Origin of the sequence: uncultured Clostridium sp. (assembly GCF_910588715.1) — a bacterium.
GTDB lineage: Bacteria > Bacillota > Clostridia > Clostridiales > Clostridiaceae > Clostridium.
Genome location: NZ_CAJURG010000006.1, coordinates 57,672 through 115,342, shown reverse-complemented (window position 1 = coordinate 115,342; position 57,671 = coordinate 57,672). Strand labels below are relative to the sequence as shown.

The 57,671-nt window shown below is 26.3% G+C and carries 52 protein-coding genes, 1 tRNA gene, 1 pseudogene and 1 other annotated feature (2 of these 55 cut by a window edge); of the genes and pseudogenes, 46 read left to right on the top strand and 8 right to left on the bottom strand.

The genetic code is table 11. The features are described 5' to 3' along the window. The 6 genes from QZ321_RS09705 to mnmA all read left to right on the top strand — a co-directional run. Positions 1-911, top strand: the 3' portion of a protein-coding gene (locus QZ321_RS09705; protein ID WP_294196706.1) for a leucine-rich repeat domain-containing protein. The gene continues 4,732 nt to the left of window position 1, outside the view; 911 of the gene's 5,643 nt are visible here — the last part of the coding sequence; its start codon lies off the left edge, out of view; its stop codon occupies positions 909-911. A 186-nt stretch (positions 912-1,097) separates the two neighbouring features. Beyond that, entirely contained in the window at positions 1,098-2,363 is a 1,266-nt protein-coding gene (locus QZ321_RS09700) for a replication-associated recombination protein A (protein ID WP_291750252.1), read from the top strand. Positions 2,364-2,455: 92 nt separating this feature from the next. Beyond that, positions 2,456-2,905, top strand: a complete 450-nt coding sequence (locus tag QZ321_RS09695) for an Rrf2 family transcriptional regulator (RefSeq protein WP_291750255.1) — start codon at positions 2,456-2,458, stop codon at positions 2,903-2,905. Positions 2,906-2,908: 3 nt separating this feature from the next. After that, the gene (nifS, locus tag QZ321_RS09690; protein WP_291750257.1) at positions 2,909-4,093 is read left to right on the top strand and encodes a cysteine desulfurase NifS; all 1,185 of its coding nucleotides are present in this window, start codon (positions 2,909-2,911) and stop codon (positions 4,091-4,093) included. Between the two features lie 2 nt (positions 4,094-4,095). Further along, positions 4,096-4,539, top strand: a complete 444-nt coding sequence (gene nifU / locus QZ321_RS09685) for a Fe-S cluster assembly scaffold protein NifU (RefSeq protein WP_042395324.1) — start codon at positions 4,096-4,098, stop codon at positions 4,537-4,539. 21 nt (positions 4,540-4,560) lie between these two features. Beyond that, positions 4,561-5,649, top strand: a complete 1,089-nt coding sequence (gene mnmA, locus QZ321_RS09680; protein ID WP_291750259.1) for a tRNA 2-thiouridine(34) synthase MnmA — start codon at positions 4,561-4,563, stop codon at positions 5,647-5,649. Positions 5,650-5,785: 136 nt separating this feature from the next. Here mnmA and asnA read toward each other — a convergent pair whose 3' ends face one another. Beyond that, a complete protein-coding gene (gene asnA, locus QZ321_RS09675) occupies positions 5,786-6,811 on the bottom strand; it encodes an aspartate--ammonia ligase (RefSeq protein ID WP_294196703.1) in 1,026 nt (341 codons plus the stop codon). Positions 6,812-7,241: 430 nt separating this feature from the next. Here asnA and QZ321_RS09670 point away from each other — a divergent pair, with 430 nt between their 5' ends. From QZ321_RS09670 to QZ321_RS09660, 3 genes are all read left to right on the top strand, one after another. Next, a complete protein-coding gene (locus QZ321_RS09670; protein ID WP_294196701.1) occupies positions 7,242-8,483 on the top strand; it encodes a transposase in 1,242 nt (413 codons plus the stop codon). Between the two features lie 167 nt (positions 8,484-8,650). Next, positions 8,651-9,361, top strand: coding sequence for a hypothetical protein (locus QZ321_RS09665; RefSeq protein WP_291747693.1), 711 nt, complete (start codon positions 8,651-8,653; stop codon positions 9,359-9,361). 26 nt (positions 9,362-9,387) lie between these two features. Continuing rightward, positions 9,388-9,540, top strand: a complete 153-nt coding sequence (locus QZ321_RS09660; protein WP_291747696.1) for a hypothetical protein — start codon at positions 9,388-9,390, stop codon at positions 9,538-9,540. Positions 9,541-9,639: 99 nt separating this feature from the next. Here the strand turns inward: QZ321_RS09660 and QZ321_RS09655 are convergent, their stop codons facing one another. Next, on the bottom strand, positions 9,640-10,563 hold the full coding sequence (locus QZ321_RS09655; RefSeq protein WP_291747698.1) for an NERD domain-containing protein: 924 nt from the start codon (positions 10,561-10,563) through the stop codon (positions 9,640-9,642). A gap of 187 nt (positions 10,564-10,750) precedes the next feature. On the opposite strand from QZ321_RS09655, the gene QZ321_RS09650 reads away from it, so the two are divergent. The 8 genes from QZ321_RS09650 (at position 10,751) to QZ321_RS09615 (ending at position 22,671) form a co-directional block, all read left to right on the top strand. After that, a complete protein-coding gene (locus QZ321_RS09650) occupies positions 10,751-10,873 on the top strand; it encodes a hypothetical protein (protein ID WP_291743096.1) in 123 nt (40 codons plus the stop codon). 103 nt (positions 10,874-10,976) lie between these two features. Beyond that, positions 10,977-11,219 carry a hypothetical protein gene (locus tag QZ321_RS09645; RefSeq protein ID WP_291747701.1) on the top strand — a complete coding sequence of 81 codons (243 nt, stop codon included), beginning with the start codon at positions 10,977-10,979 and terminating at the stop codon, positions 11,217-11,219. A gap of 6 nt (positions 11,220-11,225) precedes the next feature. Next, positions 11,226-11,936: a hypothetical protein gene (locus tag QZ321_RS09640; protein ID WP_291747704.1), complete on the top strand. Its 711-nt coding sequence runs from the start codon at positions 11,226-11,228 to the stop codon at positions 11,934-11,936. A 240-nt stretch (positions 11,937-12,176) separates the two neighbouring features. Then, positions 12,177-13,397, top strand: coding sequence for an exonuclease SbcCD subunit D (locus QZ321_RS09635; protein WP_291747707.1), 1,221 nt, complete (start codon positions 12,177-12,179; stop codon positions 13,395-13,397). Next, on the top strand, positions 13,384-16,875 hold the full coding sequence (locus tag QZ321_RS09630; RefSeq protein WP_291747714.1) for an SbcC/MukB-like Walker B domain-containing protein: 3,492 nt from the start codon (positions 13,384-13,386) through the stop codon (positions 16,873-16,875). Before QZ321_RS09635 ends, QZ321_RS09630 begins: the two co-directional genes overlap by 14 nt. A 47-nt stretch (positions 16,876-16,922) precedes the next feature. Next, a complete protein-coding gene (locus QZ321_RS09625; RefSeq protein ID WP_291747717.1) occupies positions 16,923-18,245 on the top strand; it encodes an MATE family efflux transporter in 1,323 nt (440 codons plus the stop codon). Continuing rightward, entirely contained in the window at positions 18,235-20,532 is a 2,298-nt protein-coding gene (gshAB, locus tag QZ321_RS09620; RefSeq protein WP_291747719.1) for a bifunctional glutamate--cysteine ligase GshA/glutathione synthetase GshB, read from the top strand. The genes QZ321_RS09625 and gshAB overlap by 11 nt, the downstream gene beginning before the upstream one ends. Positions 20,533-21,006: 474 nt before the next feature. Then, positions 21,007-22,671, top strand: a complete 1,665-nt coding sequence (locus QZ321_RS09615) for a ribonuclease J (protein ID WP_291747722.1) — start codon at positions 21,007-21,009, stop codon at positions 22,669-22,671. Between the two features lie 23 nt (positions 22,672-22,694). Here the strand turns inward: QZ321_RS09615 and QZ321_RS09610 are convergent, their stop codons facing one another. After that, a complete protein-coding gene (locus QZ321_RS09610) occupies positions 22,695-23,156 on the bottom strand; it encodes a YopX family protein (RefSeq protein WP_291744427.1) in 462 nt (153 codons plus the stop codon). A gap of 159 nt (positions 23,157-23,315) precedes the next feature. Between QZ321_RS09610 and QZ321_RS09605 the strand changes: the two genes are divergently transcribed. The 7 genes and pseudogenes from QZ321_RS09605 to QZ321_RS09575 all read left to right on the top strand — a co-directional run bounded on the left by QZ321_RS09605 (position 23,316) and on the right by QZ321_RS09575 (position 31,740). Next, positions 23,316-24,176 carry a hypothetical protein gene (locus QZ321_RS09605; protein ID WP_291747725.1) on the top strand — a complete coding sequence of 287 codons (861 nt, stop codon included), beginning with the start codon at positions 23,316-23,318 and terminating at the stop codon, positions 24,174-24,176. A gap of 106 nt (positions 24,177-24,282) precedes the next feature. Beyond that, entirely contained in the window at positions 24,283-24,711 is a 429-nt protein-coding gene (locus QZ321_RS09600) for a DUF3783 domain-containing protein (RefSeq protein WP_291747726.1), read from the top strand. 189 nt (positions 24,712-24,900) lie between these two features. After that, positions 24,901-26,910 (top strand): amylo-alpha-1,6-glucosidase, encoded by a 2,010-nt coding sequence (locus QZ321_RS09595; RefSeq protein ID WP_291747729.1) that lies wholly within the window; start codon positions 24,901-24,903, stop codon positions 26,908-26,910. 237 nt (positions 26,911-27,147) lie between these two features. Beyond that, the gene (locus QZ321_RS09590) at positions 27,148-27,396 is read left to right on the top strand and encodes a hypothetical protein (RefSeq protein WP_291742256.1); all 249 of its coding nucleotides are present in this window, start codon (positions 27,148-27,150) and stop codon (positions 27,394-27,396) included. 233 nt (positions 27,397-27,629) lie between these two features. After that, positions 27,630-28,272: pseudogene (locus tag QZ321_RS09585) on the top strand (manganese efflux pump MntP family protein). An 83-nt stretch (positions 28,273-28,355) separates the two neighbouring features. Further along, entirely contained in the window at positions 28,356-29,813 is a 1,458-nt protein-coding gene (locus tag QZ321_RS09580; protein ID WP_291747732.1) for a nicotinate phosphoribosyltransferase, read from the top strand. 343 nt (positions 29,814-30,156) lie between these two features. Next, the gene (locus QZ321_RS09575; protein WP_291747735.1) at positions 30,157-31,740 is read left to right on the top strand and encodes an SH3 domain-containing protein; all 1,584 of its coding nucleotides are present in this window, start codon (positions 30,157-30,159) and stop codon (positions 31,738-31,740) included. Between the two features lie 144 nt (positions 31,741-31,884). Here the strand turns inward: QZ321_RS09575 and QZ321_RS09570 are convergent, their stop codons facing one another. After that, complete coding sequence (locus tag QZ321_RS09570; RefSeq protein ID WP_291742268.1) at positions 31,885-32,823, bottom strand: L-lactate dehydrogenase; 939 nt, start codon at positions 32,821-32,823, stop codon at positions 31,885-31,887. Between the two features lie 341 nt (positions 32,824-33,164). Here QZ321_RS09570 and QZ321_RS09565 point away from each other — a divergent pair, with 341 nt between their 5' ends. The 14 genes from QZ321_RS09565 (at position 33,165) to QZ321_RS09500 (ending at position 45,268) form a co-directional block, all read left to right on the top strand. Continuing rightward, on the top strand, positions 33,165-33,845 hold the full coding sequence (locus tag QZ321_RS09565; RefSeq protein WP_291747738.1) for a DnaJ domain-containing protein: 681 nt from the start codon (positions 33,165-33,167) through the stop codon (positions 33,843-33,845). Between the two features lie 180 nt (positions 33,846-34,025). Further along, positions 34,026-35,258, top strand: a complete 1,233-nt coding sequence (locus QZ321_RS09560; protein WP_291747741.1) for a hypothetical protein — start codon at positions 34,026-34,028, stop codon at positions 35,256-35,258. 243 nt (positions 35,259-35,501) lie between these two features. Further along, the gene (locus QZ321_RS09555) at positions 35,502-35,873 is read left to right on the top strand and encodes a hypothetical protein (RefSeq protein WP_291742277.1); all 372 of its coding nucleotides are present in this window, start codon (positions 35,502-35,504) and stop codon (positions 35,871-35,873) included. Positions 35,874-35,939: 66 nt separating this feature from the next. Then, positions 35,940-36,191 (top strand) — a binding site (T-box leader). Positions 36,192-36,360: 169 nt separating this feature from the next. Next, positions 36,361-37,545, top strand: a complete 1,185-nt coding sequence (gene trpB / locus QZ321_RS09550) for a tryptophan synthase subunit beta (RefSeq protein WP_291747745.1) — start codon at positions 36,361-36,363, stop codon at positions 37,543-37,545. After that, positions 37,538-38,299 carry a tryptophan synthase subunit alpha gene (gene trpA, locus QZ321_RS09545; protein WP_291742282.1) on the top strand — a complete coding sequence of 254 codons (762 nt, stop codon included), beginning with the start codon at positions 37,538-37,540 and terminating at the stop codon, positions 38,297-38,299. Before trpB ends, trpA begins: the two co-directional genes overlap by 8 nt. Before the next feature lie 41 nt (positions 38,300-38,340). Next, on the top strand, positions 38,341-38,775 hold the full coding sequence (locus QZ321_RS09540) for a hypothetical protein (RefSeq protein WP_291747749.1): 435 nt from the start codon (positions 38,341-38,343) through the stop codon (positions 38,773-38,775). 83 nt (positions 38,776-38,858) lie between these two features. Continuing rightward, a complete protein-coding gene (locus QZ321_RS09535) occupies positions 38,859-39,473 on the top strand; it encodes a TRIC cation channel family protein (RefSeq protein WP_291747752.1) in 615 nt (204 codons plus the stop codon). Positions 39,474-39,613: 140 nt separating this feature from the next. Further along, complete coding sequence (locus tag QZ321_RS09530; protein ID WP_291747849.1) at positions 39,614-39,910, top strand: metal-sensing transcriptional repressor; 297 nt, start codon at positions 39,614-39,616, stop codon at positions 39,908-39,910. Between the two features lie 145 nt (positions 39,911-40,055). Then, positions 40,056-41,705: an ABC transporter substrate-binding protein gene (locus tag QZ321_RS09525; RefSeq protein ID WP_291747755.1), complete on the top strand. Its 1,650-nt coding sequence runs from the start codon at positions 40,056-40,058 to the stop codon at positions 41,703-41,705. Beyond that, a complete protein-coding gene (locus QZ321_RS09520; RefSeq protein ID WP_291747758.1) occupies positions 41,698-42,681 on the top strand; it encodes an ABC transporter permease in 984 nt (327 codons plus the stop codon). The genes QZ321_RS09525 and QZ321_RS09520 overlap by 8 nt, the downstream gene beginning before the upstream one ends. Before the next feature lie 64 nt (positions 42,682-42,745). Continuing rightward, entirely contained in the window at positions 42,746-43,540 is a 795-nt protein-coding gene (locus tag QZ321_RS09515; RefSeq protein WP_366512924.1) for an ABC transporter permease, read from the top strand. A 14-nt stretch (positions 43,541-43,554) separates the two neighbouring features. After that, positions 43,555-44,478, top strand: a complete 924-nt coding sequence (locus QZ321_RS09510) for an ABC transporter ATP-binding protein (protein ID WP_291747761.1) — start codon at positions 43,555-43,557, stop codon at positions 44,476-44,478. Then, positions 44,468-45,091, top strand: a complete 624-nt coding sequence (locus QZ321_RS09505; RefSeq protein ID WP_291747764.1) for an ABC transporter ATP-binding protein — start codon at positions 44,468-44,470, stop codon at positions 45,089-45,091. The genes QZ321_RS09510 and QZ321_RS09505 overlap by 11 nt, the downstream gene beginning before the upstream one ends. A 102-nt stretch (positions 45,092-45,193) precedes the next feature. Further along, positions 45,194-45,268, top strand: a tRNA-Cys gene (locus QZ321_RS09500). 472 nt (positions 45,269-45,740) lie between these two features. Here the strand turns inward: QZ321_RS09500 and QZ321_RS09495 are convergent. From QZ321_RS09495 to QZ321_RS09480, 4 genes are all read right to left on the bottom strand, one after another. Continuing rightward, complete coding sequence (locus tag QZ321_RS09495; protein WP_291747767.1) at positions 45,741-46,106, bottom strand: hypothetical protein; 366 nt, start codon at positions 46,104-46,106, stop codon at positions 45,741-45,743. Positions 46,107-46,142: 36 nt separating this feature from the next. Further along, a complete protein-coding gene (locus tag QZ321_RS09490; RefSeq protein WP_291747769.1) occupies positions 46,143-46,397 on the bottom strand; it encodes a hypothetical protein in 255 nt (84 codons plus the stop codon). Between the two features lie 122 nt (positions 46,398-46,519). Next, positions 46,520-46,846 (bottom strand): DUF3784 domain-containing protein, encoded by a 327-nt coding sequence (locus tag QZ321_RS09485; RefSeq protein ID WP_291747771.1) that lies wholly within the window; start codon positions 46,844-46,846, stop codon positions 46,520-46,522. Between the two features lie 31 nt (positions 46,847-46,877). Then, positions 46,878-47,324: a GNAT family N-acetyltransferase gene (locus QZ321_RS09480; RefSeq protein WP_291747774.1), complete on the bottom strand. Its 447-nt coding sequence runs from the start codon at positions 47,322-47,324 to the stop codon at positions 46,878-46,880. 282 nt (positions 47,325-47,606) lie between these two features. On the opposite strand from QZ321_RS09480, the gene QZ321_RS09475 reads away from it, so the two are divergent. The 8 genes in view from QZ321_RS09475 to QZ321_RS09440 are tightly spaced (at most 20 nt apart) and all read left to right on the top strand, a layout consistent with a single transcriptional unit that may run on beyond the window. Beyond that, complete coding sequence (locus QZ321_RS09475) at positions 47,607-50,000, top strand: hypothetical protein (protein ID WP_291747778.1); 2,394 nt, start codon at positions 47,607-47,609, stop codon at positions 49,998-50,000. Then, positions 50,000-50,938 (top strand): ABC transporter ATP-binding protein, encoded by a 939-nt coding sequence (locus QZ321_RS09470; protein ID WP_291747780.1) that lies wholly within the window; start codon positions 50,000-50,002, stop codon positions 50,936-50,938. The genes QZ321_RS09475 and QZ321_RS09470 overlap by 1 nt, the downstream gene beginning before the upstream one ends. A gap of 2 nt (positions 50,939-50,940) precedes the next feature. After that, a complete protein-coding gene (locus tag QZ321_RS09465) occupies positions 50,941-51,828 on the top strand; it encodes an ABC transporter permease subunit (protein ID WP_291747782.1) in 888 nt (295 codons plus the stop codon). Positions 51,829-51,834: 6 nt separating this feature from the next. Next, the gene (locus QZ321_RS09460) at positions 51,835-53,406 is read left to right on the top strand and encodes a pectinesterase (RefSeq protein ID WP_291747785.1); all 1,572 of its coding nucleotides are present in this window, start codon (positions 51,835-51,837) and stop codon (positions 53,404-53,406) included. 20 nt (positions 53,407-53,426) lie between these two features. Continuing rightward, a complete protein-coding gene (locus QZ321_RS09455) occupies positions 53,427-54,410 on the top strand; it encodes a MoxR family ATPase (RefSeq protein WP_291740929.1) in 984 nt (327 codons plus the stop codon). Positions 54,411-54,413: 3 nt separating this feature from the next. Continuing rightward, on the top strand, positions 54,414-55,298 hold the full coding sequence (locus QZ321_RS09450) for a DUF58 domain-containing protein (RefSeq protein WP_291747787.1): 885 nt from the start codon (positions 54,414-54,416) through the stop codon (positions 55,296-55,298). 11 nt (positions 55,299-55,309) lie between these two features. Beyond that, the gene (locus QZ321_RS09445) at positions 55,310-57,100 is read left to right on the top strand and encodes a BatA and WFA domain-containing protein (protein WP_291747788.1); all 1,791 of its coding nucleotides are present in this window, start codon (positions 55,310-55,312) and stop codon (positions 57,098-57,100) included. Between the two features lie 15 nt (positions 57,101-57,115). Next, a protein-coding gene (locus tag QZ321_RS09440) for a VWA domain-containing protein (protein ID WP_291747791.1) crosses the window boundary here: on the top strand, positions 57,116-57,671 show its 5' end (the start). The gene runs 2,225 nt beyond the window's last position; the window shows 556 of its 2,781 coding nt (coding positions 1-556); it begins with the start codon at positions 57,116-57,118; its stop codon lies off the right edge, out of view.

Below are 57,671 nucleotides of genomic sequence, written 5' to 3'. Positions count from 1 at the left end.
AAACAGGAACATTTACTGATGTAGTTCCAACTGATGCTGGAAAATGGTATATGAAGGCAACTGTTTTATCAACTGATGAATACACAGGTTTTAATGAAATAATTGAATTTGAAATAAAAAAGGCTACTCCAAAATTTGAAATTCCAAAGGATATAAAAGAATTTTATGGACAAACTTTAGAGGATATTAAATTACCAGAAGGATTTACATGGAAAGATGATAAACAACCAGTTGGAAATGTTGGAACAAATAAGTTTATAGTAATTTATACACCAGAGGATATAAATAACTATGAAATTGTAGAAAATATTGAAATTGATGTTATTGTTGAAAAGGTAAAAAATAACTGGACAGAAGATATTTCTATAGAAGATTGGACATATGGAGATAAGGCAAGTAATCCTTCAGCTTCTGGAAAGTTTGGAGAAGTTATTTATGTTTATAGTAATAAAAAAGATGGGGAATATACAGCTGATGTTCCAACAGAAGCTGGAAAGTGGTATGTAAAGGCAGTCGTAGAAGAAACAGAAAATTACTATGGATTAGAAAGCAAAGCCTTAGTATTTAATATAACACCAAAAGATGGCACACAATTATCTATATCAGAAATTAAATCTGATAAAGACCTAGATAACTTAATAATAAAAGATGGAAGCAAGATTTTAGATAGTAGTAAGGATTATAAGGTTACAAAGAAACAAGAAGGAAATACTGTAACAGTTACAATAACCTTTAAGGGGAACTACACAGGTACAATTATAAAAACTTATGAAGTAGAAGTTAAACCAAGTCTTCCTCAAACAGGGGAAAGGAGTAATCTTGGATTATGGGGATTACTTCTTACAATAACCGGTGGAGCTATAGCCTTTATTACAGGAAAAGGTAATAAGAGAATAAGAAAAGAAAAATAAAATAAAATATAAATAAGCTTTATCCTATAATTTAAAAAATATATAAAAAGCTTACTAATTAAATGTTCTTGATTTAAAGTTGCATTTTAATTAGTAGGCTTTTTTTAAATTTTAAAAAATTTGACTAAATATATATAAAGTTTTGTGGTATAATCTATAAGGTTAAAATAACTGTGAGGTGAAGACATGAAACCACTAGCAGATTTAATTAGACCTACACAATTAAGTGAAATTTGTGGTCAGGAGCATATATTAGGAGAAAATAAAATATTAGATAGAATAGTTAAAAGTGGTAGAATTTCAAATATGATATTTTATGGACCACCAGGGGTAGGGAAGACTACCGTAGCAAATATAATTGCAAAGCAAGCTGGAAAAAGGTTTTATAAACTAAATGCAACCAATGCCTCATTAAAAGACATTCAAGAAATAACAAAAGAATTAGATACTTTTTTAGGGATTAATGGTGTAGTTTTATATTTAGATGAAATTCAAAATTTTAATAAAAAGCAACAACAATCACTTTTAGAATACATAGAAGATGGTAGAATAACATTAATTGCATCAACTACGGAAAATCCGTATTTTTATATTTTTAAAGCACTTCTTTCAAGGTCAACTATATTTGAATTTAAACCAGTAAAAGAAGAGGATATAAAAAAGGCAATTAACAGAGCAATACATATTAAAAGTAAAGATTATAATGAAATAAAATTAGATGTTAAAGAAGAAGCTATAAATTATTTAGCTTCCTATTGTAATGGAGATGTTAGAAAAGCAATTAACGGATTAGAAATTGCTTTAAATTCAACTAAACCTAATAGCAATAAAATTTTAGTTATTGATTTAGAGGTTGTTAAAGATTCAACTCAAAGTAAGGTTATTGCTTATGATAATAATGGAGATGCACATTACGATATACTTAGTGCATTTCAAAAGTCAATTCGTGGTAGTGATGCTGATGCTGCAATTCATTATTTAGCTAGACTTATTAAGGCAGGGGATTTGATTTCTATTTGTAGGAGATTACAAGTTATTGCATCAGAGGATATTGGTCTTGCATATCCACAAGCAAGTTTTATAGTTAAAGCCTTAGTTGATTCTGCAAGAGAATTAGGTTTTCCAGAAGCTAGAATACAACTTGCAGAAGCCACAATACTTTTAGCAACAAGCCCAAAATCAAATTCTGCATATTTAGCAATAGATTCTGCACTTAATGATTTAGAAAATTTAACTATAGGGGATATTCCTAAGGCTTTAAAGGATGCTCATTATAGTGGAGCTTGCAAGATGGGAAGAGGATTAGAATATAAATATCCACATAATTATCCAAATCACTATGTTAAGCAACAGTATTTACCTGATAATATAAAAAATAAAGTTTATTATGAGTATGGTAATAATAAATTTGAAAAAGCAACTAAAGATTATTGGGACAGAGTAAAAAAATAATAAAAATTTTAATCTTAGTTGACAAAAGCCGAGTAAGTTAGTATGATATAAATATAAAGCATAGCAAAAAAGTCTGAATAAGGGGTGAGAGAATGAAATTATCAACTAAAGGAAGATATGGAGTAAAAGCTATGGTTGAATTAGCAATAAATTACGGAGATTCTCCCCTATCAATAAAAACTATTTCACAGAGACAGGGAATATCTGAATATTATTTAGAGCAACTATTTTCCCCGCTTAGAAAGGCAAAACTTATAAATAGTATAAGGGGTGCCCAAGGGGGATATATATTAGGAAGAGAACCAAAAGATATTAAGGTTTCAGATATAATGTATGTACTTGAAGGCCCTATAGAAATTGCTGATTGTATTGAAGGGGTTGCTTGTAATAATATAGATTGTTGTGCAACTAGGCTTTTATGGGCAAAGATAAAAAATAGTATAGATGATGTTATGGAAGGCATAACTTTACAAGATATAGTAGATGACTACAATAAAATTAAAGAAAAAAACGAAGCACTAACATTACAGAGGAGTGAATAAATTATGAAAACAGTATATATGGATTATGCGGCTACTACTTATGTAAAGCCAGAAGTTTTAGAAGAAATGATGCCATATTTTACAGAAAAGTTTGGTAATCCATCATCTTTTTATGGAATATCAAGAGAGACAAAAATGGCAATAGATAAAGCAAGAGGACAGGTAGCAAATGCTTTAAATTGCGATATGAGCGAAGTTTACTTCACTGGTGGTGGTTCTGAAGCAGATAACTGGGCAATCAAGGGGATTGCAACTGCACACAGAAAAAAAGGAAATCATATAATAACTACTAAAATTGAACATCATGCAGTTCTTCATACTTGTGAATATTTAGAGAAAAATGGTTTTGAAGTAACTTACTTAGATGTTAATGAAGAAGGATTTATTGATTTAGAAGAATTAAAAAATGCAATAAAAGATAATACTATTTTAGTATCAATTATGTTTGCAAATAATGAAATAGGAACTATTCAACCTATAAAAGAAATAGGTGCAATTTGTAGAGAAAGAAAAGTTTTATTCCATACAGATGCCGTTCAAGCAGTTGGAAATGTTCCAGTAGATGTAAAGGAAATGAATATTGACCTTTTATCTTTAGCAGGTCATAAGATATATGGACCTAAGGGTATAGGTGTTTTATACATAAGAAAAGGTGTAAGAATAGACAATTTAATCCACGGTGGTGGTCAAGAAAGAGCAAGAAGAGCGGGAACTGAAAATATTGCATCAGTTGTTGGATTAGGTAAAGCTATAGAGTTAGCTACAAAAGATATTGAAGCTCATATGGAGAGAACTTCAAAACTTAGAGATAAGCTTATAGATGGAATATTAGAAAGAGTTCCATATTCGTATTTAAATGGACCAAGAGGGGATAAGAGATTACCTGGTAATGTAAATGTAAGATTTACTTATATAGAAGGAGAATCAATTTTATTATCATTAGATTTTGAAGGAATATGTGCATCAAGTGGAAGTGCATGTACATCAGGTTCGTTAGATCCATCTCATGTACTTTTAGCAATAGGTCTACCACATGAATTAGCTCATGGATCATTAAGATTAACTTTAGGTGATGGCTCAACAGAAGAAGATGTTGATTATGTTTTAGAAGTATTACCTGGAATTATACAAAGAATAAGAAATATGTCACCATTATGGAGTGATTTTGTTAAGAAGGGAGAAAAATAATTATGATATATACAGATAAAGTTATGGACCATTTTAGAAATCCAAGAAATGTAGGAGAAATTGAAGACGCAAACGGTATTGGAGAAGTTGGAAATGCTAAGTGCGGAGATATAATGAGAGTTTATTTAAAAGTAGAAGATAACATTATTAAAGATGTTAAATTCCAAACTTTTGGATGTGGTTCTGCTATAGCTTCATCTTCAATGGCTACAGAAATGATTAAAGGAAAAACTTTAGAAGAAGCTTGGGAATTATCAAATAAAGCTGTTGCTGAAGCTTTAGATGGACTTCCACCAGTAAAAATGCACTGTTCAGTATTAGCAGAAGAAGCTATACACAAAGCAATTAATGACTACAGAAAAAATGCTGGATTAAGCACTGAGGGATGGGAATTCGAAGAAACAGATCATGATGAATTACATGATGCAGTACACGGACACGAATAAAAAAACTTAAGGTGTGATTTATTGATGGAAAAAAAGAAAAAAGTTGTTATAGGTATGAGTGGCGGAGTTGATAGCTCCGTTGCTGCTTACCTTTTAAAAGAGCAAGGCTATGATGTTATTGGTGTTACAATGCAAATTTGGCAAGAAGATAAGGATTATACAGAAAGAGAAGGTGGATGTTGTTCGCTTTCAGCTGTAGATGATGCTAGAAGAGTTGCTAATAAAATTGGAATTCCTTTTTATGTAATGAATTTTAGAGATAGCTTTAAAGAAAAGGTTATTGATTATTTTGTTCAAGAATACATAGATGGAAAAACACCAAATCCATGTATAGCATGTAATAAGCATTTAAAGTTTGATGAGTTATTAAGAAAAGCTCAAGGAATAGGTGCTGATTATGTTGCAACAGGACATTATGCTAAAATTGAAAAAGATGAAAATGGAAGATATCTATTAATTCGTTCAGATGATGATAGAAAAGACCAAACATATGCTTTATATAATTTTACTCAAGAGCAATTAGCACATACTCTTATGCCTTGTGGAGAGTACACTAAGGATAGAATAAGAGAAATTGCAAAAGAAATTGGATTATCTGTTTATAATAAAAAAGATAGTGAAGAAATTTGCTTTATACCAGATAATGATCATGGTAGATACATAAGTGAAGCTAGACCTTTAGAGGTTACGCCTGGAAATTTTGTTGATAAAAATGGAAATATATTAGGTAAGCATAAAGGAATAGTTTATTATACTATAGGTCAAAGAAAAGGCTTAGGAATAGCACTTGGAAGACCTGTATTTGTAACTGATATAAATCCTAGAACTAATGAAGTTGTATTAGGTCCAGAAGAGGATATATTTAAGACGGATTTAGTTGCTAAAGATGTTAACTTTATTCCTTTTGATAAGCTTGAAGAGCCTATAACTGTTGAAGCTAAGGTTAGATATTCAGGAAGACCAGCAGAAGCTGTTATTTCACCTTTAAGAGATGGAAAGATAAAAGTTAGCTTTAAAGAAAAGCAAAGAGCAATAACAAAAGGTCAATCTGTTGTTTTCTATCAAGGAAACAAAGTTGTTGGCGGAGGAATTATTGCTGGTATAATATAATAAAAAGATTTTTATTATATTAACTTTTTATAAATAATCTTTTATGAAGTATATTAATAAAAATAACACATATTAAAGGGAGCTATATCTTATTGAATTAAGAGTTTTCAATAAGGTATAGCTCTCTTTTATTTAATTAAAGCAATTCTATTCCAGCTTCTTCACATTTTTTATGAGTATATTCATCCCAAATAGAAGCTTGAACTTCACCTATATGGGCTTTTCTTAAAAAGAACATACAAATTCTTGATTGTCCAATTCCGCCACCCATAGTTAAAGGAAGCTTATCTTCTAATAATGCTTTGTGGAATGGAAGTGTACGTCTATCTTCACAACCCGATTTTTGCAATTGATATTCTAAAGCATTTTTATCAACTCTAATTCCCATAGAAGAAAGCTCTATAGCTGAATCAAATAATGGATCATAAAATAAAATATCACCATTAAGTGTCCAATCATCATAGTCAGGGCTTCTACCATCATGTTTTTCTCCAGATTTTAAAGTATCCCCAATTCCTAGTATAAATACAGCTTTATGTTCTTTACAAATAGCATTTTCTCTTTCTTTAGATGTAAGGTTTGGGTACATATCTTCAAGTTCTTGTGCAGTTACAAAAGTAATGTCTTCCGGAAGAACTTTTTCAATTGATTTATATTCCTTAGAAACAAAGTTTTCTGTTGCTTTAAATACAGAAAATATTTTTCTAACAGTATCTTTTAAAGTGTTTAAGTTTCTATCTTCTTTATTAATTACTTTTTCCCAATCCCATTGGTCAACATAAATAGAGTGTAAATTATCTAGTTCCTCATCACGTCTAATAGCATTCATATCTGTATATAATCCAAAACCAGCTTTAAATTTATATCTATTAAGAGCAAATCTTTTCCACTTTGCAAGAGAATGAACAATTTCTATATCACTATCTTTAATTGCGAGCATATCAAAGCTTACTGGTCTTTCTATTCCATTTAAATTATCATTTAATCCTGAACCATTTTCAAGAAATAATGGAGCAGATACTCTTGTTAAGTTTAATGTTTCAGCAAGTTTGCTTTCAAAAAAATCTTTAACCTTTTTTATTGCTATTTCTGTTTCTATTAATGATAAATTAGATTTATAGTTTTCTGGTATGAAAACTTTAGATTTTAATTCTTTTGCCATAAAAATAACCCCCAATAATGTTATAATATAATATTATGGGGGTAAATGCCAAAATAGTAAAGAATAAATATTTATAGTGTAATGCGTAAAACCACTGTGCCTTGTGCCTGTGGATGTAAGCATTTTAAGGAAGTAGGTTCGATACCTAACTCCCTTAACTCTTTTGATTTTGAATATACCTTAATCCACTATCCCAAAACTTATTTTTCTTTAATTTAGGAAAAGCTTTGAATATCTCGCTAGCACTATCTCTTGTTCTAGAACTTCAAAACCGTAATTAAAAGCTATGCTTTTAAACATTTTTGATATTTCATATTCCAATTCATATTTAAAAATTTGTGTATATATTTAGGACAAAATACTATATGATAGTTAATGTTATAGATACTATGACTTCTTTTCCTTGATAACAATGTAAGGAGGTGAAAAGATGAAATTATCATTCAAATTTAAACCACAAATTAGTTCAAAACAATTAGAGATTATAGAGGAATTAAGCTACCATACTACCAAGCTATATAATATAATTAGCTATGATTTAAGGGAAAATGGATTTAAAAATTATTATGATATTGAAAAGTGCTATAAAAATAATTGGCATTGTGATTTTCTGCATAGTCATACTAGACAACAAATGTTTAAAGTATTAGAACAGAATTGGAAAAGTTATTTTGCAAGTATTAAAGATTTTGGAGTTAATCCAAACAAATATAAAGGACTTCCTAAGCCTCCCAAATTTAAAAATACTGAAAGAAATAAAAATGAAATTATATTTACTAACTTAGCTATAAGGTATCAAAATGATATATTAAAGTTATCTCTATCTAAAGCTATTCGTGATGAATTTAAGGTAGATAGTCTTAATTTTGAAGTTTCAAACAAACTTCAAAGCCTTATAAATTGGGATAGAATACAACAAGCTAGATTTAACTTTGACAAAGTTCAAAAAGAATGGAACTTAATCATAATCTATAATAAAGATGAAATTGAAAATACATCTAATAATATCATGAGCATTGATATTGGTTTAGATAATTTAGCTACTATAACTTTCAAAGATGGTGTTAATCAATATATCTATTGTGGTAGAGCATTAAAATCTGTTAACTCTTATGTCAATAAGAGAATAGCTTATTTACAAAGTATTGAAATGAAGAAATATGGTTCAGATAAATTCAAAAACACAAAAGAAATAAATAGACTTAGAAAATATAGAAGTAATTATATCAATGATTATTTACATAAAACTAGCAAGAGTGTAATTGATAAGGCTATTGAAAATAATGTAGGTAAAATAGTTATAGGAAAGTTAAAAGATATTAAACAAGATATGAATTATAATAAATCCTTTGTTCAGATACCGACACAACGACTAGTTGAGTTAATAACGTATAAAGCTAAATTGCAAGGAATAGAAATAAAACTGCAAGAAGAATCTTATACAAGTGGATGTAGTGCTATAGACTTAGAACCAATAACAAAGAAATATTACAATAAGAGTAGAAGAATAACGAGAGGACTTTTCAAAAGTGGATATGGAATATTAAATGCAGACATTAATGGTAGCTTAAATATATTAAGAAAAGCAGAGAAATGTATTCCCGACTTAGTAAATACTATGAGGGATAAGGGTAATTGGACTCACCCACAACGTATAAGGGTTGCCTATTAGGTGGAAGCTTAAATATCAAACTACGTTAGAAGAATCCTCGTACCCTTGTGGTCGAGGTAGTTCAAATATTTTTAAATAAGATACATATAAAGTTTTACTTTTAATTATATTTATTATAAAATAATAATTCGAACTAATATTAATAAATTAAAATTTAAGGAGGGCCTATGAAAAAAAGTAAAATTAATTGGCAAAAAGTTTTAAGTTATTTTGTACTAATAACATTAGTTTCTACTATTGTATTTTTAATTTTTGCAATTAATAATGCACCAACAGTTGCAGACCCTAATGAACCATTTATTCGTATAAAAAGTGATTATGCTTTAATGTTATCACAATGTATTTTAGGAGTAGTTGCATTATTATTACCGGGAATGTTAGAACATAAGTTAAAAATTGAAATACCATCAAATATGTTAATTTTATATACTATATTTTTATATTCAGCAATATATTTAGGAGAAGTTAAGAGCTTTTATTACAATGTTGCAAACTGGGATAATATTTTACATACATTTAGTGGAGCAATGATAGGAGCATTAGGTTTTTCAATTGTAGCTTTATTAAATAAAAGTGAAGATGTTCCAATGAATTTAAGCCCTATATTTGTAGCATTATTTTCTTTTTGTTTTGCTGTAACTTTAGGAGTAATTTGGGAATTTTATGAATTTACTTTTGATGGATTATTAGGACTTAATATGCAAAAATTTGCTTTAGAAAATGGAACACCATTAGTAGGAAGAGCCGCACTTACTGATACTATGGTAGATTTATTTGTAGATGCAGTTGGAGCACTTATCATGAGTATAATAGGATATATTTCACTTAAGTATAATAAGGGATGGATAGAAAAGCTTCAAGTAAGAATAAGAAAATAAAAGTTTATAATATGGGAGGAGTATTTATGGAAATAAAGTTAAATGAACGAGAATTAATGGTTGTTTTAGATTCTTTAGTAGAAGCTTTAGCATTTGATAATGATGCAGATGATATAAGAGATGTTTATAATAGGATTATAAAACAAACTAATATTGATAAATATGAAATTTTAGAATAATTTAATCAAAATAAAAGAGCTATATTTATATTTAAATTTAATATAAATATAGCTTCTTTTTATTTATATAATTTTTAAAATTTGTATAAAATAATATTTTTATAAAGATGTTATTTTAAAAAATATATAAGTTATAAATGTTATATAAATATAATATATCATTAAAAATATAGTAAAAAACAATATTGTGGTTTTTGTATGGTTTAAAAAGCTATAAAGCCAAGAAGCTAATATATCAAAAATCCAAAGTTTGTTTTCTAGTAAGTTTTCTTTTATTACTAATGGTGAGTAATCAGCATTTCTGTTTATTTTATTTTTAATATAATAAGGCAAATCTTCTGCTGTTATAATTGGTGTTTCTAAAGAAGCATTTTCTTCTACAACACAGTTTTCTTGAGGTATAGCAATAATATTAGTTATTGGTATATCACAAGATAAAATATCTTGCAAAATATTATAGCATTTTAAGCATTCTTCTGAAATAGAATTGATAAATTTAAAATCTACTATTATATCTTTTTTAGATTTAATATTGTTTAAATATTCAGTAATACTTGTATTAAGTTTATTGTAATTATTATAAGGGTAATTTAATGTTTTAATAGCAAAAATACCACCATTTGTAATTACCAATTCATCTATAGAACAAAAATCCTCATCATTATTTTCTAAGTAAATGTTATTTAATATAATACTATCATTTTTAAGGCATTTTAAATATTTTGAAACTTTATAGGAGTTACGTATTTTATTATAAAGATAATTTAAATCTGAATAAATTTTATTATAAATATTAAACTTTTTAGCACAGGCATTCATTAAGTAAATAAAATATATAGTTGCTAAAATATTAAAATTAATTTTAAAGATATAACCAATACTAATAAGTAAAAAAGGGAATCTTAATGATGGTGTTTTAAAAATAAAAACAAATACTTCAAATATTGCTTTTATTAGAAAAAAGATAGCATAACCTATTAATTTTATAATTATCCAAAAAATATTTACTAAAATAAGCAACATTTTTCATAGCCTCCTTTAGTATTAGGTTACCTATTTTTTGGAAAATTATTCATCTTTTTAAATAAATTGCTTAGATTTTTTGTGAAAATAATAAATTTAAATTTTTTATTGTTTTTAGTAATTTACATAACTGTTATTACATATATTAAAACATAAATATGAAAGTCTTAAAAGGAGTGATAAATCTATGAATATTTATGTTTTAAAGGCTTATGTTGAGGAATGTTTTAGATTAGGTATAAATCCAACTTTTGAGGGGCTAAATAATTATTACAAAGAAAAGGTTTTCTATAAGGTGAATTTAAAATAAATTTACTTTTGTACTTAAAATAAAGTAGTATAATTGATTAAAGAACTTAAGAAATAAAACAATTTTTAGATTGTTTAAAAAAGAATAGTGTGGTGGATTTAATTTGAATACAAAAAAATTAACAGAAGCAGGAGTATTATCTTCTTTATTTGTTGCAATGAGTATGATGGCAATTTATACGGGAATAGCATATACAATCTACCTTGATATGGTTGTTCCACTTTTTATTTGCTTAATATACATTAGGCTTGGAGGCAAGTATACTTTAATGTCTTCATTAACTTCATTACTTATTGTAACTTTAGTAGTTGGAGATATAGCATCTGCTATTTGGATGAGCCAATGAATAATAATGGGACTTATATGTGGATATTTAATAATAAAAAAAGGAACTATATTTGATGATTTTCTTTACTCAGCAATTTTAGGTTGTTTTGTTATGGTATTAATTGATATATATTTTTCAAAACTAACAGGATATAGTTTTATGAAGGAGTTTGATAGTTATAGAGAACTATTTCCTTTAGGGGAAGAGTATATGTCTATGGCATTTAGTATATTTGTTGCTATGATTCCTATAAGTACGATATTAGTGGCTTATATAGGAGCTTTGTTTATAGGAAAAAAGTTAAATATATTAAATGAAAATACTAATGAAAAATATATAATTATAAGTAATTTTAAAAAATACGGAGCTTATATATGTTGTAGTAAGAAAACTTATATATTTGGAATTATATATTTAATTATATATGAAATATTAAATTTAAAGGGTTTTGAATTTAACTTTGTATATTTTAAGGTTGTTGCAAAGGCAATAAGAGTATTATTTATATACTTTATATTAAAGGATTCATTTTCCTTTGTTATTAGGGGATTATCCTTAAAAACTAAATCAAAGGAAAAATCACAAATTATATGGTTAATATTAATTTATATGATATTAGCTAATTTTAAGTTTACGTTTATTATGTTAGTTTTATTGAGTTTAGGAATTAATTATTTTATGAAATTAAGAGAAATTCAAATTAATATGTTAGATAATATTTTGATAAAAAGATAAATTATTTTACATAGGAGTTTTAGTTTTCATAAAAGGTAAATTAAGAGTGCTTTTTAAATAGTATCTAAGATAAATTTAAATAATTATAAATAAAAAGAGAGTGATGCTTGTATTAGAGTTTAAAATGTAATATAAGTATATCTCTCTTTTTATAATTTAATTTTTGACGACTAATTACTTAATTGTATAATTAAAATTGGATAATATTAATAATAGAGAATAAAAAAGGAGGAATTGTTTTTGAGAATATTGCATACTGGTGATTGGCACTTAGGAAAAAATTTAGAAGGTCAAAGCAGAATGGATGAGCAAGAATTATTTTTAAATGATTTTATAAATATAGTTGAAGAAAATGATATTGATTTAGTTATAATTGCAGGTGATGTTTATGATAGTAGTAACCCACCAGCAAGAGCGGAAAAAATGTTTTACGATACATTAAAAAAGCTTTCAAAAAACGGAGAAAGACTAACATTAATTATTGCTGGAAATCACGATAATCCAGAAAGGTTAGTAGCAGCAGGACCCCTTGCAATGGAACATGGAATAATAATGGTTGGAACCCCAAAAACAGTTGTTAGTTGTGGAGAATATGGAAATCATAAGGTTGTAAGCTCAAAAGAAGGAGTTGTTGAAGTAGAAATCAATGGTGAAAAGGCAGTAATTTTAACTGTTCCATATCCAAGTGAAAAAAGATTAAATGAAGTTCTTTATGGAGAGATGGATGATGATGAAGATAGATTAAAAACTTATGGTGAAAGAATAAAAACTTTATTTGATAACTTAAAGCAAAATTATAGGGAAGATACTATTAATTTAGCGGTATCTCATTTATTTGCAATGGGAAGTGAGGAAGGTGGCTCTGAGAGAAGTATTCAACTTGGAGGAAGCTATATTATAAATGGTTCATATCTTCCAAAAGAAGCTCAGTATATTGCTTTAGGTCATGTACATAAACCACAAATTGTTCCAGGAACAAATAAAAGGGCAAGGTATTCTGGTTCACCCCTTCATTATAATAAAAAAGAAATAAATATAAATAAAAAATGTTTTATTATTGATGTAAAACCAAAAGAAGAGTGTAAAATAAGTGAGGTTGAATTTAAGGTATATAAGCCTATAGAAATTTGGAAATGCGAAAGTATTGAAGATGCAATTGAAAAATGTGAAATAAATAAAGATAGAGAATGTTGGGTTTATTTAGAAATTAAGTGTGATAGGTATATAAGAGAAGATGAAATAAAGAAAATGAAGGATATAAAAAAGGATATCTTAGAAATATCACCTAAGATTATAGATAGTTATGATGAGGAAGTTGCAGTTTCAATTCAGGAGAAATCTTTTGATGAAATATTTAAAGATTTTTATAAGAAGGAAAGAAATGTAGAAGCTGATGAGGAAGTTGTAGAGTTGTTTTTAAAATTAATAAGTGAAGAGGATGAAGAAAATGAGACCAATTAAGCTTAAAATAAGGGGATTAAATAGTTTTATAGAAGAACAAACAGTAGATTTTGAAAAATTAACTGATAGAGGGCTTTTTGGGATTTTTGGAAAAACAGGAAGTGGTAAATCTACAATTTTAGATGGAATAACTTTAGCTTTGTATGGTGATGTTTCAAGAAAGAGTTCTAATTATATAAATACAAATTGTGATAAATTAAATGTTAGTTTTGAATTTCAAATATCAGGTGCAGAAACTAAAAGATATTTGGTTAATAGAGAATTTAAAAGAGATAAAAAAACGGGAAATCCTGTATCTGGCAAATGCAAAATAGTTGATATAACAAATGGAGAAGAGGTTTTAGCAGATAAGGTTAAAACTGTAACAGATAAGTGTAAAGAAGTGATTGGACTTAGTTTAGAGGACTTTAGTAGAACAGTTGTATTGCCACAGGGAAAGTTTTCAGAATTTTTAAAGCTTGAAGGAAAACCAAGAAGGGAAATGTTAGAGAGGCTTTTTAATTTAGAGGAATATGGTGATAAGCTTTCAATTAAGTTATCTAAGGAAATTAATAAAGAAAGAACAGAAAATAGTGTTTTATTAGGACAGCTTAAAGGATATGACGATATAAGCGAGGAAAAGAAAAGAGAAAAAGAGGAGGAGTTAAATAGTAGCATTAAAAAATTAGAAGGTGTTAATAAAGAGCTTGAAAGTATAGAAAAAGAATATAAAGAAAATCATAAGCTTTGGGAAATGCAGCTTGAATTTAATGAATATAAAAATAGAGAAAATGAACTTGTTAAAAAAGCTGAAAAAATTGAGGTGTTTAAAGAAAAAGTAAAAACAGCGGAGTCTGCAAGTAAGGTGAATCCCTTTATAATTGCTTATGAAGAAACATTAAAAAATATTGATTTAACAGAAAATAAATTAAGAAAAGTTAAAGTAAAGTGTGAAGAGCTTAAAGGTAAAAAGATTGAATGGGAAGAAGCTTGGAACAAAGCTTTAATAAATAAAAATACATATCTTCCTAATTATAAAATACAGGAGGAAAAGATAAAGGAAGCAATAGAAGATAAGAATAATTTAATAGCTTTAGAAAATGAAATAAAGAATAGCAATTATAATATTGAAGAGTTGAATAAAAAGAAAATAAAAAATGAAGAAGATTTAAAAGACTGTGAAGAAAGATTAAAAAGGGGTAATGGTTTATTAAAAGAAAAGGAGGATTATAGAGAAACTTTAAATATTAGTAGAGAATTAAAAGAATATGTTCAAGAGGGACTAAATATAACTAGAGATTATGAAGAAGTTTATAAGAGTGTTAAAGATTATAAAATAAAGTTAGAAGAAAATGAAAAAGTTTTAAAAAAATTATTAGAAGAAAAAAATATTTTAAAAATTAATTTAGAAGAAAATAAGGATTTACTTAAAAAATGTGAGAGTGGTTTAAGTAATTTAATTGAAAGTTGCCCAGAAACTCAAGATGATTTATTTAATTTACAAGAGAAGTATACTGAGCTTAATGGTAAATTAGATATATTTAAAAGGTCAAAAGAAAATATATTAAAAAATAAAAGTTTAATTAAAGATTTAGATGAAAATTTAAATATTAAAAAAGAAATTTATATTAATTTAGAAAATGACCTTAAAAAGCTAAAAGATGAATTTATTAAAGTAGAAAGAGAAAATTTAGCTCATAAATTAAGAGAAGAATTAAAAGACGGGGATATTTGTCCAGTTTGTGGTTCTTTAAATCATAATAAAGAAAATATCAAAGGTATTAAAGTTTTAGATATTAGCAATCTTGAAAATAGTATAACTTTAAAAGAAAGTCAATTAAATGAATTATATACTAATATAAAGGAAATAGAAGTTAAGATAATTTCTTTAAGAGAAAGTGTAAAAGAGAATGAAAGTGAAATTAAAAATTTAGGTGAAGGTTTTAATGAAGAAGAGGTCTTAAATCTTCAATTTAAAATAAGTAATTTAAGAAACAAATTAAAAAAATATGCTTTTAAAAAAGAAGAATATGAAAAAGAATTTAATTTATTAAGAGAGGAAAATAATGCTTTAAATATTAATTATGTAAAGTTAGAAACAAAAATTAAGTCTATAGAAGATTTGATAGAAGAAACAAAAATTGAGAAGAAAGAAGCAGATAAAAAATTAGAAGATGTTGAAAAAAGCTTACTTTCCCTTAAAGAAAAGACTAATATTAAAGATTTTAAGATTAAAAGTGAAGAAATAAATAGAATTGAACATGAAAAGGAAGAAGTGGATAAGACAATTAAAAATTATAGAAATAGATTAGAAGAGCTAAGCAATAAAAGAGATAACTCTATAAAAAGCTTAAATGAAACTAATCAAGAATTAATAAAAGCTACTACTTTTTTAGAAAATAAAATAAAAAATAGAGATGAAATCTTAATAAAAATTAAGGATAAAGTTAGTGACATAAATAATATTGAAGAAATATTAAAAAATATTCAAATAGAAATAAGAAAAATTGAAGCGAATTATATTTTATCTGAAAAAGAAAAAAATGAAGCAAATAAAGATTATGAAGAATGTAATTTAGAGTTAATTAGCATAGCCTCAAAAAGTAAAGAGTTATATAAAAGAAAAGATGAGGAAAAACAAAAACTAGAGTTGGCTTTAAAGGAAGAAAACTTTTTAAATACAGAAGAAGTTAAGTTTAATATTTTAGAAAAGGAAAAAATAGAAGAATTAAAAATAGAAATTGAAAGTTATAATGATAATTTATCAAAAGTTAAAGGTGCAATTGAAAGTATATCTAAAAAAATTGGAGATAGAAGTTTAAGTGAAGAAAAATGGATTTCTATACAAAATAAAAAAGAAGAAAAGGAAGTTGAGTTTAAGGAAGTTAATGAAATAAAAATTAAGCTTCAAGGAGAACTTAATATAATAAAAGAAAAGATGGAAGAGTTAAAAGGGCTATGGGATAAAAAAGAAAAGCTAGATCATAAGCTTGCTCTTTTAAATGACTTAGATAAATTATTTAAAGGTAAAAAGTTTGTTGAATTTGTTGCAACAACTAGGCTTAAATATGTTTCTCTTGAGGCTAGTAAAAAGTTAAAAGAAATAACTAATGGAAATTATGGATTGGAAGTTGATGAGAATGGAAAATTTATAATTAGGGATTATAAAAATGGAGGAGCTAAAAGAGATGCATCTACGCTATCAGGGGGAGAAATATTTTTAGCATCCCTTGCTTTAGCTCTTGCATTATCAGCAGAGATTCAACTTAAGGGAACTGCACCACTTGAATTATTTTTCTTAGATGAGGGATTTGGTACTTTAGATGATAATCTTTTGGAGGTAGTTATGAGCTCTCTTGAAAGAATTCATAATGATAAATTAAAAATAGGAATAATAAGTCATGTTGAATCTATTAAAAACAGAGTTCCTGTTAAGCTTTTAATTACTCCAGCAGAAGCAGGAATGGGAGGAAGTAAGGTTAAAATTGAAAGGAGCTAAAATCAAAAATTACATAAATATTGATAAAGTAGTTTTTAAAAAAGCATATGAAAAAGATTGATTTAACACAAGGAAAGGTTATTAATGTACTTATAGCCTTAGCATTACCTATTATGGGAAGTTCGTTATTACAATTTACCTATAATTTAATAGATATGCTATGGGTAGGAGGATTAGGGAGTGATGCTGTAGCAAGTATTGGTTCATCAAGTTTCTTTATTGGATTAGGATATTCAATTAATTCATTAGTTGTTATAGGAACAGGAATAAAGGTTTCACATGCTATTGGAAGAAAAGATAATAATGAAGCAAAAAAGTATATTAATTCTGGGATAATGATAAACCTTATTTTAGCAATAATATATTCATTAGCTTTAATATTTTTAGGAAAAAGTTTTATTTCATTTTTAAGTCTTAATAATGAATTTGTAGAGAAAAATTCCTATTATTATTTAGCTTTAAATGCACCAATTTTATTTTTTGCATTTTTTAATTTGTTATATACTAGGATATTTAGTAGCTTTGGAAATAATTCAGATTCTTTTAAGATAAATGCTGTAGGAATGATAATAAATGTAGTTTTAGACCCAATATTTATTTATGTATTTAAATTAGGAGTTTTAGGAGCAGCAGTAGCAACTTTAATATCAAATATAGTAATGTTTATACTTTATAAGATAAAATCAAAAGGAATATTGCATTACGATAAAGAATTAGGTATTGAAAGAGAAAAAATAATAGAAATTATAAAGCTGGGTTTTCCAATGACCTTTCAAAGAGTATTATTTACAATAGTCAATATAATTTTAGCTAAGATAATTGCTATATTTGGAACAAATTCAATTGCAGCACAAAAGATAGGATTACAAATTGAATCAATAACATATATGGTCATTGGTGGATTAAATGGAGCAATAGCAAGTTTTACAGGACAAAATTTCGGAGCTAATAAGTTTAAAAGAATAAAAAAGGGATATTATACTGCATTAACTTTAGGAATTATTTATTCAGTAATTATGTCCATAATATTTATTATTTTTAAAAAGCCAATTATAAGATTATTTGTAAAAGAAAAAGATACTATTTTAATAGCTAGTTATTATCTGCAAGCTGTTGCATTTTCTCAGAGCTTTAGTACAATAGAAATGGTATCAAATGGATTATTTACCGGACTTGGCCTACCTAAAATTCCAGCTTTAATTAGTATTATTTTTACTGTTTTAAGAATTCCTATGGCTTTAATATTAATTAAACCCCTTGGAATTAGTGGTATATGGTGGAGTATAGCTATTTCAAGTATATTAAAAGGATTAGCTGCCTATTTTATATATCTAATAAAGATAAGGAGAAATTACAAATATGTTGAATAAGATAAAGAAATTATTTTCTAGTTCAGAAATTTTAAGTGGAAACTTTGGTATTGAAAGAGAAACTTTAAGATTAGATGAAAATGGGTATTTAGCAAAAACTGATCACCCAGAGGTGTTTGGAGATAAATCACATAATCCATACATTACAACTGACTTTTCTGAAAGTCAAATAGAAGTTATAACACCAGCATTAAAAAGTGTTGAAGAGGCGTATAATTTTACTAGGAGCTTATATGATATTGTTGCAATGGAAATTAAAGATGAATATTTATGGCCAGAATCAATGCCTTGTATAATTCCAGAGGATAAGGATATTCCAGTTGCTAAGTTTAATGGTTCTAGCAAAGAATCACAGGAATATAGAGAAAAGTTATTAATAAAGTATGGTGGCAAGAAGCAACTTATATCAGGAATTCATTATAATTTTTCTTTTGATGAAGTTATAATTAAAAAGTTATATGAAGATAGTGAAGAAAAATTATCTTATAAAGAGTTTAAAGATAGTATTTATTTAAAGGTTGCTAGAAATTATTTAAGATATAGATGGCTTATAGTATATCTTTTTGGTGCAGCTCCAATTGTACATGAAAGTTTTATTAATAGTTGTAAATGTCCATTAAAGGAAGTTAATCATAATGAATATAGTAGTTTAGGTGCTATATCTCATAGAAATGGAAAGTGTGGGTATAAAAATAAAATAGATTTATTCCCAAGCTATAATACTGTTAGTGAATATTTAGAAAGTATAGATGGATATATTAAAGATGAATTAATAGATAGTCACAAAGAATTATATAGTCAGGTAAGATTAAAGCCAAGTGATACAAAAAATTTTAAAGAATCTTTGCTTAAAGATGGAATTAAATATTTAGAATATAGAACTATTGACATTAATCCATTTGAAAAGGGTGGAATAAGCTTAGAAGATTTAAGATTTTTACAAGTGTTTAATATTTATTTATTAACTAAAGAAGAAAGCAATTTTGAAAATTGGCAAGAAGAGGCTTTAGAAAATCAACAATTAATAGCAGTTCATGGCGTTGATGATATTGAATTAAAGTTTAATGGAAAATCTATTAGTAAGATAGATTTTGGGTTAGAAATTCTTAATGAAATTATGATTATTAACGATGAACTAAATTTAGGATTTAAAGATTTAATTAACAATATGATTGTAAAACTTAAAGATAGCAAATTAACATATTCTTATAAAATAACAGAAAAAATAAAAGAAGAGGGATATATTAATACATTTTTAAATTTAGCTAAAGAATATAAAAGTTCTGCATATAAAAATAGATTTAAATTAGAAGGTTATGAGGATTTAGAATTATCAACTCAAATTTTAATGAAAGAATCTATTAAAAGAGGAATTACTGTAAATATAGTTGATAGAACTGAAAACTTTATATCTCTTAAAAAGGGCGAAAAAATAGAATATGTAAAACAAGCAACTAAAACATCTAAAGATACTTATGTTTCTGTTCTTATTATGGAAAATAAAACTGTAACTAAAAAGGTTTTAGAGGAAAAGGGAGTTAAAGTTCCAACGGGTGAAGAATTCAATAGTATAGAAGAAGCAAAAGCAAAGGCATATAATTACGTTGATAAACCAGTTGTTATAAAGCCAAAGAGTACTAACTTTGGTATAGGAATAAATATTTTTCCAGAGGGTGCAAATTTAGAAGATATAATTCATGCTTTTGAAATAGCATTTAAAAATGATAACACAGTACTTATAGAAGAATTTATTAAAGGAAAAGAATATAGATTTTTAGTTATAAATGATGAAGTAGTAGGAATTTTACATAGAGTTCCTGCAAATGTTATTGGTGATGGAGAAAAGTCTATAAAAGAGTTAGTTGAAGTTAAAAATCAAGACCCATTGCGTGGAAAGGGATATGTAACACCTCTTGAAAAAATAAGGCTAGAGGAAAATGCAAAATTATTTTTAAAGCAACAAGGTAAAAACTTTGACTATATTCCTAAAAAGGATGAAATAATATATTTAAGAGAAAATTCAAATATTAGTACTGGTGGAGATAGTATTGATTATACTGATGATATTCCACAAAAGTTTAAAGATATAGCAGTAAATGCAGCAAGAGCAGCAGGAGCTAAAATTTGTGGAGTAGATATGATGCTTGAAGATTATAGTGATGAAAACACTAATTATGCAATAATAGAATTAAACTTTAATCCTGCAATTCATATACACTCATATCCTTATAAGGGAGAAGAAAGAAAAATTGCCACTCATGTTTTAAAATTATTAGAATTAATTTAAGAATAATAATTTAAATTTTAATTAGAATTTTGTGATATTAAAAATTAATGGTATTTAAAAAATATCATTAATTTTTATCATCACTATATTTAAGAATTAGAATAATTTGGGTATAGAGTTGAAAATTTGTGAAAAATTACTTATAATTATTTATAAATATAAAAAAAGTTAAATGAATATATGAAAAATTTATATGTATTTATTTAAGTTGTTTTATGTTAGTATATAAAAATTATATTTAAATAAGCTTATCAACATTATGCAATAGTTTAATTTAACATAAGTCAGGTGTTAAGTATTGTAAATGCAATGTTAAGTTAATAAATTTATAAAAGATGTTAGTTTAGTTATAATATTGAACCTATTGAATTATAAAATAATATTTAATATAAATGAGTTGATTTAAAACAACTTTTGTTTTTATGCAAAGAAATAGTGAAAATACATTACGATAAACAATTATGGAGGATTTTAATGGAAAGTAAAAAGAAGATAAAAGTTATACCATTAGGTGGACTAGGAGAAGTAGGAAAAAATATAACAGTAATAGAATATGGTGAAGAAATAATAGTTGTAGATTGTGGAATGACCTTTCCAGATTCAGAAATGTACGGTATAGATGTTGTAATTCCAGACGTGACTTATTTAGTTAATAATAAAGAGAGAGTAAAGGGATTTTTTATAACTCATGGACATGAAGATCATATAGGGGCAATACCATATATATTAAATCAAATTAATGTACCAGTTTATGCTACTAACTTAACAATAGGATTAATTCAAAATAAGCTAGAAGAACATAAAATGCTTGATGTAGTAGATTTAAATGTAGTTAAACCAGGGGATATTATAGAGTTAGAAAAATTAAAAGTAGAATTTATAAGAACTAATCATAGTATTGCTGATAGTTGTGCATTAGCTATTCACACTCCACTTGGGATTGTAGTTCATACTGGTGATATTAAAGTAGATTTTACACCAGTTGATGGAAAAGTAATAGATTTACAAAGACTGGCTAAAATAGGAAAACAAGGTGTATTATTGCTTATGGCAGATAGCACTAATGCTTGTCATCCTGGTTATACAATGTCAGAGAGAACTGTAGGAGAAACTTTAGATAATTTATTTAGCAAAGGTAATGGAAGAATAATAGTAGCTACATTTGCATCTAATATTCATAGATTGCAGCAGATAATAAATTCATCTGTTAAGTATGGAAGAAAAATTGCTTTTAGTGGAAGAAGTATGGAAAAAATATCAGAAGTTGCAATAAAGCTTGGATATTTAAATATGCCAGAAGGATTATTAATTGATTTAAAAGATTTAAGTTTATATAGAGATAATCAAATAACAATTGTAACTACAGGAAGTCAAGGGGAACCAATGTCAGCTCTTACTAGAATGGCATCATCTACACATAAAAATATTCAAATAGAAAAAGATGATATGATAATTATATCTGCAAATCCTATTCCAGGAAATGAAAAAGCAGTATCTAAGGTTATAAATGAATTAACACAAAAGGGTGCAAATGTTATTTATAAATCAATAGAAGAAATTCATGTTTCAGGTCATGCTTGTGAACAAGAGTTAAAATTATTACAATCAATTTTAAAACCTAAATATTTTGTGCCAGTACATGGTGAGTATAAGCATTTAAGAAAGCATATATTAATAGCAGAAGAAGTAGGCTTACCAAAAGAGAGATCATTTATTTTAGAAAATGGTGATGTGTTAAGTTTAAATAGAAAATCAGCAGTTATAAGTGGTAAGGTTCAATCTGGAAATGTTTTAGTTGATGGTATTGGAGTTGGAGATGTTGGTAATATAGTTTTAAGAGATAGAAGGAATCTTTCAAAAGATGGTATTATAAACATTATTGTAGCAATAGAAAAGGAAAGTCGTGCTATCGTTTCAGGTCCAGATATTGTTACTAGGGGATTTATATATGTAAGGGAATCAGAAGAGCTAGTAAACCAAATAAAGAGAATATCTTATGATAGTATACAAAATTCAATAGATAAAAATATATTTAAATGGTCAGAAATAAAAAATAATATTAGAAATGATGTTGGTTCATTTATATATAGTAAAACAAAAAGAAAACCTATAATTGTACCTATAATTATGGAAGTATAATTTAAAAATAAAAATAGAAGTTTTTAAACTTCTATTTTTATTTTACTATTATTTTTGCTTAATTTATAAGTAAATATATTACCAATAATTTTAATTGCTTTTGCTTTAGATGATGTAGCAACACATAATAAATCTTTAAAATCATTAAGAATAAGATTTTCCTTTTGAGCTTTAACTTCTAAGCTTTTAGGAAATATTTGTTTTGTCATAAAGCAACCATCTTCATATATTATTTCAGCAGTTTTTTTATAAGTAAAACTATTTTCTTGATAAGTTACAACATCACCTTCAAAGATTTCACGTCCAGAAGAATCACAAATGCCTGTAGGCATTAAAAGGATTGAATCTTCAAAAGATACTATTTCTTCGTCGTTTTTGTCTCTATCATAATAGTAAACAACTTCATCCATGTAATCTATTCTAGTTACCTTAAAACATTTATTTAGAACCTTATTATATATTTTAAATCTTAATTCCTTTTCCACTAAAAACACTCCAATCTATAATAATAGAAATACTTGTTTACATAACATGTACTATTATAACAAATTCAGAAAAAAATGGAAATATATTTATTTAAAATTACATAATATTTCTTTTAAAATCATAAATATAAGTTATTAAGGTTTATTTATGGGTTGGTGATGGAAGTGTTAACTATTGATGAAATAAAAAATATTAAAGAAATTTGGAGTAAAAGTGGATTTATAAAACTAAAATGTACAAATGGAAAATATTATACAATGAATTTTAAAATAAGTCATATATTTGAATTAGGAAAGATGTATATAGGAAATAATTTAATATTATATTTAATTGATAAAAAACATGAAAAGATGGCTCTTAATGCTATAAGTAAAATAAATAGTATAAAATATGATAATTTTGATATGGAGATAGAGTTTAATAAATATTTACCAAAAATAAAAGAATGTTTTAAAACAATATCAGGTGAAATGGGAATAGTAGTTCAAAAGGATGAAGATTTAATTTTATTAAAAGATTTAATAACATGTTGTAATGGAAAAATTTCATTAAGTGAAATAAGTTATATTATTAGTTCATTATATAATATTGCTTGTTTTATTAATTATAATGGATTGTCTCACAATGGAATAACACCATATAGTTGTTTTGTATCAATTAAAAATAAATATGTGTCATTACTTGGGGGATGGTGGTATGCTAGTAAGCTTGGAAAACCTATTTTAGGTATGCCTAAGGAGATAAGAAATATAGTAAGTTATAAGTTTAATAAATCTAATTCTATAATAGATTTAGAATCAATAAGGTCAATGGGAAAAAAGCTTTTAGGTGATAGTAATGGAATAATATTATCTAGGTGCAGAGGTGCTTCTAAAAATTTGATAGTTTGGTTAGAAGAAAATAGTAGTAGTAATCCATTTGATGAATATACAAAATGGACAATTATATCTAAAAAAATGAAAGATGAAAACTTTATAAGGTTAGATTTAAATAAGAAAACTTTTTATAATGAAGTTTAAAACTATGTTGTTATACGATATAGTTTTAAATTTTTTTGTGTTTATTAAAAATCTTTATGTTATAATTTGATTAAAAAAATATTAATAAAATTTGGAGGATTTATATATGTCATTTGATAAATTAGATATAAAAGATAATATTGAAAGAGAAGGAAGAGCTTGCATAGTAATTTGTAATTTAGTAGGGAAAGACCTACAAAAGGTTAAAAATTGTGCAATGATTTTAGGTATTAAGGATCAAATAATTTTAAATAGTAAAAATGGAAATACAATTATTAAAGATGTATTAGATAATAATATAAATTCAGATTGTGAAGATGGAAGAAAAGAAAGGGCTATAATCTTTAATGCAATTCCACCTGCAAAAATGAGTATGTTTATTGAAAATTTAAAAAGAGTAAGAGTTAATAATGTTTTAAAGGCTGTAGTTACAGAAACTTCAATAGAATGGACAGTTAATGAGTTACTTTCAAATTTACTTGCAGAACGTGTTGCTATAAGCAAGGGTGATTTTTCAAGTAATCATTCTAAATAACATATTTTATAGTATAGTGAGTCTTTAATGTAAAATGTTACTTTTTTAGACTCACTAAAATTAAGTTCTTTCTTAAAAAGTTTAGCAGTTTTAGTATAAAAGTAGCAGATATGTTTTATTGTTTGTCAAAAAAAACTTATGTATAATTTCATTATAAAGTATTACTTTACTAAAAAAGGGGATAAGAACATGTATAAGTATGGAAGAGGAATGTGGAAAACAATAGAACAAGGTAATGAATTATTATGGGTAGTAGGTAATGGAATTGGTGGATATGCAAATCATACTGTTGCTGGTGGAGCATCACAAGCATTTCATGGATATTTAATAGCTTCATTAAATGCACCTGTAAATAGAAAGCTTATACTTACAAGAGTGCAAGAGCAAATTTTTATTAAAGATAGAGAATATGATTTAACATCTCAACAATATATAGGAACTTCAAAAAATGGACAAGAGTATTTAGAAAAGTTTACTTTAGATGCTATTCCAGAGTATGTTTATAGAGTTGAATATGTTTATATAAATAAAACTATAGCCATGGAATATGGTCATAATACAGTAGCTGTTTGCTATGAAATTGAAAATGGAAGTGAAGAAGCTAGTTTGAATTTAGTTCCTTTATTTAATTATAGAGAAGCTGGAGAAACAAGCGAAAGGTCAGACTTAAAATTTGATGTTAATGTAAGTGAAAAAACTTTAACATTAGTACCAGAACAAAATAAGGATATAAAAATAGATTTTTATACTTCTGAAGGAGAATATTTTGATAGAGGTTTAATCCCTACAAATATGGCAACACCAAATTATTTAATAGAAGAAAATCACTTTTATATGATTGATCATAGAACAGGATTTTTAGGTGTTGATAATCATTACACACCCTATGAAATTCATATAAAATTAAAGCCATTTGAAAAGAAAAGGTTTTATGTTAAGTGTAGTATAGAAGGATTAAACGAGAAAACAGGCTTTGATATTATAAGAGAATATAAAGAAAGAGCAGAAAGCTTAGTTAGTAATGCAAATTTAAATGATGATTTTGCTAATAATTTAGTCAAGGCAGGAGACCAGTTTATTGTAAATAGAGAAAGTACAGGTTTAAAAACTGTATTAGCTGGATTACCTTGGTTCACAGATTGGGGTAGAGATACAATGATTGCATTTGAAGGTCTTACTTTAGTAACAAAAAGATTTAATGACGCTAGGGAGATTTTAGAGTCATTTGCAAGATATATAAAAAATGGACTAGTTCCTAATGTATTTCCAGATGCTAATACTGAACCGGGATATAATACTGTAGATGCTTCTTTATGGTATTTCCAAGCTGTTTATAAATATTTAAAATATACTGGAGATTTAAGTGATTATAAATTTATAGAGGAAAAAATTTATCCAAAATTAAAGGAAATATATAAAGCTTATTCAACTAAAACAGATTTTTCAATTGGAATGGATACTGATGGATTAATATTTGCTGGGGGAGGTCTTGACCAAGTTACATGGATGGATGTTAGAGTTGGGGATTATGTTGTAACTCCTAGACATGGAAAGCCAGTTGAAATAAATGCTTTATGGTATAATGCATTAAAAATAATGGAGGATTTATCTGTAAAGTTTGGTGATGACAATAGTGAATATATAAAACTTTCTGAAAGAGTTAAAAAGTCTTTTAATGATAGATTTTGGAATGAGGAAAAAAGTTGCCTTTATGATGTTGTAGATGAAAATGATGATAAAATAAGACCAAATCAAATTTGGGCAGTATCATTACCATTTTCTATTTTAGATAGAGAAAAAGAAAAGATGATAGTTGACACTGTATATAAACATTTATACTCAACTTATGGATTGCGTTCACTTTCATTTATGGATAAAGAGTATAAAGGTAAGTATATAGGAAAATTATTTGATAGAGATTGTGCATATCATATGGGAACAACTTGGGGATTTTTGATAGGTGGATTTATAACAGCTTATTGTAAGGTTAATAATTATTCTAAAGAAGCTATAAATAAAGCAAATTATATGTGCAAGGTATTTGAAGATATTATGAAGGATGGATGTATAAATGGTATAGCTGAAATTTTTGATGGAGATTTTGCTTCTACAGGAAGAGGATGCTATACTCAAGCTTGGAGTGTTGCAGAGCTTTTAAGAGCTTATACACAAGATGTAATGCCATATTTAAATAAATAATAATTTTAGTTTTTAAAGAGAGTTGTATCGTATTTAAGATTTTTAATTCAATATTAATACAACTCTTTTTATTATATAATTTTTATTGATATTATCTATTAAAAATTATTTTAATAGAGTTAATTTTAATTTTATATAAAATTATTAAAAAATTGTAACTAAATAATATTATTAAAATGTTGAGCATATAAGTAATGTATAACAAAAGTAAATAAAATATATTGGAGGTATGGTTAAATGAATAAAAATGAAAAGATTTTATTAGGAGCAGCATGTTTTTTTGCAGGAGCAGTAACAGGATTTTTAATATCACCTATTAAAAAAGGAATATACTGTGGTAATAACAGTGGAAATAAATATAATGACAAAAATGAAAGTGTTGAAAGCTTAGATGAAATAGATAAAGTTTTAGATGAAGTTAATCAAGTTATAAATAATGTATCAAAGGGACAAGATGAAGAAGTATTAGATTCAGAAGGTGTATAAATAAAGTTTGATTATTGACGCATAAATAATGTGTATAGTATAATAAATTAATCCTGTGAGGGAGTAGTTAGCATGTAAATGTTATTAGGTCAACATAATGGTTTTATAAAATCTGGCTTAATATTAAATAACGAGACTCATGTGTGCTTTTTTAGCATACATGAGTTTCGTTATTTTTGCATATAAGTAAAAATTTAAGAGAATAATAAATAATAAGTAAGGAGAATGAAAAAATGAGCATTATTACAATTATACTTACAGCATTTGCTTTAGCAATGGATGCATTTGCAGTATCAATTACTAAAGGAATGACTTTAAAAAAATTAACTAAAGGAACAGCTATAAAAATAGCTTTATTTTTTGGAGTTTTTCAAGCTGCAATGCCTTTAATTGGATGGATTTTAGGAATAAGCTTTCAAAGTTATATAAAAGCTATAGACCATTGGATTGCTTTGATATTACTATCAATTTTAGGTGGAAAAATGATTTATGAATTTTATGAAGGACGAAAAGAAAAAAAAACTTGAAGAAGATGCTGAAAATGAAGTAAGTAGTACTTTAGAAAGCGAAGGAAATAAGATTTATGAAATATCTAATAAAGAATTAACAACTCTTGCTATTGCTACAAGTATAGATGCTTTAGCTATTGGAATAAGTTTTGCCTTTTTAAATGTAAATATAATTTCTTCATCATTAATAATTGGAATAATAACTTTTATATTATGTTTTATTGGTGTTATTGCAGGAAGAAAAGTTGGTGGAGTATTTAAAGATTATGCTGAGCTTATAGGAGGAGTTATTCTTATTCTTATAGGTATAAATATTTTTAATGAACATACAGGATTTATAATGAATTTGATAAATAGTATATTTTAAACATAAGTTGCCTTATATTTAGGCAACTTAATTTATAATTATTTATTTTAAATAAATTTTTATAATTTTAAGGAGTCTTAGTAATGAAGAATATAAAGTTAGAAGAAAGAAACTTAAGTATGCTAGTAGATTTTTATGAATTTACAATGTCTAATGGTTATTTTAAAAATGAATTAAAAGATAAAGTAGTTTATTTTGATATGTTTTTTAGAAGAAACCCTGATAATGCAGGATTTGCAATTACAGCTGGATTAGAACAGCTAATTGAATATATAAAAGGATTAAGATTTGATAAAAAGGATATTGAGTATTTAAGAAAAAGGCAATTATTCAGTGAAGAGTTTTTAGAGTACTTATTAAATTTCAAGTTTACTGGAGATATTTATGCCATAGAAGAAGGAACTCCTGTATTTCCTAATGAGCCTTTATTAACAATTAAAGCAAAGGTTATAGAAGCACAATTAATAGAAACTATGTTACTTTTAACTATTAATCATCAAAGCCTGATTGCAACAAAGGCAAGTAGAGTAAAAAGAGCAGCTAATGGAAGAGAAATTTTAGAATTAGGGGCAAGACGTAGTCAAGGTTATGATGCGTCTATATATGGAGCTAGAGCAGCTTATATTGGTGGAGTAGATGGAACTGCAAATACTATTGCAGATGAAATTTTTGAAGTTAAAGCTGTTGGAACAATGGCTCATTCATGGATACAATTATTTGGTGATGAATATAAAGCCTTTGAAACATATGCTAAAACTTATCCAGACAATTGCATTTTATTAATAGATACATATAATGTTTTAAAATCAGGAATAATTAATGCAATTAAAGTTTATAAAAATGTATTAAAGCCTCAAGGAAAAATGCTTAAAGGAGTTAGATTAGATAGTGGAGATTTATCATATCTTTCAAAGGAAGTAAGAAAAATATTAAATATAAATGGATTAGAAGAGTGTAAGATAATTGCATCTAATAGCTTAGATGAATATATAATTTCAGACCTTATGAGTCAAGGTGCTTGTATTGATATATTTGGAGTTGGGGAAAGATTAATAACTGCAAAGTCAGAGCCAGTTTTTGGTGGAGTATATAAATTAGTTGCAGTTGAGGAAGATGGAAAATTAATTTCACGAATTAAGATTTCAGAAAATATAGAAAAGGTTACTAATCCAGGATATAAAACAGTTTGGAGATTATTTGATAAAGAAAGTAATAAGGCAATTGCAGATGTATTAACATTAGCTGATGAGATAATAGATGATTCAAAAGAGTATGAAATATTTGACCCAATTCATACTTGGAAGAGAAAAGTTATAAAAGATTATTATGCAAAAAAATTGCAAGTGCCAATTTTTATAAAGGGAGAATGTGTTTATAAAACGCCAAGCTTAGAAGAAATTAGGAAGTACTCATTAATTCAAGTTGATTCATTATGGGATGAAGTAAAAAGATTTAACAATCCACAATCCTACTATGTTGATTTATCTGAAAGACTTTGGAATTTAAAAAATGAAATGATAAAGAGCTTAGATAATGTATAGTAAATTTTATTATTATAAAAATATGTATATTTAAAATACTAAAAGTAACATGATTTTAATTTATAAATTTATAAGGAGTGAATTCCAGAACCTTATTTCTATAAAGTTTTGCGTATAACGTAAGTATTCCATAGTTATAAGAGTTATATATCTAGATAAAAGTATTATAATCATGTTACTTTTTATTTTATTATTTTTAGGTAAAAATAGAAAAATAAATAATTTAAAATATAAATTGGTAAAATAACAAAAAATAAGATAAAAACATGGAAAAATAAACTGAAAAAATATATAATTAATATGTCAAATTACATATTAAATGGGAGGGAGATGTAAAAAACTTATGCAGAAAAAAAAGATTAAAAACATTATTGCTGTTTCAAGTGTTGTTGGAACAGTTTTATTATCTAAAAGTATAACAGCTAATGCTACAGAATTAAATCAAGGTATATCATTAGCTTCAGCAAGTAAGGGACAAGTTGTAAATGTAAATTCAAGCTTAAGAATTAGAGAGTCAGCAAGTACAAGTTCCGCAGTTATAGGAACTCTTAGAAATGGTAATACATTTGATATAATCTCAAAAAGTGGAGGTTGGTATCAAATTAATTATAATGGAACAAAGGGATATGTTCATGGAGATTATGTAAAAGAAATTACATCGTTATCAACGTCACCTTCACCTTCAACACCATCTCAAGTAGTAGATCAAAAAGGAAAGGTATATAATGTATCTACTAATTTAAGAGTAAGAAGTGGAGCATCTACAAGTTCATCAGTTTTAGGTTATATTACAAATAATACTGAAGTAAGCATAGTTGGAAGCGAAGGTAATTGGTATAAAATAAAATACAATAGTGGATATGGATATGTAAGTAAAGATTATATAAAAATTACTGGAACTTCATCTAGTGGAAATTCAAATAATAGTTCAACAAATAATTCAACTAACCAAGGGAATACTGGTTCTTCAGAAACACAAGTTAATAAAACAGGATATGTTTATAATGTAAGTAGTGGTGGGCTTAGAGTTCGTAGTGAAGCATCTACAAGTTCAAGAGTTTTAGGAACTTTGTATTCTGGAAATACGGTAAATATAGTAGGGGAAACAGGAAGCTGGTATAAGATTAAGTATAATTCATCATATGCTTATGTTCATAAAGATTATATAACTGAAAATAAACCATCTTCAGGTGGAAATAGTGGAAGTAATGGTTCAACAAGTAATGGTAATAATTCATCTCAAACAATGAATGCTGTTGGGATTGTTACAAATGTTTCTTCAAATTTAAGAGTAAGAAGTGGAGCATCTTCAAACTCAAGTGTACTAGGATATTTATTAAACAATGAAAAAGTTGATATAACTGGGAAAGAAGGAAACTGGTATAAAATTAAATTTAAAGGTTCGGTAGGATATGTAAGTGCTGATTATATAAAAATATCTAATGGTAGCAGTAATAATAATACTAACAATACTGTTTCTAGTTCTTATGAAATAGTACTTGGAGAGTTAAAAGCTCATATTGGCTCACCATATGCTTATGGAGCTTCAGGAGAAGTTGTTACTAATTCTTCAATACAATCATTAAAAAATACATTCCCTAGTTATGCAGCTCAAGGTAAGTATGAAAGTTTATACAGTTATGTTGGGACTGGTGTAAGAATGTTTGATTGTTCTGGATTAATGCAATGGGCATTTAAAAAGGCAAACATAAACATTGGAAGAACAACTTACGATCAAATAAATAGTGGAGTAGAAGTATCTGTAAATAGTGCAAAACCAGGAGATTTATTATTTTATAGTGATTTAGGACATGTTGGTATGTATATAGGAAATGGACAATGGATAGAATCACCAAACTCAGGTAAGACTATAAGAATAGCTAATGTTCCATGGGGATCAATTGGAAGAGCAAGAAGAGTTTTATAAAAATGGACAAGTATATTAAATTATTATATTTTATGATTATTTAAAACATCTTCTATATGGTTATTAATAAATATTTATATAAAATATGACTAAAATAATAAAAAACTATATCAATCTTGATATAGTTTTTTATTTTATATAGATTTATTTATCATTAATTCTATCTATATATTCTTTCATTAGGTTAGCTGATGATACAAATTTTTCTTCTTCATCTTGAGATAACTTTATATTTAGTACCTTTTCAACACCATTTCTACCTAAAATTGTAGGAACACTTAAATATGCATCATTAACACCATAATAGTCATTTAATAATGTTGAAACAGTTAAAATGGTTTTTTCATCTCTAATTATTGCCTCAACTATTCTTTCAAGAGCTATTGCAACAGCAAATGCAGTAGCACCTTTTCTTTTAATAACCTCATAGGCACAATTTTTAACATCTTCAGCTATAACAGTTTCGGTTTCCTTATCCCAAGTTATAGAGTTTTGTTCAGAAAAACTTTTTACAGGTATACTACCAATCATTAATGATGACCATGTTACAAATTCACTATCTCCATGTTCACCTAAAACATATCCTTCTACATTTCTTCCATCAATTTCGAAGTATTTTCCAAGTAAGCTTCTAAGTCTTGCAGTATCTAAAACAGTACCAGAACCTATAACTCTTTCTTTAGGAAAACCTGAAAGCTTGTATGTCATATATGAAAGTACATCTACAGGATTAGATACAACTAATAAAATTGAATTTGGACTTAGCTTTGCTAATTTTGGAATAAAGCTTTTAAATATTGAATAGTTTTTGTCGACTAAGTCTAATCTAGTTTCACCAGGTTTTTGTGGAGAACCAGCAGTTATTATAATTATATCTGAGTCTTTAGTGTCTTCTAAAGTTCCTAAAGTAACATTACATGGTTTACATAAAGAACTACCATGCATTAAGTCTAAAACTTCTCCTAAAGCCTTTTCTTGATTTATATCATTAATTACAATTTCTCTTGCTATTCCTTTTTGTAATAATGCAAATGCTGTAGTTGCACCAATTGCACCTGCACCAATTATTGATATTTTACTCATAATATCACCCTTTCATTAATTATTTCAATTTATATATTTATTTTAATTGTTATAAATTTCTTTTATTTACTTAGTATTTCTGATTATAAAAAATATATTTATAAAAAATATATTTATAAAAAAATATATTTATAATAAAATAAGAAATAATTACTATTAATTAATATTTATTATATGGATATTAAAAATAAAAATCAACTATAACTACGAATATTTTTAATTTACATAGATGTAGTATTTGAGGATTTATTATAAAGTTGATATAATTAATAATATGAATAAAATATGAAAAATATGTATTATATAGAAGATAATGTATTGAGTATTTAGGGGGAATTTAGGTGAATTACTATAAAATTTTAGGTGTTGATGAAAATTCTACACTAACAGAAATTAAACAAGCTTATGATAATCAAGTAAAAACTTTTAAAGATGAAATAAAAGACGAAAAGAGACTAGAAAAGTTTTTAGAATTATTTAAAGAAGCATATGAATCCTTAAATAAGGATGAAAAAATCTTAAATCGTCATATAAAGACTTTTGATGAAGAAGTAAATGATTTATTTAATAAAAATAAAATTAAAGAAAAATCAAGAGAGGTATTGCAAAATAAAGATATTATTAATTTTGAAGATAAAACTTTAGAAAATAATTATGATTGCACTATTTTAATGAGTAGAGAAGAAATAATGAGGGAATCTTTAATTGAAAATAATAAACCCAAAAAAGATAGAATTATATTTAAATCAAGAGAAGACTTTGAAGAGTTTAAAGACTTTTTTGATAATGAAGAAGAAGAGAGAGTTGAAAAAAAAATAAGAAAAAAGAAAAGTATTAATAAAGATATTGGAAAAAGTAATAATTCAATTAAAAAAGTTAAAGAGCAAGATAATAAAGAAAAATTAGAACTTAAAAAATATTATAATAAAGTTAGAAGTAATATACCAAGTTTATTATTAGTTGCTGTTCCAATAATAGTAGTACTATCAACTTTAATTTTCTTATTTAAAATAATAATTTAAGGAGGGGGAGATTATTAGCCCTCTTTTATTATTTATTAAATTTTAATTTATAATAATATATATTATAAATTAAAAAATAAAATGTATTAAATATGTAATTTTTTTGTAACTTTATAGTATAATTTAGTGATATAATATAGTTAAAAGCTTATTATAACAAAAGAGATAGCGGGATAAAGTATGGATAGAGAAAAGATTAAATTAGATGAAAATATAAAAAATAAAAAAGACTTAATAAAAATAATTGAAGAAAAGGAAATTGAAATAGAAAATCAAAAGCTAAAATTACAATTAGCTAATGAAGAAATAGAAAAAATAAAATTAGAATTAGAGCAATTAAAAAGAGAAATTAGTGAATCTATTGTTGATACATTTAATATTGATTTAAAAGAAAAAAGATTAAGTAATATTATAGAAATTTCAGAAAAAGAGAAAAGTAATATTTCAATAGAGCTTGTTGAAATAAATGAGGAAGAGTTTAGAGATGAACACATAAATGATATTGAAAATGAAACAGATGTTATGGGGAAAAAAGATAGTGCTAATGAAGATATCAGAGTTGATAATGATATAATAGTTGAAGAACTAGGGGTAAATAGTATTGAAGAGAAGGAAGAAGATGAATTGACATTAATAGAAAGATTAAAGCTTGTATTTATAGAAAATAAAGATTCTGATATTAAACAAATTTTAGATGAAATATTAAATAGTATAATTGATATTGAAGATACTATAAGATTTGAGAATAAAATATTTTTATTATATATATCATATTTTTATGATAAATTAGATGAGTTACTTAATAAAAGTAAGGCAATAAATGAGTGCTATAACTTAGAGAATGATGAAGTTAATTTATTAAAAATGATTATAAAAGAAAAAGAATACTCATTATATAATGAAGAAAAAGAAATAGTTTCAAACATAGTAAAAGATAATAAAAATTTATTTATTAACCTAGATGCAATTGTAAGAGGGCGAATAATAGATAAAATTAAAAATACTTCATATAAGGCTTTTGAAGGCGTTTATTCTGTCAAGGATTTAATGTATGGTGAAAAAAATATAACTTTAAAAGCATGGGTTAAAGAAAAGGAAAATGATACATATAGATTAGTTGAGGGGTTATATTCTAATAATACGGATAAACTATATATGTTAGAAGTATCTATTGGAATATTAGGATTAAATATTAAAAAGTTAACAGATGATGAACTTAAAGATTTAAATTCACAAAATTATAAAGTTGAAGATAAAATGTATAAAGAAGAAAAATCTATTTCAACTAATGATTTAGAAAAAACCTGTAAAATTGAAAAGATTAAAGAAGAACAATATATAATTAAAAAAGATAAGGATAAAAATGTTTGGAAAAAATTAAAAGGAGCATTGGGATTAAAGCCTAAAAAATAAAATTATATTAAAAAATTGCCTAATTAATTACTTTAATTAGGCAATAAATATACATTTAAATCTTTAGGTAAATGTTTACAAGAGTTAATTAATACTGTATAATAAAATTAAGGAAACTTTCTAATAAAGAATATAAATATTTAATAAATCTATTATTTTTATAAAAATATTTCAGAATAAATTAAGATATTTGTAACAAATTTGACAAACTGATGAGTTAAAATATTACAAGAGGTGATTTATGTGGAAAAGGGATTACAGTTTGTAGATTCATATCATGAAAAAAATTATATTGAAATAGTTCAAAGATTTATTGGAAATTTAAATACTGATTTATATATAGTATTAAAATTATTAAGCATTAATGAAGTTTATGTAGTTGCTAAAGAATATATAGATGGAACTAATATAAAATTTAAAGAGCTATTAAATGATTCAAGAATAGCAAGTACATCAAAATTTTTAGTTGAACTGGCATATAGTTTTTCTACAAAAAGATTTTCAGTAAATGAAATTTCAAGTACAAAAAAATTAAATTTTGATACTAGAAACTTTATAATAAACGTAATAAATTATTATTCAAAGAAAAATAAAAAAGATAATTCTTGTGCATAATATTTTATATTTAATAATATAATTAAAAACATAGATTCATATTTTAATATATAAAGTATTATAAAAAATAAACCATTGATGTGGAGATAAAAATAGACCCTACACTTACAGAGAGTTTGGATAGCTGAGAGCCAAATAGAATGTAGACTATTAAATGGACCACTGAGGGCATAGTGAAAAGAAGCTTAATTTCTTAGTATTCTATGACGTTTGGCATACGTTAGTTGTCTAGGATATGTTAGTATCTGAATAAAGTGTGCGATTAGTTCGTAAATCAAGGTGGTACCGCGGGGATTGTAAATTCTTCCCGTCCTTGGCAGTTATATTTTACTGTCAAGGACGGGTTTTTTATTTATATATCTAATTATATTGAATCTTTATTAATCTTTTAAGATGAAAATAAAATTTATCCAAGCTTAGAATAGTAGTAAGGTTTAAGGTTTTATTAAATATTAGAAAATAATAATAGAAAGGCAGGTCGAGATGAATGGGTAAAGGAAGATTTGGAGAATATGGGGGACAATATATATCGGAGATATTAGTAAATGAACTTATTAATCTTGAAGAAAAGTATGAATATTATAGAAAAGATAAAGAATTTAATGACGAATTAAATGAATTATTAAATAAATATGCAGGTAGACCATCACTTTTATATTATGCGGAAAAAATGACTAAGGATTTAGGTGGAGCAAAGATTTATTTAAAGAGGGAAGATTTAAATCATACTGGTTCTCATAAAATAAATAATGTTTTAGGGCAAGTATTATTAGCTAAAAAGCTAGGAAAAACAAGAGTAATTGCAGAAACTGGAGCAGGTCAACATGGAGTAGCAACAGCAACGGCAGCAGCTCTTTTAGGTTTAGAATGTGAAATTTTTATGGGAAAAGAGGATACAGATAGACAATCTTTAAATGTATATAGAATGAAGCTTTTAGGAGCAAAGGTTAATGCTGTAACTAGTGGAACTATGACTTTAAAAGATGCTGTAAATGAAACTATGAGAGAATGGGTTAATAGAATTGAAGACACTCATTATGTTATAGGTTCGGTAGTTGGTCCGTATCCATTTCCAAGCATAGTAAGAGATTTTCAAAGTGTAATAAGCAAGGAAGCTAGAGAGCAAATACTTAAATTAGAAAAAAAGCTACCTAAAGCTGTTATTGCTTGTATTGGTGGCGGAAGTAACTCAATTGGAATGTTTTATAATTTTATAAATGATAAAGATGTAGAACTTATTGGATGTGAAGCAGCTGGAAAAGGTGTAGATACATCATTAAATGCAGCAACAATAACTAAGGGTAGTGTTGGTATATTCCATGGAATGAAATCTTATTTTTGTCAGGATGAAAATGGACAAATAGCACCAGTATATTCAATTTCAGCTGGATTAGATTATCCAGGAGTAGGACCAGAACATTCTTATTTAAATGATATAAAAAGGGCAAAATATGTAGCAATAACAGATGATGAAGCAGTAGAAGCTTTTGAATATTTAGCTAAGACAGAAGGTATTATTTGTGCAATAGAAAGTGCACATGCTGTTGCTTATGCAAAAAAGATAGCAAAGAATTTTAGTAAAGATGAAAGTATTATAATTTGCCTTTCAGGAAGAGGAGATAAAGATGTTGCAGCAATAGCTAGATATAAGGGGGAAAATATTTATGAATAGTATATATAAAGCTTTTGAAAATAAAAAAGCATTTGTAGGATTTTTAGTAGCAGGAGACCCTAATGAATACAAAACGGTAGATTATATTTTAGAAATGGAAAAAGCAGGAGCAGATTTAATAGAAATAGGAATACCTTTTTCAGATCCAGCAGATGAAGGAGAAACGATACAAAATGCTAATATAAGAGCTTTAAATAGAAAAATTACAATGGACAAAGTTTTTAAAATAGTCAAAAGTGTAAGAGAGTATAGTAATATACCTATAGTATTTTTAACTTATATAAATCCAGCTTATAGGTATGGATATAATAAATTTTTTGAGGAGTGTAGAGAAGTAGGGGTTGGAGGAGTTATATTTTCAGATGTGCCTTTTGAAGAAAAACAAGAAATAGAAGATATATCAAATAAATATGATGTTGATATTATTTCTATAATTGCACCTACTTCAAAAAATAGAATTGAAAAAATATCTAGGGAAGCTAAAGGGTTTATTTATATTTTACCTTCATTTGGAGAAAAAGATGAAATTCCTAGTTATGTAAGAAAAACTGTTCAAGAGATTAAAAAATTTACTGATATTCCTTGTGTTTTTAATTTTGAAATTAATGATATAGATAAGTTAAGAGAAATTAGGGAAGTTGTTGATGGAATAGTTATTAGAAGTGATATTGTTAAAATTATTGAAAAATATGGTGATAATTCAGAAGAATATCTATTTAATTATATTAAGAAAATAAAACAAGCAATAGAATAATTATAAAGAACATAATTAAGTAATAAAAAGGAGATATACAAATGAAAAAATATTTATTAGATACTAATATAATAATTAAGCTTTGGAATATAAGTGAAAAATATTTAGATAAAATATTAAAAAATGGTAATGTATTTATATTAAATGAAGTATTAAATGAGTTAGCTGTAAAAGAAGTAAGAGAATACAGAAGAAGAGATGTTTTAAGTGAAAGATTTTGCAAGTTATTGCCTTATAGTATTGAAGTTGAAAAAGAAAATATTAGTGGTTTTTATATGATATTTGATTATAAAATTAAAGATAAATTTAATAATCATAACTTATCTTTAAATGATTTATTACAATTATATGCTTGTTATATTGATGATGATTTAAACTTAGCAACAGAAGATAAGGAGTTATTTAATATTGCAAAATATATATTAGGAAATAGTAGAGTATTATCCTTAGAAGAAATTAATTATATTGAAATATAAATATCGCTATATTATAATTTACAAGTATTTTATTAATTTTAGTAAATGCTATTTAAATATTTTTACTAAAGGAGAGGATTTTTTTGAATTACATTACTGTTTTTGAGTATATCGGTGTTTTTGCTTTTGCAGTATCAGGAGCGATAGTTGCTATTGAAGAAGAGTTTGATATTTTTGGAATATATATAATAGCTATAATTACCGCTATGGGGGGAGGAGTACTTAGAGATATAGTTACAAATTCAGGTATTCCAGTATTTTTTACAAGCTATATGACAATTCCATTCATTATTGCAGGGACTTTATTAGCTATATTTTTAAGAGGAAATATAAAGTATAAAAATTTATTTGTATTTATTGATGCTATTGGTCTAGCAGCTTTTTTTGTATCTGCAGGTGTTAAGGCAATAAATAATAATTATAATTTTATGTTATTTATATTTGCAGCTAGTATAACTGGTGTTGGTGGTGGAGTATTAAGAGACATAATAACTAATAGGAAACCACAAATTTTTAAAAATGATATTTACTGTGTAGCAGGGGTTATAGGAGTAACTATACTGTGGTTTATATATCCTATAATTGATATGAGATCAGCACAATTTATAACTTTAGTTATTATAGTACTTATTAGAATGATAAGTTATTATAAGAATATAAATTTACCAGTAGTATTTAAAAAAGATATAAATAATTAAAAGTTTTATAAAAGAATAACCTATTATAAACATTAATATAATTATATATGAGTATAAATTGGGGGAATAATATGGATATTAAAAAGGATGCAAATCATATTCACAAAAGTAAAAATTGTGAAGGAATTATCCATACTCATATGGGGACAGATGGACATAAACATACGCACATACATTCTCATGAAAGCACAAAAATTATAGTGAATCGTTTAGCACGTGCAGCTGGGCACTTAGAAGCAGTAAGACGTATGGTAAAAGATGAAAGAGATTGTAGTGAAGTTTTAATTCAATTAGCAGCAGTTATATCAGCATTGAAGAATGTAAGTAAGATAATATTACAAGAACATATAGAAAGCTGTATAGTAGAAGCTATAGAATGTGGAGATAAAGAAGCTATAGAGGATTTAAATAAAGCAATAGCTCAGTTTATTAAATAGATATTTATTATTTAAAAGGAGAGTTGAAGTAAACTCTCTTTTTTGTTTTAAAATTTTTTGAAATTAATCCCCCTACCTAGGTTGTTGATAAATGGTAAAGATGATACAATTTTGGTATAAAATAGAAAACAGTTAGGGGGATTTCATGAAAAGAAAGTATCTAGTATTATCTTTAATAGTGAGTATATCATTACTTATTGTAGGGTGTAGTAGCAGAAATGGGGCAGATATAAAAGGTAATTCTAATAAAGATGTTAGTATTTCAAGAGATGATGCTAAAAAAAATAAAGATAGTATTACAGCCTATGTTGGAAATAATATTTTTGAAAGCAGCTTAGATCCAATTAAGGGAGCTATGAGTTATGGTTATTCTTTTACTAATAATGCTTTAATCAGGGTAAATCCAAACTCAGGATATGAAGATGATTTAGCAGAAAGCTGGAATATAAGCGAAGATTCATTAAGTTATACTTTTAATTTAAAAAAAGATATTAAATTTCAAGATGGATCAGACTTTACAGCTGAAGATGTAGTTTTTACTTATGAAACAGTTAAAGCAAATCAAGCGGACAATGAAAATGTTGATCTTACAAGGTTAAAATCTGTTGAAGCTATAGATGATTATACAGTTAAATTTACATTGTCAGAAGCATACTCACCATTTTTTGATTCAGTAGCATTATTAGGAATTGTTCCAAGTGATGCTTATGATAGTAAATCTTTTGATAAAGCGCCAATAGGAACAGGGCCTTGGAAAGTTGCTCAATATAATACTGATCAACAAATTATAGTACAAGCTTATGAAGATTATTATGAAGGAGCTCCAGAAATTAAACAAGTAACCTTTGTAAAAATGGATAGTAAATCAGCCTTTTCTAATGCTAAATCTGGTCAATTAGATATAGTTATGGTAGATCCAAACTATGCTAATGAAAGAATAAATGGAATGTATTTAGAAAATCTTGAAACTATGGATGTTCGTAATATTAGTTTACCTTATCTTCCAGAGAAAATTATAAAAGATAAAAATGGAAATGAAATAATGGTTGGTAACAATGTTACATCTGATATAGCTGTACGTAAGGCTTTAAGTATAGGAATAGACCGCAAGCAAATAATTGAAAATGCTTTAAATGGTGTAGGGAAAAAAGCTACTGGCTTTACAACTAATTTAGCTTGGGGAAATCCTTTAGTTTATGAGGATAATCAAAAAGAAGAAGCAAAAAAGATACTTGAAGAGGCAGGATGGATAGATAGTAACGGTGATGGAATTCGTGAAAAAGAGGGATTAGTTTGTGAATTTGATGTTTATTCATCATCTAATGATGAGCAAAGATACTTATTAGGTTGTGCTGTTTCTGAAGAAGCAAGGAATTTAGGAATAAAAATAAATATTAAACAAGGAACTTGGGATGAACTTACATCTAAAGCTAAAAGCGCAGGTATTGTATGGGGATGGGGTCAATATAGCCCAACAGTACTAAAATCACTTCTTTATTCTGATTTATTTTTAACTGGTGATTATGATAATACAATTGGATATTCAAATAAAGAAGTAGATAAATTAATTGATGAAGCTATAGATTCTAATAATCAAGAGGAAGCAGTAGAAAAGTGGAAAGAAGTTCAAAGGCTTTCAAGTGAAGATTATCCATATTTATATATTGTAAATATTGAGCATAGTTACTTTATAAATGATGCTCTTGATATTTCTTTAGATACACAAATAGCACATCCACATGGTCATGGTGCACCAATTATTTGTAATATGAAGGATTGGAAGATTAATGAATAGAGTAAAGTATATAGGTTCAGCCTTTTTAAGAATGTTATCATTATTAATAGGAGTTAGTATTATTTCTTTTATATTGGTCACAAATTCACCGATAGACCCATTAACTTCATATGTTGGAGTAGAATCTACACTCTCTATAGAGGCAAGAGAAGAAATTGCAGAGCATTGGGGATTAAATGATCCCCCGTTAGAAAGGTTTATGTCTTGGGGAAGGAATGTTTTAAAAGGTGATTTTGGAACATCAATAACATATAAACAGCCAGTTAGCACAGTTATATTAGAGAGATTTAAATATTCAGTAGTATTAATGATAGTATCTTGGTGTTTTTCTGGAATAGTTGGATTTTTGGTTGGTGTTTTAGCTGGTGTATATAAGGGAAGTTTATTTGATAAAATTATAAAAATATTTTGTCTTGCATTACAATCAGCACCAACTTTTTGGATAGGATTATTAATTTTAAGTTTATTTTCAGTATATTTAGGATGGTTTCCAATAGGTTTTGCAGTTTCTTTAGGGAAATTAGCTTCAGAAATTACAATTTGGGATAGAATATATCATCTTATATTACCAGCATTAACACTTAGCATACTAGGAATTAGTAGAGTTACTTTATTTACAAGACAAAAACTTATAGAAATATTAAATAGTGATTTTATACTTTTTGCAAAAGCAAGAGGAGAAAATACGAGGCAATTAGTAATTAGACATGGACTTAGGAATATAGCGTTACCGGCTATAACAGAACAATTTGCTTCATTTAGTGAGCTTTTTGGAGGAATAGCATTAGCAGAAACTGTTTTTTCTTATCCAGGATTAGGTACAGCAACAACAGCAGCAGGATTAAATGGAGATGTTCCTTTATTATTAGGAATTGCAATATTTAGTGCTATATTTGTATTTATAGGTAATTTTATTGCAAATATATTATATGGAATATTAGATCCAAGATTAAAGGAGGGAAGATATAGTGATTAACAATCCTTTAATATTTAGAGAAAAAAATGAATTTAATATTTTTAAAAATACAAGGGCAAAGGTAATATTTTATGTATCAATTTCTACTTTATATTTATTAGTAATATTTATTTTAGGGATTACAATGAATGCAGATAAATATGCAGTAGATTATTCATCAAAATTTATAGCTCCAAGTATAGGACATTTGTTTGGAACGGACTTTATGGGAAGAGATATGTTTTGGAGATGTATTAAAGGATTATCTAATAGTATTTTAATAGGAATACTTGCATCTGTAGTAAGTTCTTTTATTGCTCTTTTATTTGGAGTTTCTTCAGCTATTATTGGTGGAGCATATGATAAATTTATTAATTGGTGTGTTGACCTTTGTATGGGAATTCCTCATTTAATTTTGCTTATTTTAATATCCTTTATGCTTGGAAGAGGTACAACTGGAGTTACAGTAGCCGTTGCAATTACCCATTGGCCTTCACTTACAAGACTTGTTCGTGCTGAAGTTTTACAAATTCGCTCAGCTCAATATGTAAGGGCTTCTTATAAAATGGGAAAGAGTAAATTTGAAGTTGCAGTTAAACACATTATCCCTCATGTATTGCCAGTATATTTAATTGGAGTTGTATTATTATTTCCCCATGCTATTATGCATGAAGCAGCAATAACATTTTTAGGCTTTGGAATTCCAGCAGAAATTCCTGCAATTGGAGTTATATTATCAGAGGCAATGAACCATATTGCCACAGGAAAGTGGTGGCTTGCAGTTTTTCCAGGACTGATGCTTTTAAGTGTTGTAGTGTTATTTGATGTAATTGGAGAAAATCTTAAGCGATTAATTAATCCTAATAGTGGAAATCAATAATTAAGGAGAAATTTATGAGTGAAAAAGAATCAGTATTAAAGGTAGAAAACTTATCAGTAGCTTTTAGTATGTATAGCAGAGGGCTTAGAAAAAAAGATTTAGAAGTTATACATGAACTTAGTATTGATGTAAAACAAGGTGAAATTGTAGCTGTAGTTGGTTCTAGTGGTTCAGGAAAAAGCCTTTTAGCTCATGCAATAATGGGAATACTACCTGAAAATGCAAAAACAAAAGGTGATATAAAATATTATAATGATGAATTAAATGATAAATACTTAAAAAAGTTAAGAGGAAAGGATATTGCATTTATACCACAATCAGTAGATTTTTTAGATCCATTAATGAAGGTAGGGAAGCAGGTTATTGGAATTAATGGCAATAAGGAAAAGCAAAGAGAGGTATTTAAAAAATATAATTTAGATGATAAAGTTGCAGAAATGTATCCTTTTCAATTATCTGGAGGAATGGCAAGGAGGGTTTTGATAGCAACAGCTGTGATGAATGAAGCAAAGTTAATTGTAGCTGATGAGCCAACACCAGGATTAAACTTAGAACTTGCAATGGAAACTTTAAATAATTTTAGAGAAATAGCAAACAATGGTTGTAGCATATTATTAATTACCCATGATGTAGATTTAGCTTTACATGTAGCAGATAGAATTGCAGTTTTTTATTCTGGAACTATAGTTGAAATTGCAAGTGTTTCTGATTTTATAAAGGGAAAAGAATTTTTAAGACATCCGTATAGTAAGGCATTTATAGATGCTTTGCCACAAAATAAATTTAAAGAATTACCGGGATATCAACCTTATGCTGGTAATCTTCCAAGTGGATGTTTGTTTAGGGATAGATGTTCATTAAAAACTGATGAATGTTCAAGTAATATTAAAATGAGAAAAGTAAGAGATGGTGAGGTGAGATGTATTAATGCTACTTGAGGTTAAAAATATAAGTTATAGATATAATAAAAGTTCTAAGTGGATACTTAAAGATGTTAGTTTTAAAATTGATTCTAAAGAAAGAGTGGCATTAGTTGGACCATCTGGTTATGGAAAAAGCACATTATCAAAAATAATATCAGGATATATAAAACCTGATGAAGGAGAAATTTTATGGGATGGAAAGCCAATTCCTAAGAAAGGTTATTGTCCAATTCAAATGATTTATCAACATCCAGAACAATCAGTTAATCCAAGGTGGAAGATGGGTAAAACATTAAATGAAGGATGGAATGTAGATAATGATTTGTTAAAGGAAATGGGAATAGAAAAGTCTTGGTTAAATAGATGGCCAAATGAATTATCTGGTGGAGAATTGCAAAGATTTTGCATAGCAAGGGTATTAGGTCCAGAAACTAAGTTTTTGGTTTGTGATGAAATAAGCACTATGCTTGATGTTATTACTCAAGCACAAATTTGGAATTTACTACTTAAAATATCTGAAAAAAATGATTTAGGAATGTTGGTAGTTACTCATAATATAGAACTTGCTAAAAGAGTATGCAACAAAATTATAGAATTACCTAAAATAAATAATGAAATTAGTAGTTAATAAGGGTAAAGGAGCAATTTTAACTGCTCCTTTTAAATTTTATTATAAATTATAAAAAAGTATGGACATTTTTAATTAAATTATATATAATAATAAATATAAGGCGCTATAGCCAAGTGGTAAGGCAGAGGTCTGCAAAACCTTTATTCCCCAGTTCAAATCTGGGTGGCGCCTCCAATATATTTGAGAAAAAAAGAGTTATACATTAATATTTAGTGTATAACTCTTTTTTTGTTTAATATATTATAGAAATATATTAATGGTTAAATTTAAATGATTTTATAAATTTATCTCTATTGTATGATAAGTTATATTCATAATTTTTATTCTCCAATGTATATTAAAAGTAATTTTCGTATCAATAAGATTAAATTTATATTAATATTTATTTCTTGAAATTACAGTTTTCCTTTATTAACATTATTGCAAAATATATTGTTAAGATTACGCCTATAGTTGAAATAAAGTAAAGTAATTGGCTTAATGGAAATCCAATTATAGGAATAAGGCGAACAGATTCATAAAATTGAGGAAGACTTATTAAAGATAAAATAATACTTCCTAAAATACAATATAATAATTTTACGTTTTTATTCATAATTTTTTCTTCTCTCTTCTTAAAATTTTTGTTTATTATAATTTATATTTATTATTTTACCTGAATCCACTTGGGATTAGTAATTATAGCAGGATAAACTTCTTGTGTATTACCATCGTAAATAATAGTAACTATATCATCCAGTCTAATGTTATCTTGAGGTATTTCTTTTCCTGATTTATCAAAAGTTTTAATATCCTTGCAACTAATAAAGCATTTATCGCCTATTTTTGAAAGTGATGAACTATCAATTCTACTAACAAGTAATAGTTTATTATCTAAATCATTTTCAATAACCTTAGCATCTACAGTTATTTCAATTGAATCTGATTTATTTATATTACATCCATTTAATATAAATAAAATTATTGGTATAAATAGTGCTATACTAATAATTTTAAATAATTTATTTTTCACTTAATCACCTCATATATTTTTTACTTTAATGAAAAATTATTCATTATTATATTTATCAACTGCTTTTAATACTTTATATAATATATCACATAAAAATTTAAAAATAATTAATATTCCTATAGGCTTACAAATATTTCCTAAATAAAATATTGGAGCTGTAATATAATATCCAATTTCATAAGTTGTACTTGAAAACGCAGTTAAAATCACTAGAAGATATCCAATAAAGTAAAGTATGCCTCCAAGAAAAATCCCCTTAATTATTTTGTTTGATTTATTTTCAAAAAACATTCTTATTTCCACCCCTTTTATTTATTAATAATAATTTTGTATTTTTGCTTATAAGTTTTATTTCTTAATATATAAATTTAACTTTGATTAATATTAGGATTATATTAAGAGGGAGTTTTTATTTAAATTTTTTTGCATTTTGTATCCATATCATACATACTTTTTACAATTCCTATTATAAAAATTGTAATTTGAATAAATGCTATAAAATTATAAAATTTACTATTTAAAAGAACACCTAAAGCTCCAATAAATATAATTAATATGCCAGTATAGAACATATCACTACCTACTATTTTAGAAACTTTATCTTTGTAATATTTTTTATCATCAAATCCATTTAACATATCTCCTGCATTTTGACTTTTAATTATCCAACCTAATCCTGTAAACATTCCACCTATTAACATTGTAATTATAATTAAACCATATATATCTATATTTTTCATATAACCCCCGTATACTAAATTTATATAATTATTATTTTAATTTCATATGTAATATAGGGAATGGGTTACCTTGTTCATCAAATTCTGATTTTTCAAAAATTTTAAATCCCATATGTATATAAAATCCTACTGCTTGTGGATTTTGTTCATTTACATCTACATAATTTATATTTAAATTTTCTATTGCATATTTTACAAGTCTTTTACCAACCCCATTTCCTCTATACTCATCACTTATAAATAGCATTTCAATTTTAAAATCATGAACTCCCATAAAGGCTTTTATAATTCCTTTTTCATTTCTTACACATAAAAGGTGAGTAACATATTTAGCACCTTCTATAACATAAGGTTTTAGTGATGCTATATCTTCTTCTTTTAAAAAATAGTGTGTTGATCGCACAGAAGATTCCCATGTGTTTAATATTGCTTCTTTATCTTTCTCGCTAATATTATTTAAAATTTCAATTTTTAGCACTTTTAATTCCTCCTAAATAGTTAACTATAAAATTCATTATACATTAAAAAACAGTAAAATTAAAACTTAAAATGATAATTATGGATAAGTTAAAATAATTTTAATAATTTATATAATTTTTTAATTGGGTTTAAATATTTGTTTTTTATTAAATTTTAAATAGTTTAAGAAAATTTTAAGAAAACTGTAATGGAAAAGAAAAGATAATTAGTGAAAAATAAGGTAGAATATGATAGGATAATTCCTAAAGGTAAAATAATGTAAAAAGTGGGGGAAGAATGAATGAAAGTAAAAAACATAAAAATATTTAGTATCGTTTTATTAATTTTTATCTTTAATTTAATTGCACCAAACATTAGTGTAAATGCAAGTAAAAATGATTCTAAGTATGATTTAACTGTAAGCTATGGTATAGATGGAAAGTATAAAACTCAAAAATATATGCCTGTAAGTATACAAATAAAAAACTTAGAAGCAGACTTTAGTGGAGAAGTTGAAATAAGAGTTGCAGGTGATAGTACTGGTGGGTATGATGCCTATTCTAAAGAGGTAAATGCTTTGGTAGGAGAAAGCATAAATGTAACAATTCCAGTAAAGTTTTTAGAGGGAAGTAGCAGAGGAACTATTTGTTTAATAGAAGATGGAAAAGTAGTATATGAAAAGAAATTAATTATTACCTCAGGAAGAATTAATGAAGGAAATGCTTTTGTTGGTTTATTAACTGATGATGCTACAGCATTAGGATATTTAGGAAACATAACATATATGGATTCTAAAAATTCAAATACAGGAAAAATGAATTGTGTTAATTTAACGGAAAGTTTATTAAATGAAAATGGATTAAACATAGATGGATTAGATGTAATAGTAATTAACAACTATAATATGGCAAACTTAAATGAGAAGCAATATAATTCATTAAATAATTGGGTTAGCTCTGGAGGAACATTATTAATTGGTGCAGGAGCTAATGAAACTAAAACAATAAACAATATAAATAAGAATTTTTTAAATATATCTTCAACTGGAACTGTTGAAAAAAATGTTTTAGTAAACTCAGAAAACTTAAATTTAATATTATCACAAATTAATTTTGATGGAGCTACAGCTATTAATAGTAGTAATGAAAGTAATTTAGTTTATTCTTTAAATCGTGGAGAAGGAAAAATTTTAGTAACTTCCTTTGATTTAGGCTTAGAACCTTTTATCTCAAGTAAAGATTCATCTATTGTGCTTCAAAATATGTTAAAGGAAACCTTTGATAAAATATATGAGCAAAATAATAATGGTGGTTATTCTCATGAAAGATATGAAGCAAGTTATATATTAAATAGCATTCCTGTTGATAGTATAGTTAGTACTTTAAGCTTAGGTTTAATTTTATTTATTTATGCAATTTTAGTTGGAATAGTATTGTATATTGTATTAAAGAAAATTAAGAGAAGAGATTTAACATGGATACTTATTCCTGTAACAGCAGTTGTATTTACAGTTTTAATTTATTTATTAGGTAGTAAGATGAAGTTAAAAGATGTTGTTGTAAATGCTGTTAATATTATTTCTACTGATGAGGAAGGAAGAGGAGAGGTTAACGGCTATATTGGAATTACAAGTAAAAATAAAGGTAATATAACAGTAGAAAAAGAAGATGATTTAAAAATGGGTTATATGACAGAGGATTATTACTATAATTTAGATGGTGATCCTAAGATAAATAATTTAAAAGTTAAAACAACTTATAATGATGATAATTCTTATTTTACTGTATCTAATAGCAATGTATCACAAATAAATAAATTTGAGGTTTCTGGAAAGGAAATTGTGCTTCCTAAGATAGAAAATTCTTTAAAATTTAAAAATGGAAATTTAGAAGGAACTCTTAAAAATAATTTAGATTTTGATATTAAAAAACTTATAATAGTTTCAGGACAAAATGTTTGGGATTTAGGAGAAGTAAGCAAGGGAAAAGAAATTTCAATTAATGATTTAAAGTGTAATGGTACTTTAGGAATTCAAGGTTATGCAAATAGTATTCAAGATGAATATTATCAAGCAAGATGGAAGAAAGATATAGACCCTAAAGATCCTAAGTTTAAAAATATACAAAGATATTCTAGTTTACTTAATTTATTAGAAGCTAAAAATTATGTTGGCGATAAAACAAAAATTATTGCAATCACAGAAATGCCTGTAGATTATAGTTTAAAATTAGAAAGTAAATCAATTTCAAATTATAATTTAACAGCAATAGTACAAGAAGCTAATATAGATTTTAAAGATGAAAATGGAAATCTTAATTTCCCAGAAGGATACTTTAAATATACAGTAAGTGAACTTGGAAATAAGGTTAATTATGATTATTATGAAGGGTTTATCTATGGAGAAGGGGAAATTGTTTTAGATTATAAGATTGATGACAATATAGATATTAAGGAAATAACTATAAATTGTAATACTGATAGATGGGGAAATGATTTAGGACTTAATGGTGAGTATTATATTTATAACTATAATACACAGCAATATGAAAAGTTTAGTTTAGATAAAAAGCAGTATAAATTAATAAATGATGGTAGCTATACTTTAAATAATACAATAAAAATTAAAGCTATTGTAAATGAGAAAAATGGTGAAGTTTCAGCTCCAAAATTAATTATACAGGGGGTTGAAAGATAATGTTAGTTATAAAAAATCTTGAAAAATCTTATGGAAATTTTAAGGCTGTAAGGGGATTAAATTTAGAAATTAAAAAGGGTGAGATATTTGGATTTATAGGTCCAAATGGTGCTGGTAAAAGCACAACTATGAAAATTATATCAGGACTTTTATCACCAGATAGTGGCGAAGTTTATGTAGATGGAATAGATGCAATAAAAAATAATAAAGCATTAAAAGATAAAATTGGATATATGCCTGATTTCTTTGGAGTTTATGATAATTTAAAGGCAATAGAATATTTAGAGTTTTATGCTTCTATATATGGAATTGTTGGAAAAGAAGCTAAAAAATTATCTATGGATTTACTTAGACTGGTTAATTTAGAAGATAAGTATGATGCTTATGTTGATGGATTATCAAGAGGAATGAAGCAAAGATTATGTTTGGCAAGATGTCTTGTTCATAATCCAGACCTTTTAATATTAGATGAACCAGCTTCAGGTATGGACCCTAGAGCTAGATATGAGATGAAGGGGATTTTAAGAAATCTAAAAGAAATGGGAAAAACAATTATAGTTTCTTCACATATATTACCGGAGCTTGGTGAAGTATGTACAAATATAGGTATAGTTAAAAATGGAGTTGTAGTTTGCCAAGGAACTGTAGATGAAATAATGACAAGGGCAGCAGGGGCATCACCTATAGTATTTACTGTATTAGGAGGAAAAGAAGAGGAAGCTATAAAGCTTCTTAAAGAGCTTCCATATGTAGATAATATAAAAATTGATGGAAATAAAATAACAGCTAATGTTATTGGTTCAGATTTAGAAGCTGCAAATCTTTTAAAATATTTAGTTTTAAAAGATATTCCAGTATTAAATTATAGTAGAGCTGTTGGAAATTTAGAAGATGTATTTATTCAAATTACAGCAGATAGTGATGAAGAGGAGGTATAAAAATGAGAGTAAATCCAGTTTTAAGAAATGAAAGTAAAATAGCAGTAAGAAGCATTAAATTTACCTTAATGATTTTTGCGTATATATTAGCTTTATCAGTAGCAGTAATGATTTACTATAATTCAGTAAATGAAACAGCCTTTTCAAATGGTTTATATTTAGAGTCATCAATTATTTTTTATGTTGTGATGGCAATAGGTCAGGCTGTATTACTATTTTTTATAGTTCCAGCATTAAGTTCAACAGCAATATGTTCTGAAAGAGAAAAACAAACTTTAGATATATTATTATCCTCAAGGTTAACTCCACTTCAAATAATTATAGGAAAGGTTTCGGCTTCTTCTCTTAGAGTAATTATACTTATAATTTCTACAATGCCCCTTTATGCAATTGGAGCATTAATAGGTGGAGTTAAGCTTAGTAATATTTTAGGGCTTATATTATTTTTTATTGTTAATACTATATTTGTAAGTTCTATAGGAGTTTTTGTATCAACATATATTAAAACTTCAAAAGTATCAACAGCACTTTCTTATGCTTTAGTGTTATTTATTTATATTGGAATAATTGTTATTAGCTGGGCAATGCTTGCAATAGCTGTTTATAAAATGAATTTAGCTGGCAATTATACAATGACAGATATGCCTTCAGTATCTCCTATAGTTTATTTAAGTCCAGTTGTTGGTTTTGCAAGCTTATTATTAAATCAAGTTGGATTAGGTGGAGAAATTAGCGTGATGTTTTCGGATTTTGGAATAAGTACACATTCTGAATATATTTCAGTAGTAATACAATTACTTGTTTCAGGATTATTTATATATTTAGCATCAATTAAACTTAATCCATTAAATAAAAAAAGCATATTTAAATCTAAAAAAGCGAAGGAGTAAAAAAAGATGAATTCTTTAGATAAAGCTATATTGGAATTTATAAATAAAGCCTCTAAAAGAATTAAAGCAAATCTTTTGTTAAATTTAAGCATAGTAGGACTAAAACTTCTACTATGCTTAATATTTAGTTTGCTATTAGTATCAATTTTTATAAAAATTCCTTATATTTACGAAATTTGTATAGGAATATTAGGTGTAGGACTAATAATTATTTTAGTTTATGGATTTATAAAGTTTCCTAAAAATGATAAAGTTGCACTTATGGTAGATTCTAATGGATTAAATGAAAGACTTATTACATCATTAGAACTTATAGGTTGCAAAGATAGTATATCTATTGCACAAAAGAAAAATACATTAGATAGCATTAAAAGCTTTGATATTAAAAAAATAAAAATTTCTGTAGATAAAAAGCAATGCTTATTATCTTTAGCTTTAATATTAATGTGTATTTTAGTGATTTTTGTACCTAGTATAGCAAGAAAAGAAGCACAAAAAATAAGAGCCTTTGATAAATTTCAAAAAACAATAATAGAAAAGATTGAAAAGGAAAAAAAGAAAATAGAAAAGTCTGAAGATTTATCAAAAGAAGAAAAGGAAGAGGTTAAAAAGTTTTTAGAAGATACAAAAAAGGAACTAAAAGAAAGTGAAAAGAAATCAGAAGTAAATAAATCTTTAGAGCGTTTAGAAAAGAAATTAGATGATAAAAAAGAAAAGCTACCATCAGAAAAATCTAAAAAGGCTATTGAAAACTCTAAAAAGAATTTATTAAATGATTTTAATAAGGAAAAAGAAGAAAATGCTAAAAAGGATGTTAATAAGCTAGTAAATCAGCTTATGAAAAAATCAGAAACTAAACCTTTAGCAGAAGCTATTTTAAGTGGAAATCAAGAGGATATAAATAAAAATTTAGAGAATCTTCAAAAGAAACTTAGCAGTATGAGCAGTGCAGAGTTAAATAATTTATCAGAAGCTTTAAAAAAGGCTGCTTTAGAAATGACTGATGAGGAACTTACAGAAGCTTTAAAAAATGCTTCAAATTCTGTACTAGATAAAAAACTTGATGGAGAAAGCTTATCAGGGGCAATTTCAAAATCAGTAAGTAATAGTAACGGAGAAAATAATGATAATTTAAATAACTCTTCAAATTCAGGACAAAATCAAAATAAGGGTCAAGGTTCAGGTAATGGACAAAGTGGATCAGGCAATGGAAATGGTCAAGGTCAAGGTGGAAATGGTGGCTCAGGTTCTGGAAGTGGTAGTGGTTCTGGTGGAGCTGGTTGGAATACTGGTAGCACTACAGGGAAAGAAAATGATTTAGAAAATTCTAGGGGAGAGCAAATATATATTCCTGGTAGAAATGAAGGGAATGATGCAAATCTTACTGGAAGTAAAAATGAAAGTGGAAATTCACAGCAAGTTGAAAGTCAAACGGGACTTAACTTAGATGGACAAAAAGTTAATTATGATAAAGTAATTGGAGATTATAAAAATAGTGCATTAGAAGGTGCAAATAATAGTAATATTCCACAAAATTTAAAGGATATTATAAAAGACTATTTTGAAGAATTAAATTAGAAATTTTTGAGGTGATAAATATGGAAATAAATGAACAAGCAATAAAGGAAGTTTCAGAAAAAATAAAAAGATGTGAAGAGGAAATATCAAGAGGAATAATTGGTCAAAAAGATACGATTAGAAATGTATTAATTGCTATATTTGCAGGAGGTAATGTGCTTTTAGAAGGTATGCCGGGGATGGGAAAAACTCAACTGGTTAAAACAATAGGAAAGGTATTGGATTTAAATTTTTCAAGAATACAATTTACTCCTGATTTAATGCCAGCTGACGTTGTGGGAACTAATATTGTAGTAAAGGAAAATGATAATACAGTATTTAAATTTGAAAAAGGACCTGTATTTACAAATCTTTTATTAGCCGATGAAATTAATAGAGCTACGCCTAAAACTCAATCAGCACTTTTAGAAGCTATGGGAGAAAAAACTGTAACTGTAGGTAAAACAACTTATGAAATGCCAAAACCATTTATGGTACTTGCAACTCAAAACCCTATAGAGCAAGAAGGAACTTATCCTCTTCCAGAAGCCCAGCTAGATAGATTTTTATTTAAGCTTAATGTAGAGTTTCCAAGTTTAGAGGAATTAAAGGATATAATGGATTTAACATTAAGTAATACAAAATTAAAGCTTAATAATGTTTTAGAAGGAAGAGAAATAATAATACTTAGAAATATTATTAAAGAAGTTAAGATTGCGGAACCAGTAAAGGAATATGCTTTAAAATTAATTCTTGCAACACATCCAGAGCTAGACAGTGGAGCAGATATAGCAAAAAGATATTTAGAAGCAGGAGCAGGACCAAGAGCTGCACAAGGAATTATTGCAGGAGCAAAGGTAAGAGCAGTTATGGAAGGTAGAGTAAATGTAGCTTTTGAAGACATAAAAGAACTTGCCTATCCAGTATTAAGACATAGAATTATCTTAAATTTTGATGCTATAACTGAAGGTTTAAATGAAGAAGCTATAATTTCTAAAATTTTAGAAGATTTAAAGGTAGTGTAAAAAATGAGTGAAAAGATGTTTAATGAGGACTTCTTTAAAAAGCTAAATAAAATTAATATGTATATAAATTTTAAGCTTAGTGGAGGAACTCAAGGTGGAAGAAAATCAAAAGCAAAAGGTGTATCAGTAGAGTTTTCAGATTATAGAGAATATGCACCTGGTGATGATTTTAGAAGAATAGATTGGAATGCTTATGGAAGGTTTGATAAGTTTTTTATAAAGGTATTTATGGAAGAAAGGGAAGGTGTATTTAACTTTTTTATTGATAAAAGCAAATCTATGGACTATGGAAAAAATAATAAAAAAGATACAGCTTTAAAGATAGTAGCAGCTTTAAGTTATATTGCTTTAAATAATTTAGATAGAGTAAATATAAGTACTATAAATGATGGGACAATAGAAAACTTAAAAGTAGGCACTGGAAATAGAGGATTTCAAAAAATATTAAGAGATTTAGAAAGTATAAATTTTGATGGAACAACTGATTTAAGTAAAAGCATAAAGAAAAGACCTTTAAATTTAAGAGGAATATCTATTATAGTATCTGACTTTTTAAATAATTCAGGTTTAGAAAGCTTAGAAGAGGGATTAAAGTATTTAGCATATAAAAAACAAGAAATAATATTAGTTCAGGTATTATGTGATGAAGAAATTAATCCAAACTTTAATAATGAAGTAACTTTAATTGATAGTGAAACAAAGGAAAATATAAAACTTAGTGTTACGCCTTCATTAATAAAAGATTATAAAGAAGCATTAAAAAAATATAATGAAAGCATTGAAGTTTTGGCAAAAAAATATGGTGGCAAGCTTATATCTGTTAGTTCATCTATGAATATAGAGGAAATAATATTAAGTGAATTTAGCAAGAGAAAAGTATTGTATTAGGGGGGAAGATTATGGGCTTTACTAATTTATGGCCATTATTTTTATTACTAACAATTCCTCCAGTAATAATGCTTTACATATTAAAGCGTAAGTATAAAAAAGAGGTTATATCTTCTTCTTTATTGTGGAAAGGGGTATATAAAAATACTAGAGCCAATACACCATGGGAAAAGTTTAAGAAAAATATAATGTTACTTTTACAGATTATAATTATTTTAAGTGTAATTTTAGCTCTTATGAGTCCTTTTATTAATATAGGTGGAAAGACTTATAAGAATGTAATAATTGTAGTGGATAATACTGCTAGCATGAACACTATATATGATGATAAGCTTAGCAGATTAGAAAAGGGGAAATTACTTGCTAAGGAATATTTAAATAGTACAAGGGAAGGAACAAAAGCTTATATTATTTCTTATGATGGAAATTCAAATTTACTTTTAAATGGTGAATTTAATAAGTTTAATTCAGAATCAATTATTAATAATATAAGTAAAAGTTATAATACTGGAGATATAAGTGATGTATTATCCTTTGTTAAGGCTATAGGTGATGGAATTGGAGAAGAATATGAAGCATTAATTTTTACTGATAAACAAACATCAATTTCAGATATAAATGGTAAATTAGTTTATTTAGGTAATAGTGGATTAAATGCTTCAATAGATAATATTTCTCATAAGGTTGTAGATGGAAAAATTAAGGTCATAGCAAATGTAACTAATAATGGAGATAAAGAATATGAAGGGGATTTTTCTTTATATAATGGTGATAAGTTATTAGAAGTTAATAAAATAAATTTAGGGGTTTCTGAAAGCAAAACTTTATCTTTTGAGTTAGATTCTTTAAGTGATGATTATTTAAAGGGAGAGTTATCAAGAAAAGATATTTTGATGGAAGATAATACTTATTATCATGTTATTAATGAAAATAAGGTAAAGAAGGTATTATTAGTTACAGATGAAAATGTATTTTTAGAAAAGGCTTTTGGAATTATTGAAAATACTGAAGTTTATAAAACTAATGATCCTAATAATATAACAGAAAAGGATGAATATGACCTTTATGTATTTGATAATAAAATGCCAGAAGTTATGCCTAAATCAGGAAATATATTATTTATAAATCCTAGTTCAAATGAACTTTTTAATGTATTAAATGGTGGAGAAATGGGTCAGGCAAAAGCTATTAAGGGAGCTGTTTCTAGTTATTTAGAAAATACACAATTTACTTTATCTGAATATAAAATAATAGAAACACCTTATTATGGTACTAACATACTTACCATAGATGATAATTCTATTGGCTTTAAGGGTGAAGTAAATGATAGAAAAATAGCTGCATTATCTTTTGATTTACATTCAACAGATTTTGCTCTTAAAAAAGAATTTCCAATTCTTATATATGAACTTGGGGAAGAGTTAATTTCTACAGGAATGGTATATAAAAATAATTTTACTGCTGGAGAAAAAATAGTAGTTAAATCTTCGGATTTTGAAAGTGAAATAAATGTAACTTATCCAAATGGAGAAATTAAAGAATTAAAATCTGGTGATGAATTAAAAGGAAATTTAGAACTTGGAATATATAAAATAAATCAAAATGATAATAAAGAAAGTTTTTCAGTAAATTTTCCAAGTTTAAGTGAAAGTAATACTTCAATAGAAGAGGTTGGAGAAAATAATAATATAGTTGATGGAAAAAGCAATTTAAAAAGTGGATTTAATATGACTAGGGTATTTATATTACTTGCAATTTTAGTAGTTGCTTTTGAATGGATATTTTACAAGAAAGGTAATTAGAAAGGAGATAATTAAATGAAATTAAATATAGGAAACTTATACTTTATAATATTAATTCCAATACTTATCTTCTTTATTTACTATAGTATTAAAAAGTTTAAAATAGGTAATAAAAATGACATATTAATATTAATAAGTAGGATAATTATTTTTACTTTATTAGTTTTATCCTTTGCAAATATAACAATAAGCATTAGGGGTAAAAATATTTCAACAGTATTTTTATTAGATGTATCAGAAAGTATTAGCTCTTTTAAAGGTAGTGGAGAAGATTTTATAAATAGTGCTTTAGAAATAATGCCTAAGGGAAATAAAGCCGGAGTAGTATTATTTGGTGATAATGCAAAGGTAGATAAAATTATAGATAATAAAAGCTTTTATAAGCCTTTAAATTCAAGTCCAGTTTCTACGGCAACAAATATTCAAAGTGCTGTTGAAACTGCAATAACTTTATTTGAAGATGGAACATCTAAAAGAATAGTTCTTATAACTGATGGGGAAGAAAATAAAGGTGATATATTAAAATCTGTTCCATTAATTAATGCTGAAAATATAGATTTAAAAGTATATA

Excerpts from the sequence above, each read along its gene's own strand:
- QZ321_RS09600 (WP_291747726.1), top strand. The coding sequence starts at position 24,283 with ATGTCATTTGATAAATTAGATATAAAAGATAATATTGAAAGAGAAGGA.
- QZ321_RS09560 (WP_291747741.1), top strand. The coding sequence starts at position 34,026 with ATGGATAGAGAAAAGATTAAATTAGATGAAAATATAAAAAATAAAAAA.
- QZ321_RS09530 (WP_291747849.1), top strand. The coding sequence starts at position 39,614 with ATGGGGACAGATGGACATAAACATACGCACATACATTCTCATGAAAGC.
- QZ321_RS09520 (WP_291747758.1), top strand. The coding sequence starts at position 41,698 with ATGAATAGAGTAAAGTATATAGGTTCAGCCTTTTTAAGAATGTTATCA.
- QZ321_RS09485 (WP_291747771.1), bottom strand. The coding sequence starts at position 46,846 with ATGAAAAATATAGATATATATGGTTTAATTATAATTACAATGTTAATA.
- QZ321_RS09570 (WP_291742268.1), bottom strand. The coding sequence starts at position 32,823 with ATGAGTAAAATATCAATAATTGGTGCAGGTGCAATTGGTGCAACTACA.
- QZ321_RS09630 (WP_291747714.1), top strand. The coding sequence starts at position 13,384 with ATGAGACCAATTAAGCTTAAAATAAGGGGATTAAATAGTTTTATAGAA.
- QZ321_RS09650 (WP_291743096.1), top strand. The coding sequence starts at position 10,751 with ATGAATATTTATGTTTTAAAGGCTTATGTTGAGGAATGTTTTAGATTA.
- QZ321_RS09595 (WP_291747729.1), top strand. The coding sequence starts at position 24,901 with ATGTATAAGTATGGAAGAGGAATGTGGAAAACAATAGAACAAGGTAAT.
- nifU (WP_042395324.1), top strand. The coding sequence starts at position 4,096 with ATGATATATACAGATAAAGTTATGGACCATTTTAGAAATCCAAGAAAT.
- QZ321_RS09670 (WP_294196701.1), top strand. The coding sequence starts at position 7,242 with ATGAAATTATCATTCAAATTTAAACCACAAATTAGTTCAAAACAATTA.
- QZ321_RS09590 (WP_291742256.1), top strand. The coding sequence starts at position 27,148 with ATGAATAAAAATGAAAAGATTTTATTAGGAGCAGCATGTTTTTTTGCA.
- QZ321_RS09525 (WP_291747755.1), top strand. The coding sequence starts at position 40,056 with ATGAAAAGAAAGTATCTAGTATTATCTTTAATAGTGAGTATATCATTA.
- gshAB (WP_291747719.1), top strand. The coding sequence starts at position 18,235 with ATGTTGAATAAGATAAAGAAATTATTTTCTAGTTCAGAAATTTTAAGT.
- QZ321_RS09665 (WP_291747693.1), top strand. The coding sequence starts at position 8,651 with ATGAAAAAAAGTAAAATTAATTGGCAAAAAGTTTTAAGTTATTTTGTA.
- QZ321_RS09510 (WP_291747761.1), top strand. The coding sequence starts at position 43,555 with ATGAGTGAAAAAGAATCAGTATTAAAGGTAGAAAACTTATCAGTAGCT.
- nifS (WP_291750257.1), top strand. The coding sequence starts at position 2,909 with ATGAAAACAGTATATATGGATTATGCGGCTACTACTTATGTAAAGCCA.
- trpB (WP_291747745.1), top strand. The coding sequence starts at position 36,361 with ATGGGTAAAGGAAGATTTGGAGAATATGGGGGACAATATATATCGGAG.
- QZ321_RS09625 (WP_291747717.1), top strand. The coding sequence starts at position 16,923 with ATGAAAAAGATTGATTTAACACAAGGAAAGGTTATTAATGTACTTATA.
- trpA (WP_291742282.1), top strand. The coding sequence starts at position 37,538 with ATGAATAGTATATATAAAGCTTTTGAAAATAAAAAAGCATTTGTAGGA.
- QZ321_RS09490 (WP_291747769.1), bottom strand. The coding sequence starts at position 46,397 with ATGTTTTTTGAAAATAAATCAAACAAAATAATTAAGGGGATTTTTCTT.
- QZ321_RS09640 (WP_291747704.1), top strand. The coding sequence starts at position 11,226 with ATGGGACTTATATGTGGATATTTAATAATAAAAAAAGGAACTATATTT.
- QZ321_RS09450 (WP_291747787.1), top strand. The coding sequence starts at position 54,414 with ATGAGTGAAAAGATGTTTAATGAGGACTTCTTTAAAAAGCTAAATAAA.
- QZ321_RS09470 (WP_291747780.1), top strand. The coding sequence starts at position 50,000 with ATGTTAGTTATAAAAAATCTTGAAAAATCTTATGGAAATTTTAAGGCT.
- QZ321_RS09575 (WP_291747735.1), top strand. The coding sequence starts at position 30,157 with ATGCAGAAAAAAAAGATTAAAAACATTATTGCTGTTTCAAGTGTTGTT.
- QZ321_RS09465 (WP_291747782.1), top strand. The coding sequence starts at position 50,941 with ATGAGAGTAAATCCAGTTTTAAGAAATGAAAGTAAAATAGCAGTAAGA.
- QZ321_RS09455 (WP_291740929.1), top strand. The coding sequence starts at position 53,427 with ATGGAAATAAATGAACAAGCAATAAAGGAAGTTTCAGAAAAAATAAAA.
- QZ321_RS09505 (WP_291747764.1), top strand. The coding sequence starts at position 44,468 with ATGCTACTTGAGGTTAAAAATATAAGTTATAGATATAATAAAAGTTCT.
- QZ321_RS09660 (WP_291747696.1), top strand. The coding sequence starts at position 9,388 with ATGGAAATAAAGTTAAATGAACGAGAATTAATGGTTGTTTTAGATTCT.
- QZ321_RS09475 (WP_291747778.1), top strand. The coding sequence starts at position 47,607 with ATGAAAGTAAAAAACATAAAAATATTTAGTATCGTTTTATTAATTTTT.
- QZ321_RS09445 (WP_291747788.1), top strand. The coding sequence starts at position 55,310 with ATGGGCTTTACTAATTTATGGCCATTATTTTTATTACTAACAATTCCT.
- QZ321_RS09605 (WP_291747725.1), top strand. The coding sequence starts at position 23,316 with ATGGAAGTGTTAACTATTGATGAAATAAAAAATATTAAAGAAATTTGG.
- asnA (WP_294196703.1), bottom strand. The coding sequence starts at position 6,811 with ATGGCAAAAGAATTAAAATCTAAAGTTTTCATACCAGAAAACTATAAA.
- QZ321_RS09615 (WP_291747722.1), top strand. The coding sequence starts at position 21,007 with ATGGAAAGTAAAAAGAAGATAAAAGTTATACCATTAGGTGGACTAGGA.
- QZ321_RS09655 (WP_291747698.1), bottom strand. The coding sequence starts at position 10,563 with ATGTTGCTTATTTTAGTAAATATTTTTTGGATAATTATAAAATTAATA.
- QZ321_RS09540 (WP_291747749.1), top strand. The coding sequence starts at position 38,341 with ATGAAAAAATATTTATTAGATACTAATATAATAATTAAGCTTTGGAAT.
- QZ321_RS09460 (WP_291747785.1), top strand. The coding sequence starts at position 51,835 with ATGAATTCTTTAGATAAAGCTATATTGGAATTTATAAATAAAGCCTCT.
- QZ321_RS09580 (WP_291747732.1), top strand. The coding sequence starts at position 28,356 with ATGAAGAATATAAAGTTAGAAGAAAGAAACTTAAGTATGCTAGTAGAT.
- QZ321_RS09695 (WP_291750255.1), top strand. The coding sequence starts at position 2,456 with ATGAAATTATCAACTAAAGGAAGATATGGAGTAAAAGCTATGGTTGAA.
- QZ321_RS09700 (WP_291750252.1), top strand. The coding sequence starts at position 1,098 with ATGAAACCACTAGCAGATTTAATTAGACCTACACAATTAAGTGAAATT.